The sequence below is a fragment of the Streptomyces kanamyceticus genome, assembly GCF_008704495.1.
Lineage (GTDB): Bacteria > Actinomycetota > Actinomycetes > Streptomycetales > Streptomycetaceae > Streptomyces > Streptomyces kanamyceticus.
This window is the reverse complement of record NZ_CP023699.1, coordinates 1723872-1780398: the sequence shown is the minus strand read 5'-3', so window position 1 is coordinate 1780398 and position 56527 is coordinate 1723872. Positions and strand designations below refer to the sequence as shown.

51 protein-coding genes (2 of these 51 only partly in view) are annotated in these 56527 nt (G+C 72.3%); 19 read left to right on the top strand and 32 right to left on the bottom strand.

Annotated features, from left to right (window positions below; genetic code table 11):
• The 8 genes from CP970_RS44780 to CP970_RS44065 form a co-directional block, all read right to left on the bottom strand.
• Window positions 1-168, bottom strand: partial view of an acyl carrier protein gene (locus CP970_RS44780; RefSeq protein ID WP_263406816.1) — the 5' portion only. It extends 57 nt beyond the left edge of the window; only the first 168 of its 225 coding nucleotides appear in the window; the start codon lies at window positions 166-168; the stop codon falls past the left edge of the window.
• Between the two features lie 85 nt (window positions 169-253).
• Window positions 254-1990 carry an acyl-CoA dehydrogenase family protein gene (locus CP970_RS06865; RefSeq protein WP_063805997.1) on the bottom strand — a complete coding sequence of 579 codons (1737 nt, stop codon included), beginning with the start codon at window positions 1988-1990 and terminating at the stop codon, window positions 254-256.
• On the bottom strand, window positions 1987-2814 hold the full coding sequence (locus CP970_RS06860) for a hypothetical protein (RefSeq protein WP_055544210.1): 828 nt from the start codon (window positions 2812-2814) through the stop codon (window positions 1987-1989). The genes CP970_RS06865 and CP970_RS06860 overlap by 4 nt, the downstream gene beginning before the upstream one ends.
• A gap of 3 nt (window positions 2815-2817) precedes the next feature.
• Window positions 2818-3084, bottom strand: a complete 267-nt coding sequence (locus CP970_RS06855; protein WP_055544209.1) for a MoaD/ThiS family protein — start codon at window positions 3082-3084, stop codon at window positions 2818-2820.
• Window positions 3081-4844, bottom strand: a complete 1764-nt coding sequence (locus tag CP970_RS06850) for a fatty acyl-AMP ligase (RefSeq protein ID WP_055544208.1) — start codon at window positions 4842-4844, stop codon at window positions 3081-3083. Before CP970_RS06850 ends, CP970_RS06855 begins: the two co-directional genes overlap by 4 nt.
• Entirely contained in the window at window positions 4828-5178 is a 351-nt protein-coding gene (locus tag CP970_RS06845; protein ID WP_055544207.1) for a 4Fe-4S dicluster domain-containing protein, read from the bottom strand. The genes CP970_RS06850 and CP970_RS06845 overlap by 17 nt, the downstream gene beginning before the upstream one ends.
• Window positions 5175-6122: a patatin-like phospholipase domain-containing protein gene (locus CP970_RS06840; RefSeq protein WP_055544206.1), complete on the bottom strand. Its 948-nt coding sequence runs from the start codon at window positions 6120-6122 to the stop codon at window positions 5175-5177. Before CP970_RS06840 ends, CP970_RS06845 begins: the two co-directional genes overlap by 4 nt.
• Complete coding sequence (locus CP970_RS44065; RefSeq protein WP_157877650.1) at window positions 6115-6285, bottom strand: hypothetical protein; 171 nt, start codon at window positions 6283-6285, stop codon at window positions 6115-6117. Before CP970_RS44065 ends, CP970_RS06840 begins: the two co-directional genes overlap by 8 nt.
• Window positions 6286-6438: 153 nt before the next feature.
• Here CP970_RS44065 and CP970_RS06835 point away from each other — a divergent pair, with 153 nt between their 5' ends.
• A complete protein-coding gene (locus CP970_RS06835) occupies window positions 6439-7296 on the top strand; it encodes an alpha/beta fold hydrolase (RefSeq protein WP_079043182.1) in 858 nt (285 codons plus the stop codon).
• Window positions 7293-8072 (top strand): enoyl-ACP reductase FabI, encoded by a 780-nt coding sequence (fabI, locus tag CP970_RS06830; RefSeq protein WP_055544204.1) that lies wholly within the window; start codon window positions 7293-7295, stop codon window positions 8070-8072. The genes CP970_RS06835 and fabI overlap by 4 nt, the downstream gene beginning before the upstream one ends.
• A gap of 82 nt (window positions 8073-8154) precedes the next feature.
• Here the strand turns inward: fabI and CP970_RS06825 are convergent, their stop codons facing one another.
• Together CP970_RS06825 and CP970_RS06820 are read right to left on the bottom strand one after the other, a co-directional pair.
• Window positions 8155-8817 (bottom strand): TetR/AcrR family transcriptional regulator, encoded by a 663-nt coding sequence (locus CP970_RS06825; RefSeq protein WP_055544203.1) that lies wholly within the window; start codon window positions 8815-8817, stop codon window positions 8155-8157.
• Window positions 8818-9164: 347 nt separating this feature from the next.
• A complete protein-coding gene (locus tag CP970_RS06820) occupies window positions 9165-12002 on the bottom strand; it encodes an AfsR/SARP family transcriptional regulator (protein ID WP_063805995.1) in 2838 nt (945 codons plus the stop codon).
• Between the two features lie 134 nt (window positions 12003-12136).
• Between CP970_RS06820 and CP970_RS06815 the strand changes: the two genes are divergently transcribed.
• Window positions 12137-12568 (top strand): hypothetical protein, encoded by a 432-nt coding sequence (locus CP970_RS06815; RefSeq protein ID WP_055544202.1) that lies wholly within the window; start codon window positions 12137-12139, stop codon window positions 12566-12568.
• A 279-nt stretch (window positions 12569-12847) separates the two neighbouring features.
• Here the strand turns inward: CP970_RS06815 and CP970_RS06810 are convergent, their stop codons facing one another.
• A complete protein-coding gene (locus CP970_RS06810) occupies window positions 12848-13696 on the bottom strand; it encodes an alpha/beta fold hydrolase (RefSeq protein ID WP_055544201.1) in 849 nt (282 codons plus the stop codon).
• A 142-nt stretch (window positions 13697-13838) separates the two neighbouring features.
• Here CP970_RS06810 and CP970_RS44060 point away from each other — a divergent pair, with 142 nt between their 5' ends.
• Window positions 13839-14300: a hypothetical protein gene (locus tag CP970_RS44060; RefSeq protein ID WP_055544200.1), complete on the top strand. Its 462-nt coding sequence runs from the start codon at window positions 13839-13841 to the stop codon at window positions 14298-14300.
• 118 nt (window positions 14301-14418) lie between these two features.
• Entirely contained in the window at window positions 14419-15417 is a 999-nt protein-coding gene (locus CP970_RS06805) for a TIGR03842 family LLM class F420-dependent oxidoreductase (RefSeq protein ID WP_055544199.1), read from the top strand.
• A 16-nt stretch (window positions 15418-15433) separates the two neighbouring features.
• Here CP970_RS06805 and CP970_RS06800 read toward each other — a convergent pair whose 3' ends face one another.
• On the bottom strand, window positions 15434-16315 hold the full coding sequence (locus CP970_RS06800; RefSeq protein ID WP_055544198.1) for a class I SAM-dependent methyltransferase: 882 nt from the start codon (window positions 16313-16315) through the stop codon (window positions 15434-15436).
• Between the two features lie 239 nt (window positions 16316-16554).
• Between CP970_RS06800 and CP970_RS06795 the strand changes: the two genes are divergently transcribed.
• The 3 genes from CP970_RS06795 to CP970_RS06785 all read left to right on the top strand — a co-directional run bounded on the left by CP970_RS06795 (window position 16555) and on the right by CP970_RS06785 (window position 19203).
• A complete protein-coding gene (locus CP970_RS06795; protein WP_079043180.1) occupies window positions 16555-17736 on the top strand; it encodes a sensor histidine kinase in 1182 nt (393 codons plus the stop codon).
• On the top strand, window positions 17733-18401 hold the full coding sequence (locus CP970_RS06790) for a response regulator (protein WP_055544197.1): 669 nt from the start codon (window positions 17733-17735) through the stop codon (window positions 18399-18401). Before CP970_RS06795 ends, CP970_RS06790 begins: the two co-directional genes overlap by 4 nt.
• Window positions 18402-18474: 73 nt before the next feature.
• A complete protein-coding gene (locus CP970_RS06785) occupies window positions 18475-19203 on the top strand; it encodes a DUF4232 domain-containing protein (protein WP_150493071.1) in 729 nt (242 codons plus the stop codon).
• Here CP970_RS06785 and CP970_RS06780 read toward each other — a convergent pair.
• Window positions 19169-20233 (bottom strand): lipoate--protein ligase family protein, encoded by a 1065-nt coding sequence (locus CP970_RS06780; protein WP_055549117.1) that lies wholly within the window; start codon window positions 20231-20233, stop codon window positions 19169-19171. The genes CP970_RS06785 and CP970_RS06780 overlap by 35 nt on opposite strands.
• 134 nt (window positions 20234-20367) lie before the next feature.
• Between CP970_RS06780 and CP970_RS06775 the strand changes: the two genes are divergently transcribed.
• The 5 genes from CP970_RS06775 (at window position 20368) to CP970_RS06755 (ending at window position 26795) form a co-directional block, all read left to right on the top strand.
• Window positions 20368-22209, top strand: coding sequence for a gamma-glutamyltransferase family protein (locus CP970_RS06775; protein WP_055549119.1), 1842 nt, complete (start codon window positions 20368-20370; stop codon window positions 22207-22209).
• Between the two features lie 105 nt (window positions 22210-22314).
• Window positions 22315-23142: an inositol monophosphatase family protein gene (locus CP970_RS06770; protein WP_055549122.1), complete on the top strand. Its 828-nt coding sequence runs from the start codon at window positions 22315-22317 to the stop codon at window positions 23140-23142.
• 122 nt (window positions 23143-23264) lie between these two features.
• Window positions 23265-24674 (top strand): phytoene desaturase family protein, encoded by a 1410-nt coding sequence (locus tag CP970_RS06765; protein WP_055549123.1) that lies wholly within the window; start codon window positions 23265-23267, stop codon window positions 24672-24674.
• Window positions 24675-24758: 84 nt separating this feature from the next.
• Window positions 24759-26258 carry an AlkA N-terminal domain-containing protein gene (locus CP970_RS06760; RefSeq protein WP_055549126.1) on the top strand — a complete coding sequence of 500 codons (1500 nt, stop codon included), beginning with the start codon at window positions 24759-24761 and terminating at the stop codon, window positions 26256-26258.
• Between the two features lie 36 nt (window positions 26259-26294).
• Complete coding sequence (locus CP970_RS06755; RefSeq protein ID WP_055549128.1) at window positions 26295-26795, top strand: methylated-DNA--[protein]-cysteine S-methyltransferase; 501 nt, start codon at window positions 26295-26297, stop codon at window positions 26793-26795.
• A 2-nt stretch (window positions 26796-26797) separates the two neighbouring features.
• On the opposite strand, the gene CP970_RS06750 is transcribed toward CP970_RS06755, so the two are convergent.
• The 6 genes from CP970_RS06750 to CP970_RS06725 all read right to left on the bottom strand — a co-directional run bounded on the left by CP970_RS06750 (window position 26798) and on the right by CP970_RS06725 (window position 36612).
• On the bottom strand, window positions 26798-27298 hold the full coding sequence (locus tag CP970_RS06750; RefSeq protein WP_150493069.1) for an NUDIX domain-containing protein: 501 nt from the start codon (window positions 27296-27298) through the stop codon (window positions 26798-26800).
• Window positions 27299-27344: 46 nt separating this feature from the next.
• Window positions 27345-31154 carry an SAV_2336 N-terminal domain-related protein gene (locus CP970_RS45495; protein WP_150493067.1) on the bottom strand — a complete coding sequence of 1270 codons (3810 nt, stop codon included), beginning with the start codon at window positions 31152-31154 and terminating at the stop codon, window positions 27345-27347.
• 2 nt (window positions 31155-31156) lie between these two features.
• Window positions 31157-32170, bottom strand: a complete 1014-nt coding sequence (locus CP970_RS06740; protein ID WP_150493065.1) for an AAA family ATPase — start codon at window positions 32168-32170, stop codon at window positions 31157-31159.
• Window positions 32167-34407 carry a VMAP-C domain-containing protein gene (locus CP970_RS06735; protein WP_055556941.1) on the bottom strand — a complete coding sequence of 747 codons (2241 nt, stop codon included), beginning with the start codon at window positions 34405-34407 and terminating at the stop codon, window positions 32167-32169. The genes CP970_RS06740 and CP970_RS06735 overlap by 4 nt, the downstream gene beginning before the upstream one ends.
• Before the next feature lie 2 nt (window positions 34408-34409).
• On the bottom strand, window positions 34410-34814 hold the full coding sequence (locus CP970_RS06730; protein WP_055556943.1) for a CU044_2847 family protein: 405 nt from the start codon (window positions 34812-34814) through the stop codon (window positions 34410-34412).
• Window positions 34815-34887: 73 nt separating this feature from the next.
• Window positions 34888-36612, bottom strand: a complete 1725-nt coding sequence (locus tag CP970_RS06725) for a BCCT family transporter (RefSeq protein ID WP_055556944.1) — start codon at window positions 36610-36612, stop codon at window positions 34888-34890.
• Between the two features lie 247 nt (window positions 36613-36859).
• Between CP970_RS06725 and CP970_RS06720 the strand changes: the two genes are divergently transcribed.
• The 3 genes from CP970_RS06720 to CP970_RS06710 all read left to right on the top strand — a co-directional run bounded on the left by CP970_RS06720 (window position 36860) and on the right by CP970_RS06710 (window position 39483).
• Window positions 36860-37975, top strand: a complete 1116-nt coding sequence (locus tag CP970_RS06720) for a glycerate kinase (RefSeq protein ID WP_055556945.1) — start codon at window positions 36860-36862, stop codon at window positions 37973-37975.
• A gap of 153 nt (window positions 37976-38128) precedes the next feature.
• On the top strand, window positions 38129-38731 hold the full coding sequence (locus CP970_RS06715) for a hypothetical protein (RefSeq protein ID WP_150493063.1): 603 nt from the start codon (window positions 38129-38131) through the stop codon (window positions 38729-38731).
• Window positions 38728-39483, top strand: a complete 756-nt coding sequence (locus CP970_RS06710; protein ID WP_150493061.1) for a bestrophin-like domain — start codon at window positions 38728-38730, stop codon at window positions 39481-39483. The genes CP970_RS06715 and CP970_RS06710 overlap by 4 nt, the downstream gene beginning before the upstream one ends.
• Window positions 39484-39676: 193 nt before the next feature.
• Here CP970_RS06710 and CP970_RS06705 read toward each other — a convergent pair whose 3' ends face one another.
• A complete protein-coding gene (locus CP970_RS06705; protein ID WP_055555187.1) occupies window positions 39677-40525 on the bottom strand; it encodes a PaaX family transcriptional regulator in 849 nt (282 codons plus the stop codon).
• A 108-nt stretch (window positions 40526-40633) separates the two neighbouring features.
• On the opposite strand from CP970_RS06705, the gene CP970_RS06700 reads away from it, so the two are divergent.
• Entirely contained in the window at window positions 40634-41809 is a 1176-nt protein-coding gene (locus tag CP970_RS06700; RefSeq protein WP_055555189.1) for an LLM class flavin-dependent oxidoreductase, read from the top strand.
• A complete protein-coding gene (locus CP970_RS06695) occupies window positions 41806-42852 on the top strand; it encodes a zinc-binding dehydrogenase (RefSeq protein ID WP_063806239.1) in 1047 nt (348 codons plus the stop codon). The genes CP970_RS06700 and CP970_RS06695 overlap by 4 nt, the downstream gene beginning before the upstream one ends.
• Window positions 42853-42953: 101 nt before the next feature.
• Here CP970_RS06695 and pssA read toward each other — a convergent pair whose 3' ends face one another.
• The 9 genes from pssA to CP970_RS06650 form a co-directional block, all read right to left on the bottom strand.
• Complete coding sequence (pssA, locus tag CP970_RS06690; RefSeq protein ID WP_079043980.1) at window positions 42954-43808, bottom strand: CDP-diacylglycerol--serine O-phosphatidyltransferase; 855 nt, start codon at window positions 43806-43808, stop codon at window positions 42954-42956.
• Window positions 43795-44451, bottom strand: coding sequence for a phosphatidylserine decarboxylase (locus CP970_RS06685; RefSeq protein ID WP_055555195.1), 657 nt, complete (start codon window positions 44449-44451; stop codon window positions 43795-43797). The genes pssA and CP970_RS06685 overlap by 14 nt, the downstream gene beginning before the upstream one ends.
• Window positions 44452-44621: 170 nt before the next feature.
• Window positions 44622-45827 carry an acyl-CoA dehydrogenase family protein gene (locus CP970_RS06680; RefSeq protein WP_055555197.1) on the bottom strand — a complete coding sequence of 402 codons (1206 nt, stop codon included), beginning with the start codon at window positions 45825-45827 and terminating at the stop codon, window positions 44622-44624.
• Between the two features lie 2 nt (window positions 45828-45829).
• A complete protein-coding gene (locus CP970_RS06675; RefSeq protein ID WP_055555200.1) occupies window positions 45830-46342 on the bottom strand; it encodes a MaoC family dehydratase in 513 nt (170 codons plus the stop codon).
• Window positions 46343-46346: 4 nt separating this feature from the next.
• The gene (locus CP970_RS06670; protein WP_055555202.1) at window positions 46347-47312 is read right to left on the bottom strand and encodes an HpcH/HpaI aldolase/citrate lyase family protein; all 966 of its coding nucleotides are present in this window, start codon (window positions 47310-47312) and stop codon (window positions 46347-46349) included.
• Entirely contained in the window at window positions 47309-49357 is a 2049-nt protein-coding gene (locus CP970_RS06665) for a protein meaA (protein ID WP_055555204.1), read from the bottom strand. Before CP970_RS06665 ends, CP970_RS06670 begins: the two co-directional genes overlap by 4 nt.
• A gap of 22 nt (window positions 49358-49379) precedes the next feature.
• Window positions 49380-50723: a crotonyl-CoA carboxylase/reductase gene (gene ccrA / locus CP970_RS06660; protein ID WP_055555230.1), complete on the bottom strand. Its 1344-nt coding sequence runs from the start codon at window positions 50721-50723 to the stop codon at window positions 49380-49382.
• Between the two features lie 391 nt (window positions 50724-51114).
• Window positions 51115-51942 carry a TetR family transcriptional regulator gene (locus CP970_RS06655; protein ID WP_191094879.1) on the bottom strand — a complete coding sequence of 276 codons (828 nt, stop codon included), beginning with the start codon at window positions 51940-51942 and terminating at the stop codon, window positions 51115-51117.
• A gap of 94 nt (window positions 51943-52036) precedes the next feature.
• Window positions 52037-53818, bottom strand: a complete 1782-nt coding sequence (locus tag CP970_RS06650; RefSeq protein ID WP_055555212.1) for a 3-hydroxyacyl-CoA dehydrogenase family protein — start codon at window positions 53816-53818, stop codon at window positions 52037-52039.
• A gap of 354 nt (window positions 53819-54172) precedes the next feature.
• Between CP970_RS06650 and CP970_RS06645 the strand changes: the two genes are divergently transcribed.
• On the top strand, window positions 54173-54742 hold the full coding sequence (locus tag CP970_RS06645) for an adenylosuccinate lyase (RefSeq protein WP_055555214.1): 570 nt from the start codon (window positions 54173-54175) through the stop codon (window positions 54740-54742).
• Window positions 54743-54765: 23 nt separating this feature from the next.
• Here CP970_RS06645 and CP970_RS06640 read toward each other — a convergent pair whose 3' ends face one another.
• The 3 genes in view from CP970_RS06640 to CP970_RS06630 are tightly spaced (at most 58 nt apart) and all read right to left on the bottom strand, a layout consistent with a single transcriptional unit that may run on beyond the window.
• Entirely contained in the window at window positions 54766-55164 is a 399-nt protein-coding gene (locus CP970_RS06640; protein ID WP_055555216.1) for a RidA family protein, read from the bottom strand.
• A 34-nt stretch (window positions 55165-55198) separates the two neighbouring features.
• Complete coding sequence (gene rsgA / locus CP970_RS06635; protein ID WP_055555218.1) at window positions 55199-56206, bottom strand: ribosome small subunit-dependent GTPase A; 1008 nt, start codon at window positions 56204-56206, stop codon at window positions 55199-55201.
• Between the two features lie 58 nt (window positions 56207-56264).
• Window positions 56265-56527, bottom strand: partial view of a glycosyltransferase family 4 protein gene (locus CP970_RS06630; protein WP_055555220.1) — the final stretch only. It continues 982 nt past the right edge of the window; only the last 263 of its 1245 coding nucleotides appear in the window; the start codon falls outside the window, past its right edge; it ends in the stop codon at window positions 56265-56267.

Here is a 56527-nt window from a genome sequence, read left to right as displayed (position 1 = left end):
GTCGTCGAGGGTCTCGTCGCCGAGGAACCGGTCGAGGGCGATGGTGGCGCCGGTGCGCTCCTCGACCTCCACGGAGAGCTGGGCCGCGGTGAGCGAGTCGATGCCGAGTTCGCCGAGCGGCCGGTCGGCGGGGAGCTCCTCGTCGATGCCGAGCAGCTCGCCGATCAGCCGCGAGAGCCAGGCTCCCGCGGACTCGGCGGTGCCGTGCGCGTGGTCGGTGGTGGTGATGGCGTACTCCCTGAGATCGTTCGGATCAGCCGCGGTGCCGCGGCGCGATCCGCAGCGGCACGAGCGAGAACGCCCGGTCCTCGTCGTCGAGCCGGACGAGATCGCGTACGAGCAGGTCCTCGGCGTCGGGGTCCGGCGCGGCGGGACGGCCGAGCCTGGCAAGGACGCGGCGCAGCGCGAGAGAGACCCAGTGCCGCCCGGCCGCGAGCCCGCCGATGGCCGTGCCGCGCCACTGCCAGGTGTGCAGGACGCAGGCGGCCGTGTGCAGCAGGCAGTGGGTGCGGGCCGCCTCGTACGCGTCGGCCGTGCGCCGCGTGCCGAGCGCGCGGAACGCCGCCCGGTTCTCGTCGCGGATGGCCACCAACGTGCGTACGAGAGGGGCTAGTTCGGCGTCGTCGGCCAGTGCCTGTGCCGCCTCGTCGAGGAGGTCGACGATCTCGTCGGCGCCGCCGAAGGTCAGCGCGGGCCGCAGCTCGCGCGGGGCCGGTGACGGCGCCGGTTCGCCGAACCCGAAGAGCACCGGCAGCGGCACCTGCGCGGGCTTCCGGGGGCGCCGGGCAGCCGCCGCCAACTGGGCTCGCACCGTGTCCAGTTGGACCAGCTCGGTGCCTTCGAAGACGGGCGTGATGGACACGTCGCGCAGCAGCTTCTGGAACGCGCCGCCCGCGGCGCCCTCGCGCAGATGGGCCCGCGCGCTGAGCACTTCGCCGCAGGCTCCCACGGTGTCCACGCACAGCCCCGGCACCGCGTACTTCGCCACGGCTGACCACAGCGCCATCCGCTGCCGCGCCACGTCCAGGCCGCGCGCGGCGGCCAGTTGGGTGCACTCGGCGACCAGCAGGTCGGCGAAGCCCCTGGCGAGCAGCGACCGCACCGGGGGCAGGGCGAGCGCGGGCGCGCCGTACAGGACGCGCTCGCGGGCGTGCCGCAGGGCGATGCGCAGCGCCGTATCGGCCGCGCCGAGGCTGCTCGCGCCGACCAGGGTCCGGGTGAACTGGAGCATGCCGGAGACCATCTCGATGCCGCGCCCCGGACGCCCGAGCACGGCGTCGGCGCCGACCCGGCAGTCGTCCAGGACGAAGCCGCTCAGGTCGTGCCCGCGCAGACCGTGCGTGGGGACCTTGGGCAGCCGCCGCACCCCGGCGCCGCCGATGGCCTCGAAGTCGAGCAGGAACAGGCCGTACGACGGCTCCGACGCGGCGAGCACGGTGGCGAAGGCGGACCTGCCGCCGTTGCCGACCAGCCACTTCCTGCCGTTGAGTACGTGGCCTTCGCCGTCGGGGACCGCGCGGGTGGCGGTGGCGAGCAGATCGCTGCCTGCCTCCTCCTCGCTGATGCCCGCCGTGCCCCAGGCCCGGCCGAGCACCAACTCCGCGACGCGGGCCCGCTGTTCGTCGTCGCCCCAGATCCATACGGGCGTCGCGGCGAGCAACGTCGAGCCGAGCCCCACCGAGACCGCGAGATCACGGCGCGACACGGCGCGCGCCACGGCCGCGAACGACTCGAACGAGGCGAGGCCGCCGCCCTCGGACACGGGCACCAGATGCCGGTGAAGGCCGGCCGCCCAGGCCGCCTCGTAGGCGGCGGTGGGTTCGCTCTCGCTCTCGTCCGCGCGCACGCCCCCGGCCAGCGACATGCCGGTACCGGGGTCGAACGGGCAGCCGAGCGTGCGCTCAAGACGCGCCGCACCCTCGAAGGCGGGCGGCGTGACCCCGGCACCCGCCGAGCTGTCGGCTTCCCGCTCCGCCTCGATCGCGGTCATATCCGCTCCACCACCAGGGCGCAGGGCCCGCCGTCGTCGTCGGCGAGCCTGATCTCATGGACGAAGGCGAGCTCGTCGCCGTGCCGGTACGCCGTGCTGTGGACCTCAAGGAGGTCCCACAGCTGGCCCGAGCGCAGCCAGGTCACGTCGACCGCCCGGATGCCGTCGGCGAGCGCGCGTCGCAGCTCGGGCGCCGAACGGCCGTGCCGCAGCACGAGTTCCTCCCGGGCGCCCGCGGCGAACCCCAGGGTCTCCGCCCAGTACCACTGGTCGGCGACCTCGCAGTGATGGCGGTGCACGCGATAGGACGTGGTGCCATCGGCGAGCCGCTCCCCGTCCCGCTCGAACCGGCCGCGCAGCGCCCGCACGGCGGAGCGGTGCGGCGAGCGCTCGACCTCGTCGTCCTTGAAGGCGGCCACCAGCGCGTCGGGCAGCGGCGCGGGCGCCCCGGAGAGCGCCTGGTCGCCGCCGAGCCGCAGCGGCACCGACGCCCCCCGGGTGCGCACCGCGACACCTGCGGGACCGGAGAGCGTCATCTCCACCTCCAGCTGCGAGGCGGCGGGGCCGCGCAGCCGGGCCCGTACGTCCACAAGCGCGGCGTCGGCGTCGAGGAAGCCGAGCGGCGACTCGTACTCCAACTGCCATGACCAGAGCACGAATCCGACCTGATGCTGACTCACGAGGGTTCGGTGGCTGGCCACGTGGTCGCGCAGCCAGCGGGCCCCCGCCTGGAAGGCGAGCCTGCCGACGGCCGTGGTCCCCAGCTGCGTCGGGGTGAACTGGCCCGCGTCGAGCACGGTCTCGTAGGCCGAGGTGCGGGGCATCGGCTAGCCCCCGGAGATCGCGGTGACGATGTCGACCCGGTCGTCCTCGGTGGCCTCGCGGTCCAGCTCTCCCTGGGTGAGCCGCTCGCCGTTGAGGGCGATGAGGTGGGTCGGGCGCACGGTGCCGTCCCGGTCGAGCAGCACCTCGCGCAGCCGCGGGTAGCGCTCGGTCAGGCCGGTGAGACCGGCGCGCACGGTGCCGCCGCCGATCTCGATCTCGTTCTCGTAGTCGGTGAAGCGGAGCAGGACGCCCCTGACCTTGACGATCATCGCCCGGCCCTTTCGTCGGTGCTTGCGAGTGCTTCCAGCTCGCCGGCGAGGTAGTGCCGACGGGCCAGCCAGCGCTGGACCTTTCCGCTGGAGGTCTTGGGGATGGTCCTGGGCCGCACCAGGACGACGGCGCCCGGCCGGACGTTCAGCTCCCTCGACACGGCCCTGCGGATGCCGTCGAGGGCTTCGGCGTACCGCTCCTCGTCGGCGATGTCCGCCTCGTACACCACGACGAGCCGCTCGGTGCCGCCCGCCGCGCCCTCGATCGCGAACACGGCGCCGCAGTTGCGCCGGATGCCGGGGACCGCGGCCTCGCAGACCCGCTCGACGTCGACCGGGTGGAGGTTGCGGCCGTTGATGACGATCAGGTCCTTGAGCCTGCCGGCGACGAAGAGCTCGTCGTCCAGGAGGAACCCGAGGTCGCCGGTGCGCAGGTAGGGGCCGTCGCCGGTCGCGGTCCGCGCGCCGAACGTCTGCGCGGTCTCCTCGGGGCGCCGCCAGTACCCGTCGGTGACGCTCGGCGAGTCGACCCAGATCTCGCCGACGGCGCCGTCCGCGAGGGGCTCGCGGGTGGCCGGATCGGCGATCAGGAGACGGGTGCCGGGCCCCGGCCTGCCGCAGCTCACCAGCGACCTCGACGGCTGCCCCTGCCGTGCGGGCCGCGCCGTGCCGCGCGCTTCGAGGGCCTCCCGGTCCACGGAGACCGTCTGCCAGCCGCCAAGCGGCTTGCCGCCCGTCACGTACAGCGTCGCCTCGGCGAGTCCGTAGCAGGGCAGGAAGGAGGCGGCACGGAACCCGGCGGGCCCGAAGCGCGCGGCGAACCGCTCCATCGTCTCGGCCCGCACGGGCTCCGCGCCGGTGAAGGCGAGTTCGACCCCGGACAGGTCGAGCGCCTCGACCTCGGCGTCCGTCGCGCGGCGCACACAGAGGTCGTACGCGAAGTTCGGGGCGCCGATGATCGTCGCGCGGTACCGGGAGACCATGCGGAGCCAGGACAGCGGGCGGCGCAGGAACGTCACCGGTGACATGAGGGTCACCGGGATGCCGGTGGCGAGCGGCGTGAGGATGCCGCCGACCAGGCCCATGTCGTGGTACGGCGGCAGCCACAGGCCGCCCGAACTGCCGGGGTGGATCCCGAAGCCGCGCGCGATCTCCGCGCAGTTGGCCCGCAGCCTGTCCTGGTCGAGCAGCACGCCGCGCGGCAGCGCCGTCGAACCCGAGGTGTACTGCAGCAGCGCGGGCACACCGGTCCTGGGCGCGGGCGGCGGCTCCGTGCCGGTGCCCGCGCCCGCCGCGTCGAGCGTGTCGGTGGCGATCAGGCGCGGGGCCCGGCCGCCGAAGGTCTCGGTGAGCCAGTCCGCCATGAGCGGCGCGATGTCCGAGGTGGTCAGGACGGTGCTCGACCCGGCGTCCTCGATGATGGCGGCGAGCCGGGGCAGGGTGCGCGCGAGCCGGGTGGGGTCCGGCGGGAACGCGGGCACCGCGGGTACGCCCGCGTAGAAGCAGCCGAACAGGGCGGCGAGGTAGTCGGGCCCCGGCGCGAACAGGAGCAGCACCGGTTCGGGGCGCCCGTCGGTGGCCGCGAGGACCCCCGCCGCGACGGCGCGTGCGCGGGCGTCGAGCGCGGCGTGGGTGAGTTCCTCGGCGGACTCGTCCTCGTGGACGAACCGGTGGGCGACGACGTCGGGAGCGTGGCGGGCCCGCTCGTACAGCAGCCGCGCGAAGCCCGCGAAGCCGTCGGGGTCACGGACAGCTGACACGGGGTGCCTGTTCGACGGGGAGGGTGTCCCACTTGCCGGGCCTGCCCTGCCACTGCTCGCCGTCGGGCAGCGGCTCGACGCGCGTGGTGGCCAGGGGGAGTTCGGTGGAGAGCCGGGCGTTCCATTCGAGCGCGGGCGCGAGTTCGGGCGGCAGCTCGTCCTCGGGGTAGATCGCGTCGGCCGGGCACGCCTCTACGCAGTTGCCGCAGTCGATGCACTCCTCGGGGTCGATCACCAGGAACGTACCGGCCTCCCGGAAGCAGGCGACGGGGCAGTAGGTGATGCACTCCGCGAACTTGCAGTGGACGCACTGCTCGGTGACGACGTGTGTCACGCGCTCTCCCCCTGAACTCCGGTCCCCGCAGAGCCTGTTGCCGAGTCGGCCGCGAGCAGCTCGCCGTGCGCGTCCACGAACCGGTGGCCCGCCTCAAGGCCGAGCTCGTACGCCTTGACGAGCCCGTCCGCCGTCGCCGACGCGTAGTCGACGCCGAGGTTCTTGAGGTCGTCGTCCGGCTTGATCACCAGGACGCGTGCCTGCCCGACGACGGAGCCGTCCACGATCTCCTCGGACGCGTAGAGGTCGCGGAAGAGCGGGAAGGGGTCGGAGCCGATCGCGATCAGCACGTCCACCCCCTTGGCGGCGACCTCGCGGGCCGGACAGGAGCAGGTGTACGAGGCGTCGACGTACGCCTCGCCGTCGATCTCCGCGGGGACGGCCCAGGCGTGCAGCATGCGTGTCGAGGCGTAGGAGACGGCGTCGTAGTTCTCCGGGGTCAGTCGCGGCTCGGCGCTGCCGGGCTCGGCGCGGGAGGAGAACACGACGGTGGCGAGGTTCTCCTCGACCCAACTCCGGTCGCCCGCGAAGACGTTGCGCAGCAGGTCCCTGCCCAGCGCCTTCGCGCCGGAGCCCTGGGTGATCTCGGCGGCGGCCGCATTGGTGACCTTCCCCGTGGCGAGCAGGAACTCCGGCGCCCGCGCCGTGAAGAGCCCCTCGCGCAGGACGGGTCCGTACTCCTCGATGCTGTCGAGGACGACGGCGCTCATGCCCTTCTCCGCGGCGGCCGCGGTGGCCTTCAGCCAGTAGTCCACGCCGGTGCGCCGGGCCCTGCCGACCGCGGCGAGGCCGCCGGACAGGACGGAGGACGAGGCGGTGCCGTAGACGTCGGCGCGCAGCCCGCGTTCCTCGAACGCGGACAGGACGCCGTGACCGTAGACCCCTTTGAGCATCCCCGACGCGACGGCGATGCCTATGCGCTCCGTGGCGCCTGCGTCAGTCATTGCGTCCCTTCCCTGGCTGGTCGGTGGTGTCGGCGAACTGCTCGGCGCAGCCGGACAGGAGAGTGGCGTCGATCAGGCCGTCCAGGTCGTCCTTGAACGACTGGTTGGGGCCCGGGTACCGGTCTGCCGTTGCGTCGGCCTCGGCGGAGTGCGGGAGCGTCATGGCGTCCTCCAAGCAGGGGAGAGCTGACGTCGCGAACGTTAGCACGACCGTACGTTCACTTTTCTGCTTCAAAGGTGTTCGGGGGGAATCAATATGAGCGAACGGTCGTGCTAACATCTCGGCATTCCTGATCATCTGGATGGAGGGCGTGGGATGAATCCCGCTACAGCAGCCGCACACGCTGCCCCGAGCGACCAGGGCGAGGAGATGTTCGACCTCTTCCGCCGCCCTCAGGGCCGCAGCAGGGCCAGGCCCGACGAGCGGGCGGTCATCGACGGCGCACGGACCTCGGAGCTGACGGTCAACGGCAAGTCGGCCGTCGTCTACCGCTGGGGCGACGGCGAACGGCCGGTGCTCCTGGTGCACGGCTGGGAATCGCGTGCCTCGCGCTACGCCAAGACCATCGCCCGGCTCACCGACCTCGGCTACAGCCCGGTCGCGTTCGACGCACCGGGACACGGCGAGGCCACCGGCGACAGCACGACCATGATCGAGTACCGCGACATCATCGTCGAACTCCACCGCGCACACGGGGACTTCGAGGCGATCGTGGGGCACTCCTTCGGGGCGACCGCGACCTACTTCGCCCTGCAGCACGGGGTGCGCACCGGCCGCATCGTGGCGATCAGCCCGGTCCCCGACTTCGCCTACCTGGTCGACAGCTTCTGCACGGCCGCGCGGCTCCCCGCGCAGGTCAACGAGGAGCTGCGCGGGCGCATCGAGCGTGAGGTGTACCCGGGTGAGGCGGACATGTGGACGCGCTTCTCCGTCTTCCACGGCGGCGCGGGAGCGCACGTACCCCTGCTCGTCATCCACGACGAGAACGACGGTTCGGTCGACCCCGGCCAGGGGGTGCGCGTCGCCGAGTTCTTCGGGGCGCGCCTGGTCACCACGCGGCGATTCGGGCACCTGCGCATTCTGGGCGCACCCCAAGTCGTCGCGGAAATAACGGAGTTCGTCACGGCCGGCGCCACGGGGCCCGGCAGGAAGACCGAGGTGGTGGCGGGATGAGCGGCATACTCGCGGGCAAGCGCGTACTGGTGACCGGGGTGCTCATGGAGTCCTCGATCGCCTTCCACGCGGCGAAGCTCGCCCAGGAGCAGGGCGCCGAGGTGGTCCTCACCGGATACGGCAGGCTCAGCCTGGTCGAACGCATCGCCAAGCGGCTGCCGCGCCCCGCGCCCCTGATCGAGCTGGACGTGCGGGACAAGGGGCAGCTGGACAGCCTCGCGGACCGCGTCAGGGAGAGCGTCGGCGGCGACGCGCGCCTGGACGGCGTCGTGCACTCCATCGCCTTCGCCCCGCAGGACGCGCTCGGCGGCAACTTCCTGGAGACCGGCTGGGATTCGGTGGCGACCGCGATCGAGGTCTCCGCGTACTCCCTGAAGTCCCTGGCCATGGCCTGTCTGCCGCTCATGGAGGAGCGGGGCGGCGCCGTGGTGGGCCTGGACTTCGACGCGAGCACCGCCTGGCCCGCGTACGACTGGATGGGCGTGGCCAAGGCCGCCCTGGAGTCCACCTCGCGCTACGTCGCGCGGGACCTGGGGCCGCGCGGCATCCGCTGCAACCTCGTCGCGGCGGGCCCGATCAAGACGATGGCCGCCAAGTCCATCCCCGGCTTCGAGACGTTCCGCGAGGTGTGGCGCACCCGCGCCCCCATCGGCTGGGACCTGTCCGACCCCGAGCCCGCGGCCCGTGCGGTCATCGCGCTGCTCTCGGACTGGTTCCCGCGCACGACGGGCGAGATCGTGCACGTCGACGGCGGTGTGCACGCCATCGGGGCCTGACCCCGCGTCGCGGGGCCGCGGCCCCGCCCATGGACGCGCCGTGCGAGGGCCCGTCACCCCCGGGCGGGCCCTCGCACGGCGCCTACGCGCCCGCCGGTCCCTCGATGGACGCGGGCAGCAGCGAGGGGTCGGTGGCCACGTCGCGCAGCCGGTTCAAGATGGCCGTGGCCGCCTTGTCGTAGCTGGTGAACTCGTTGTGCAGGACGGACTCGGCGTTCGCCATCTCCAGGAACGCGATCAGCTCGAAGACGAGTTGGGGGATGTCGACGTCCGCCACGATCTCCTCCGTCTGCTGCGCCTCCCAGACGGTCTGCTCCAGATGGGTGGTCCAGTTGGTGCGGGCCGCGGCGAGGGTGTCGTGCACCTGGCCGGTGCGGGCGTCGTACTCCGCCGACGTCGAGTAGAAGAAGCAGCCGCCGGGGAAGACGCGCTCGCGCGAATAGGTGAGCCAGCTGGTGCACACGCGCCACAACCGGTTGATGCCCGGCGGGAGTTCACGGGCGGGCTGGACCACGTGCTCCAGATAGACCTTGATCGCGGCGCGCACCGTGGCGAGCTGGAGGTCCTCCTTGGAGCCGAACAGGGCGAACACGCCGCTCTTGCTGAGCTTGAGCTCGCCCGCGAGGCGGCCGAGGGAGAGGCCCTCCAGGCCTTCGACCGATGCGACCTGCATGGCGCGCTTGAGGACCAGCTGACGGGTCTGGTTCCCGCGGGCGACCCGTCCGTCGATGTGTGTCGCTGCCATGGTGGTGCCTACCTATCTCCTGGGCCAGGTGCTCGCGGTGCCCGATAGACGACCAGTGTACCGATTAAGTGGACGATCGTGCGGTCAGTGTGTGAGGGTGTGGTGACTGGTGTCCCCTTCCGTGCGGCGACGGCCCACGGCGTGGTGCTGGGCTCCGGCAGTGAGAACGGGTTCGCGTGCGTCCTGGAGTTCCGCGGCGAGCGGGTGGGACCAGGACCGCTAGTTGACACCAGGCAAGGTTTACGACCTGCGGAGATGCCACATGCACCGAATCCCTCCCCGGCACCAACGAATCCACCGGTCTGAGCCACCTCCGGACAGGTCGCTCGGATAGCCGCTGTCGGTCGTCATGTTCCCCTGCGTTCCTCCCTGGGACCGGGCGAGGGCCGAGTGAGACTGTCGAGCTTGCTGTGGAGCTCCTCAATGGCCGGATGGTCGATCTCTTCGGCGATCTCCAAGGCGTTCCGCCAAGCGATTCCGGCGGCCTCGGTGTCGCCGGCGGCCAACCGAGTGTCGCCGAGATGCCTCAAGATCTCCGTCTCCCCGTACTGGTCGCCGAATCCCCGGTCCAGGGCGAGGGCCCGTTCGTAGCAGGTGATGGCATCGCTGTAGTTCGCGAGGTGATGGTGCGCGTAACCAAGGCTGTCCCACGCTCCGGCCTCGGCGTGCCGATCGCCGATCTGCTGGTTGACGTCCACCGCCTGGGCGCAGTGGTCAAGTGCCGGTCGATAGTCGCCGAGCATGATGTGCAGCCAGCCGGTGTTGTTGAGTGCCTTGGCCTGTCCCGCACGGTGACCGGCCTGCCGGTACAGGGCGAGTGCCTGTTCGTTGTGGGCGAGCGCGTCGCGTCGGCTCCCTTGCCGGTCGCACACCCAGCCCAGGCCGCGGTGGGTGTGGGCCTGGTTCACCTGGTCGCCGAGGCGGATGTAGAGGTCCAGGGCGTGGCGGAAGTGGATGTGGCCGACGTCGAGTCGGCCCATCTGCGTGTAGACGCTACCGAGGCTGCGATGGGCGCCCGCCTGCCAAGACCGGTCGGCGAGCCGCCGGGCCGCGTCAAGCGCGGTGTGCTGACTGGCCGCCCAGTCATGACAGTGACCGCGATAGTCGAAGTAGGTCTCCAAGGCGTGGGCCAGCAGCCACGCCCGCCGATCGTGGTCGGCCCCGACTGCCGTGTCGACGGCGTCGAGAAGCACAGGGTGCTCGACGGTGAACCAGGCCAGGGCCGCGCCGAGATCCGCTGGTTCCTCGGGCATGGCCCCGGGCCTGGCGGGGGCCATGGGGATGCGGTCCCGGTGCGGGTCGAGGTGGGACGCGGCGGCGTGGGCCGTGTGCAGGTAGAAGTCGACCAGCCTCAGCAGTGCGTCGCCGCTGTCGATGGCCGGCTCCGCGCGGGCCCGTTCGGCAGCGTAGAGACGCGTGAGGTCGTGCATGCGGTAGCGGCCGGGGGCGTGCTCCTGGACCAGGTGAGCGGCTTGGAGCCGGCGGAGCAACACGCGCACTCGCGGCACGGGCAGGGCCGTGAGGCCGGCTGCTGCGGGCAGGCTGATGTCGGGGCCGGGTGCACGACCGAGGAGTCGAAACAACTGCGCGGCGTCCGGTTCGAGAACGTGGTACGACGAGGCGAACACCGTCCGGAGATCGGCGGTGAGGTCGCCGCTGTCCAGGGCGTCGAGCCGGGTGTGCGTCTCGTGGAGCTCTCCGGCCAGTTCGGCGAGGGGGACGTCCGGGCTCAGGGTGGCGCGTGCGGCCAGGATGCTCAGGGCCAGTGGGAGGCCCGCGCAGTGTTCCAGCAATGTCGCCACGGCCTCGGGCTCAGCGGCCGTGCGGTCGGCGCCGAGATGGCTGGTGAGCAGGTGGCGCGCCTCGATGTCGGTGAGTACGTCCAGGGCCACGGGACGGGCGCCGTGTGCGGTGGTCAAGCCGGCGAGCCGGCTGCGGCTCGTGACGACGACGGTGCACGTTGGGCTGCCGGGCAGCAACGGTGCGACCTGGGCGGTGTCGCGGGCGTTGTCCAGGACGATCAGCAGACGTTTGTCGGCGGTCAGGCTGCGGTAGAGCGCGGCCTGGGCGTCCGGTTCAGCCGGGACGGCCATCACATCGGTGCCGAGCGCTTCCAGAAAGCCGCGCACCGCCGTATGCGCAGGGACAGGTTCGCCACCAGGGTCGAAGCCTCGGAGATTTACGTAGAGCTGTCCGTCGGGGAAGGCGTTGTGGTGTTCATGAGCCCAGCGCAGGGCGAGCCAGGTCTTGCCGATGCCGCCGATGCCGCCGATCGCGCAGACCACCGCCGTTCCGCCGGGCTCATCCGGGGAACCCAGCACTTCGGAGAGCAGGGCCAGTTGCTCGTTCCGGCCGGTGAACCCACGTGGCTGGGCGGGAAGCTGGCGGGGAACGACCGTCGGCGTCGTCGGCGCCCTGGTGCGGGCGGCGGCCTCCGGTTCTGCATTGGCGAGTGCCGAGTCGTCCGAGAGTATCTGCTGGTGCAGCCGCTGCAACGGGGCACCCGGTTCCAGACCCAGTTCGCCGTCCAGCCGACTCCTGATGTCCTGGTAGTGGTCGAGCGCCTCCACGGTTCGCCCCTGCCGGTGCAGCGTGAGCATCAGCCTTCCGGCGACGCGCTCGTCGAAGGGCTGCGCCTGCGTCAGCGAGCGGAGCATGGCGAGGATTTCTGCCTCCCGCCCGAGCTCCAGCATCACTTCGCTCAAGGCCAGTTCGGCACTGAGGAGCTCTCTGCCGAGAATTTCCCGCAGTTGGTTGAACCACGTGGTGTCCGCCCCGTCGAGCGCGTCCCCCTGCCACGTCGCCAGCGCCTCCAGCAGGAGGTCAGCCGTGCGCTGCGGGCCGTTGGCCGCGCGAGCGTCTTCCACGAGGCGACGGAAGCGGTGCACGTCCACGATCTCCGGGTCGGCCTCGCACACATAGCCGCCTGCGCGGCGCACGATCGTCAGCCCGAGGCCCCCGATGATCGGGCGAAGCCGTGACACATAGCTGTGCAGGGTTGTCGTCACGCGTCGGGGTGCGCGTTCGCCCCACACTCGGTCGATCAACTGGTCTATGGACACGGGGCGGTTGAGCTCGAAGAGCAGGGCCGCCAGTACATGACGCTGCCGGGCGTGCCCGAGGTTCACCTCCTGCCCGTCCGACCATGCCCGCACGGCGTTCAGGACGTGGATCTCCACCGGCACTGCGTCCCCCCATCGCCTTTGCGGCGCCCAGTTTCGGCAGTTCAGCGCAGGTGTTCAAGTAAGTTCCAAGACATCCTCACGGTCCTTTGGCGAAGGTACGACCGACCGGAACGGCCAAGAAGAGGGGAATTCCCGTGAAGCACAAGTTCACATGGACAGCAGCGTCGGCCCTGGCGGGCCTGACCCTTGTCGGGACCCTGGCGGGGACCGGCAGCGCGGTGGCCGCGCCGACCGGGGCCGACGCGGCGCTGGCGTCGTGCGTGACCTCGACCCGCAACTGGGGCGGCAACATCCAGAACCAGTACGGCTGCACGGAGTACGGCCTGCCCAACGGGGAGCAGCAGGTCTTCGGGGTCGGCACAGACGGAGCGATCTGGACGCGTTGGTCCCGCACCAATGGCACGCTCAGCTCCTGGACCTCTATGGGCGGTCAGGGCCGCAGCACGGTGTACGCCGGAGGAAGGGGCTGGGCCATCACGCTCCAAGTGCGCGGCACCGACGGCAACTGGTATTACAACAACCGAGGTGGAACTCCGAGCGGCGGCTGGAGCGGCTGGCACCGCTGAGCACTGGCTCCATGAGCGGGAGCGGGGGATCCCGCTGTGAGGGGGGCGGTGGGCCTCGCGCCGCGCAGAGGGAGCGCGAGGTCCACCCGACGTCTCCTGAGTGGTGCGGTGGGCAGGCACAGCGACGGCCCAAGATCCGCTTTCCCTGGAAGGGCACGCTTCAACTGGTGCCGACTATCCGCCTTTTGTGTCAACTGATGATCCTCGTCACAGCGGGCGGGCGAACGGGTGTGAGGGCGCGCGGGAACCCCGCCGCCGCGGCCGCCGGGGTCCCGGGCGTCACCCGTGCTCGACGAAGTCCAGTACGGAGCGCACCACGTCGGGATCGCCGAGGATCTTGCGGTGCCCGAGCCCCTGGGTGGTGATCAGCCGCGCCCGGTCACCGAAGGCCGCGGCGATCGCGCGCCCCTGGCCGACCCCGATCCGGGTGTCGTCCTCGTCGTGCACCACGAGGACCGGTGCCGTGATGACCTCGGTGGCGTGCCGGACGGAGAACGGCATCCGGTCGGCAGGGACGCCGGGGAAGAGGTCCTTGCCGATCCGGACGAGCAACTCGCCCTTCAGGGACGGGCGGAGCTTGAGCCCGGAGACGAACTCGTCGACCAGGTACTCGAAGTCGCAGACCCCGCTGATGGCGACGATCCGCTCCGCCTTCACGCCCTTGGTGAGCGCGTGGAACGAGCCGAGCGCGCCGAGGGAGTGCGCGACCAGTGCCTCGAACGCGCCGTACTGGTCGTGCAGTTCGGTGAGGATCTTCTGGTACTCGATGATGGTGGTGCTGCGGCCCGTGCCGTCGCCGTGTCCCGGCGCGTCGAAGGTGACGACGCTGTAGCCCCGGTCGAGCAGGCCGGAGATGAAGTCGCTGAAGCGCGAGCCGCGCGACTGCCAGCCGTGCACCAGCAGGACGGGGCGCTCCCCGGTGCCCCAGCGGTAGGTCACCGCGGACTTGCCGTTGACGCGGACGCGCCCGCGGTGCGCGGCGTCGAACAGCTCACGCTCGGACGAGCGCATCTTGCTGCGGGCCAGCGGCATGTGGAACAGGGCGTACGCGCCGGTGCCCGCGAGCCGCCCCGAGACGCGGGAGACGGTGTTGAGGGTCGTACTCACAACTGCCTCGGTGGGGTCCATGTCCAGTACTCCTCGGTCGGCGGTAGCAGGAGCGTGGTATATTAGCACGATCGTCCGTGCTTTTAGATGTTGCCGTATCCGAGAGCCCGCCACCGCGTCCGCGTCCGCGGACCCGAGCGCTCGCTGAATCGAGGGGAACGCCATGCCGTCCACCATCTGGTTCGCGCCATGGACGTCGGGACCGGCGGCGGAGACCGCGCACGAGAACGACCTGACGGGCGCGGCCGTCGTCAGCGTCACCGAGTTCACCCCGCACCGCCCCTGGACCGCCCTCGGCGTCAACATCGCCGGGGTCGCCCTGCGCAAGTCCTGGCGCGATGTCACCGGTGCCGTCGGGCTCTGGCTGTGGGTGGACCCCGACGTCCGCCGTCCCCGGTCGGGGTCGGTCTCCGTGTGGCGCGAGGAGAAGGACCTGAAGGGCTTCGTGGCGCGCCACGACCACGTGCGCATCATGCGCTCGTACCGTGACCGGGGCACGATGCGCTCGGCCCTGTGGGAGACCGCGCGCTTCGACGCGGAGGCGACACAGACGGCGGTCCGCTCCTTCCTCTCCGGGCGCTCGCAGTGGCCGCGCGATCCCTCCACGGGAGGTGGGCGCGCGTAGAGGCCCTCTTGCCACGGCCAGGGAACAGGTCCAGGATCGTCCCTCCCGCGGGCGGTCGCCGAGGCGTCGCACCGCACGGGAGTGCGCGAGCCCAGTACCTGAACCAGGAGGTCCTGCCGTGGATTTCGGACTTGTGCTGCAGACCGACCCGCCCGCGTCGGCGGTCGTCGATCTCATGCGACGCGCGGAACGCAACGGCTTCCGCTACGGCTGGACGTTCGACTCCGCGGTGCTCTGGCAGGAGCCGTTCGTCGTCTACAGCCGCATCCTCGAACACACCGAGCGGCTGATCGTGGGGCCCATGGTCACCAACCCGGGGACCAGGACCTGGGAAGTCACCGCGTCCACCTTCGCCACCCTCAACGACATGTACGGCAACCGCACCGTCTGCGGCATCGGACGCGGCGACTCCGCGATGCGCGTGGCGGGGCGCAAGCCCAACACCCTGGCCCGGCTCGGCGAGGCCATCGACGTCATCCGCGACCTCGCCGAGGGGCGCTCGGCGGACGTCGGAGGCCAGACGCTGCGGCTGCCGTGGGTGCGCGAGGGGCACCTGCCGGTGTGGATGGCGGCGTACGGACCCAAGGCGCTCGCGCTCGCCGGGCAGAAGGCCGACGGGTTCATCCTGCAGCTCGCCGACCCCTACCTCACCGAGTGGATGGTCAAGGCCGTACGGGACGCGGCGGCCGACGCGGGGCGCGATCCGGCCGACGTGAAGATCTGTGTCGCCGCGCCCGCCTACGTGGGCGACGACCTCGCGCACGCCCGCGAGCAGTGCCGCTGGTTCGGCGGCATGGTCGGCAACCACGTCGCCGACCTCGTCGCCAAGTACGGCGAGCACTCCTCGATGGTGCCCGAGGCCCTCACCGAGTACATCAAGGCCCGCGAGGGCTACGACTACAGCCACCACGGGCGGGCGGGCAACCCCGACACCGCCTTCGTGCCCGACGAGATCGTCGACCGGTTCTGCCTCGTCGGACCCGTCGACGCGCACATCGAACGGCTGCGGGAACTGCGGGACCTCGGCGTCGACCAGTTCGCGCTGTACGCCATGCACGACGCGCGCGAGGACGTCATCGACGCGTACGGCACCCACGTCGTCCCCGCGTTCGCCTGACCGGCACCGATACCGGTCAGGTGCGCGGACGTACCGCCGTCACCAGCCACACCGCGGCCCGCATCCGCACGCCCGCCGCGGTCGCGTAGGGGCGCAGCGCGTCCTCCAGGCCGGTGCGTACGGCAGGGGAGACGGTGCGGTCCGGGGTGCGGGAGAGGAGGAAGTCGACCGCGTCCGCCGGGGTTTGGCCCCAGTGGGTCTCGATGGGCAGCGGGGTCACGGTCACGTCGTCGTAGGCGGCCAGGGACCTGCGGATGTGGTCGGGGTCGGAGAGGGAGGCCATGGCGGCGCGGGCGTCGGAGGTGCCGTTGTCGCCGCGGCCTTCGCCGTCGGTTTCGCCTTCGCCTTCGCCTTCGCCGAGCAGCTTCGAGAGGAGGCCGAGCGCCTGGGCCTCCTCGCCGCCGGAACCCGCGGGCTGCGGGCAGGCGAAGACGAGTCGGCCGCCGGGGATCAGGGCGCGGGCGATGTTGTCGAAGGCGGCGGCGTGATCGGCGAAGAACATCACGCCGCCGCGGCTGATCGCCACGTCGTACCCGGCCACGGGGAAGGGGTGCGTCTGGGCGTCGGCCCGTTCGAACGCGACGTTCCTGACGCGTTCGTCCCTGGCCCGGGCCCTTGCGCGGTCAAGGAGCGGCGCCGAGATGTCGACGCCGACCGCGTGGCCGAGACCGGCGAGCCGTGCGGCCGTGCGCGTGACCGTGCCCGCCCCGCAGCCGATGTCCAGGACGCGGTCGCCGTTGCGGATGGCCGCGGCTTCGAAGAGGCGGTCGTTGAGGGCGGCGCTCATTGCGTCGTAGCGGTCCTGCTGTTCGGCCCAGTGGTGGCCGAGCGGGCCGTTCCAGATCTCCTCCTGACGGGCGTTGGCGGTGCTGGCGACGGTGGTGGTGCTGGGCTTCATGGCGTCTCCCTCGGTCGTCCGGGTACCGATGCTGGCCGCGCCGGATGCCTCCGGTCGTCGTACGGGGGAAGGGAGTTGGACCTACCTCGCCGGGGTCCCGCGGCGAGGGAACTACTCCCCTGGGAGTAGCGGACGAGCGGTCCGCGCGGGGGACGCCGCTGTCGGTGGTGGCGGCTAGGGTGCGAGGCATGAGGGGGGTCGGGGCGCGGGACGCCCACGAGGCGCGGAGCGCCCACGGCATGCCCGCGTGGCAGAAGCGGTCCGCCGACGCGGCGTTCGCCGTCGTCGTGGCCGCGATCGTGATGCTCGCCTCGGCGTACGAGGGCGGGGCCGACGCGGTCGACTACGCCCTGATGGCGGTCGGCTCCCTCGCGCTCGTCGTGCACCGGGCCCTGCCGCGCGTGGTGCTCGCCGTCACCACGGCCTGCCTGACCGGCCTGGTGCTGCACGCCGAGCCCAGTACGACGGCCGCCTTCCCGGTGCTCGCCGCGGTGCACGCCGCCGCCCACCGGGGGCATCGCGTGGTGGGCCTCGGCGCGAGCGCGGTGTTCCTCACGGGGTTCTTCGTGGCCGACCCGGGGGACCCCGGCATCGTCGAGCGGACGCTGCTGCTCGCCGGGTGGTTCGTGTGCGCGCTGGCCACGGGCATCGCGGGCAAGACCTGGCAGGCGTATCTGCGCCAGACCGAGGAGCGCGCCCTGGAGGCCGAGCGGACCCGCGAGGAGGCGGCGCTGCGCAGGGCGGGCGAGGAGCGGCTGCGGATCGCGCGCGAGCTGCACGACTCGCTCACGCACAGCATCTCGATCGTCAAGCTGCAGGCGGGCGTCGCCGTGCATCTGGCGCGCAAGCGCGGCGAGGAGGTGCCGCCCGCGCTGCTCGCCATCGAGGAGGCGAGCGGCGAGGCGATGCGGGAACTGCGCTCCACGCTGGAGGTGTTGCGCACCGACGAGCCCACCGGCAGCCCCGCGCTGCTCGTGGAGCGGGCCCGCTCGGCGGGGCTCGCGGTCGAGCTGACGGTGACCGGGCGCGAGCGGCCCCTCTCGCCCGAGCTCGACCGGGCCGCGTACCGCATCGTGCAGGAGTGCCTGACCAACGCGGCGCGCCACGCGGGCGGCTCCGCGCTGGTGCGGGTGCGACTCGGCTACGGGGAGCGGGAGTTGGGCATCCGCGTGGCGGACGACGGGTCAGGTGACCCGGCGCGTCCGCCGGTGGAGGGCACAGGGCTGACCGGGATGCGCGAGCGGGTCACGGCCCTGGGTGGCGTGCTGTGGGCGGGGCCGCGCGAGGAGGGCGGGTTCGCGGTGCGGGCCGAACTGCCGCTCGACGGGCGGCTCGAAGGATCGCCCGGCAGGGACGGGGACAGGGACGTAGGAAACGTAGGGCTGCTCGAAGGGCGGCGGCTCAAGGGGGCGGCGCCGTGATCCGTGTCGTGCTCGTCGACGACCAGGCGCTGATGCGTGCGGGGTTCAGGGCGCTGCTCGACGCCGAGGACGGGATCGAGGTGGTGGGGGAGGGCGCCGACGGCGCGGAAGGCGTCGCCGTCGTACGGGACACGGTGCCCGACGTCGCGCTCGTCGACGTGCAGATGCCCGTGATGACCGGCATCGAGGCGACCCGCAGGATCGTCGCGGAACCGCGCCTGGCCGCCGTACGCGTGGTGATCCTCACCAACTACGGCCACGACGAGTACGTCTTCGAGGCGCTGCGCGCCGGGGCCAGCGGGTTCCTGCTCAAGGACACCGAGCCCGCCGCGCTGCTGCAGGGCATCGAAGTCGTCGCGCGCGGCGAGGCGTTGCTCTCGCCGTCGGTGACGCGCAGCCTGATCGGCGAGTTCGTCTCCCGGCCCCCCGACCGGACCAGCGCGCCGGGCCTGGAGACCCTCACGCGCCGCGAGCGCGAGGTGACCGCGCTGGTCGCCCGCGGTCTGACGAACGAGGAGATCGCCGCACACATGGTCATCAGCCCGTTCACGGCGAAGACGCACGTGAGCCGTGCGATGACCAAGCTCGGCGCGCGCGACCGGGCCCAACTGGTCGTGTTCGCCTACGAGTCGGGACTGGTGGCGGCCCGGAATGCCGATCTCTAGGCCGTGTCGCCCCATAGTTGGGCCGTTTCGCCTCATATGTGGACAGGAGGGGGAGGCGTGGCATGATCTCCGCGTGACCGTCATACCGAGACCGTTCAGACAAGCCCTGGCGCTGTCGGCGACCGCGCTGCTCGTGGCCGGTTGCGGGCTCTCCGCGGAGCTGGACCGCGAGGCGAACCCGGAGCGCGAGCCGAGGACGGAGGCGACGCGGCCCGAGCCGACCCGGTCCGCGCCGGGCGCGCCCGGCGACCTCCCGCCCAGCCCCGACGGGCCTTCCGCCACCGCGTCCCCGGCCCCCGCCACCCCGCGCTGCCCGAAGTCCGGCGTGACGATGTCCCCGGGCATGGTGACCGCCGCGATGGGCCTGCGCGCGATGTCGGTGACCGTGACGAACTGCGGCAAGGGCGTGCGGCAGGTCAACGGCTACCCGGACATCCGCGTCCGCGGCCTGGACAAGCAGCTGTTCCGCGTGAACGTGCTCAAGGGCACCGAGCCGGTCACCACCATGGACGACCCAGGACCGCGCCGCGTCACGCTGAAGCCGGGCGAATCCGCGTACACCTCGCTGGTCTGGCGGTACTCGGCCGTCGACGCCGCCACCCGGGAGGGCAGCGGCGTCTATGTGGAGATCGGCACCGGCAAGGGCGCCGCCCGGCAGACCATCGAGCCGGACGGCGGCCTCGACATCGGTGAGACGGGCATGCTCGGCACGACCGCCTGGCAGCGCAGCCCGGCCGACGAAGGGCCCCGGCGCCCGGACGCGAGGCCTACGGCACCCGCGCCGTCCACTCCGGCGAGCTGAACTTCGTCCGGGCCAGCTCCCGCGCCCGCGCGAGCTCGTCCTCGGTGACCTCGCCGTCCGTTAGGCCGTACCGCCCGCGGAAGGATTCGATCATCCGCTCGATGACCGATTCGCGGGGCAGCCCGGTCTGGCGGCGCAGCGGGTCCACGCGCTTCTTGGCGCTCTTCGTCCCCTTGTCGGACAGCTTCTCCTTGCCGATGCGCAGGACCTCCAGCATCTTGTCCGCGTCGATGTCGTACGACATGGTCACGTGGTGAAGGACCGCGCCAGGGCCGCCGCCGGGCGCCACCATGCGCTTCTGCGCGGCCCCCGCGATCTTCCCCGCGTCCGTCGCGATGTCGTTCAGCGGCTGGTACCACGCCTTGATGCCCATGTCGGCGAGGGCGCCGAGCACCCAGTCGTCGAGGTAGGCGTAGCTGTCCTGGAACGAGAGTCCCTGGACGAGGGCGTCGGGCACCGAAAGGGAGTACGTGATGGTGTTCCCCGGCTCCACGAACATCGCGCCGCCGCCCGAGATCCTGCGGACGACGTCGATGCCGTGCCGGGCCGCGCCCTCCGGGTCGACCTCGTTGGCGAGCGACTGGAAGCTGCCGATGATCACCGAAGGGGCGCCCCACTCCCACACGCGCAGCGTCGGCGGGCGCCGGCCCGCCGCGACCTCCTGGGTGAGCACCTCGTCCAGGGCCATGTGCAGGGCGGGCGCCTGCGGGCCCTCGTGCACGAGCTGCCAGTCGTAGTCGGTCCAGTCCGTCGCGTGCGCGAGGGCGCGGCGCACCGCGATGCCGATGCCGTCCGACGTCAGGCCGTACATCACGGTGCCCTCGGGCAGCGCGGCGTCGATGCGGGCGGTGAGGCCCGCGGTGTCCGTGTCGGCGGGGGCGCCGTCGAGTGCCGCGTTGATCGCGTCGAGCGCCTCGTCGGGTTCGAGGAAGAAATCACCGGCCACGCGCGTGTGCCGCAACTCGCCGCCCTCGACGTCCAGATCCACTACGACGAGCTTGCCGCCGGGGACCTTGTACTCACCGTGCACCGTGCTTCCTCCATGCCCAGGGGTCGGTCGGCCTGACGTGGCCGTACCGAATTCTTCCTTACGTCAAGTGTGTCCGATTTCGGGGCCGGTGATCGCGGGGCGGGCGCGCCACCACCGGCGCTAGCCTGCGGATCATGTTCACGACGCGTCCCACACTTCAGGGCACCTTCGGCATGGTGTCGTCCACCCACTGGCTCGCCTCCCAGTCCGCGATGGCCGTCCTGGAGGACGGCGGCAACGCCTTCGACGCCGCGGTCGCCGCGGGCTTCGTGCTGCACGTGGTCGAGCCGCACCTCAACGGTCCCGCGGGCGAGGTGCCGATCATCCTCGCGCCCGCCGACGGCGAGGTGCGCGTGCTCTGCGGCCAGGGACCCGCGCCCGCCGGAGCCACCGTGGCCCATTACCGCGCCCTGGGACTCGACCTGGTGCCGGGCACCGGACCCCTCGCCGCCGCGGTGCCAGGCGCCTTCGACGCGTGGCTGCTGCTCCTGCGCGACCACGGCACGAAGTCGCTCGCCGAGGTGCTCAAGTACGCCATCGGGTACGCGGCGGACGGGCACGCGCCCGTGGAGCGCGTCGTGGAGACCGTGGAGACGGTGCGGGAACTCTTCGAGCGGGAGTGGCCCACCTCCGCCGACGTCTACCTGCCGGACGGCGAACCCCCGCGCACCGGCGAGCTGCTGCGCAACCCGGCGCTCGCGGCCACCTGGCGACGGCTCATAGCCGAGGCGGGGGAGAAGGCGGCGGCCGACGGGGGCGGCCGCACCGCGGAGATCGACGCCGCGCGCGAGGTGTGGCGCACGGGCTTCATCGCCGAGGCGCTGGTGCGGCAGGCGGGGCGGCCCACCATGGACACCAGCGGCCAGCGGCACACGGGCACGCTGAAGGACCACGACCTGCGCGACTGGTCCGCGCGGTACGAGGACCCCGTCACCTACGACTGGAACGGCTGGACCCTGTGCAAGGCGGGCGCGTGGAGCCAGGGGCCCGCCCTCCTCCAGCAGTTCGCCCTGCTGCCCCGCGCGGTCGCCGAGCTGCCCGCGTACGGATCCGCCGAATACGTCCATCTCCTGGTCGAGGGCTGCAAGTTGGCCATGGCCGACCGGGAGGCCTGGTACGGGGACGCCGCGGGCGGCGCCGGGGAGGTGCCCGTCGCCGAGCTGCTCTCGGCCGAGTACAACGCCCGGCGGCGGCGGCTCATCGGCGAGAAGGCGTCCTACGAGCTGCGCCCCGGCAGCCCCGGCGGGCGCGAGCCCAGGCTGTCGGCGCACGCCCGCGCGGTGGCCGCGGGGGAGCGGCCGCACGCCGACGCGGCGGGGGGCGTCGCGGCGGCCGGGGCGGGCGAGCCGACCGTGGCGGGCGACGGCGGGACCCGTGGCGACACCTGCCACCTCGACATCGTCGACCGCTGGGGCAACATGCTCTCGGCCACGCCCAGCGGCGGCTGGCTGCAGTCCAACCCCGTCGTCCCCGAGCTCGGCTTCCCGCTGGGCACCCGGCTGCAGATGGCGTGGCTGGAGGAGGGGCTGCCCAATTCGCTCACGCCGGGGCGGCGGCCGCGGACCACGCTCACCCCGTCCCTGGCGCTCAAGGACGGGGTGCCCGTGCTGGCCTTCGGCACGCCGGGCGGCGACCAGCAGGACCAGTGGCAGGTGCACTTCTTCCTCGGCGTGGCGCTGCGGGACGCCGTGCGGGGCGGCCTGGACCTGCAAGGCGCGATCGACGCCCCCAACTGGCACACCGACGCCTTCCCCGGCTCCTTCCACCCGCGCGAGATGCGCGCGGGCAGCGTCACGGTCGAATCGCGCATGGACCCCGAGGTGGTCGCGGAGCTGCGGCGGCGGGGGCACGACGTGACGGTGGGAGGGCCGTGGTCGGAGGGGCGGCTGTGCGCGGTGGCACGCGATCCGCGCACCGGTGTCCTGTCCGCCGGGGCCAATCCCCGCGGGATGCAGGGGTACGCCGTGGGGCGGTGAGAGAGTGGGCGGGCGGCGGGGCGCGGCACGGGAGGTTCACCGTGAGGTAAGGGGGCGTTCAGGTGGGGCGTACGGGATGTCAGTGGGGCGTGCTCTCATGGACACATGATCGAAAAGTTTCTGGTGCACGGCGTGCACGGCGTTGAAGAGGCCCTCCGCAAGGCTGCCGCGACCGAGGTCATGCCCCGGTTCCGGCAGCTCGCCGAGGGCGACGTGGTCGAGAAGTCCGGGCCGCACGACGTGGTGACCGTCGCGGACCGCCGCGCCGAGGAGCAGCTCACCGCCGACCTCCTGGCCCTCCTGCCGGGATCGGTCGTGGTCGGCGAGGAAGCGGTGCACGCGGACCCGTCGAGGTACGAGGCGATACGCGGCGCCGCTCCGGTGTGGATCGTCGACCCGGTCGACGGCACGCGGCAGTTCGTGAACGGCGACCCCGGCTTCTGCATGCTCGTCGCCCTCGCGGTCGACGGCGAGGTCCAGGCCTCCTGGACGTACGCACCCGCACTCGACGAGTTCGCCGTGGCCATCCGCGGCAAGGGCGCCCTGCTCGACGGGAAGCCGCTGGTCGCGGGCGTGCCCGAGCCGGGCACGGACATCGAAGTGGCCACCTCGCACCCGGACTTCACCACCGACGACCAGAAGCGGGCGCTGAGCGGCCTTCGCGCCGAGGGCGTGCGGCCGAGGCCGTGCGGCTCCGCGGGCCTTGAGTACCTCGCCATCGCCAAGGGCGAGTTGGACGCCGTCGCCTTCTCCTGGGAGCTGGCCTGGGACCACGCGGCGGGGCTGCTGCTCGTCGCCGAGGCCGGGGGCGCCGACCTGACCTTGACGGGCGAGCCGTTCCGCATAGCCGGGGGCAACGCGCTGCCGTTCACCGCCGCGCGCGACGCCGCCACGGCCCGGCGCGTGATGGACCTCCTCGCGGGCACGGCCTGAGGTCTCCCGTCCCGTGGCCCGGGTGCCGATGAGGGCCACCGCGCCGACGGTGGCGCAAGGGTCCCGGCCTATCCTGGGCGGCAGTGGCCATCGGCTGACAAAGGAGTCCGAAGGTGCCGTCGATGCTTGATGCCGTCGTCGTGGGGGCGGGACCGAACGGGCTCACCGCTGCCGTCGAGCTGGCCCGCCGCGGCTTCTCCGTGGCCGTCTTCGAGGCCAGGGACACGGTGGGGGGCGGGGCGCGCACCGAGGAGCTGACGCTGCCCGGCTTCCGCCACGACCCCTGCTCCGCCGCCCACCCCCTCGGCATCAACTCCCCGGCGTTCCGCGCCATGCCCCTTGACCGGTACGGCCTGGAGTGGCTGCAGCCCCCGCTGCCGATGGCGCACCCCTTCCTCGACGGCACCGCCGCCGTGCTGTCCCGCTCCGTCGCCGAGACCGCCGCCTCGTTCGGGCCGCGCGACGCGGGAGCGTACCGACGCCTGGTGGAGCCCTTCCTCGGGAAGTGGGACGTCCTGCTGCGGGACTTCATGTCGCTGCCGCTGAGCTCCCTGCCGCGGGACCCCGTCACGCTCGCCCGGTTCGGGCTCTCGGGCCTGCCGCCCTCGACCTGGCTGATGCGGCGCTTCCGCGACGACCGTGCCCGAGCACTCTTCGCCGGTCTGGTCGCCCACGTCATCGCGCCGCTCGACGGCATCATCACCGGCGGCGTCGGCATGGTCTTCGCCCTTGCCGCGCACGCCCGCGGCTGGCCCGTCGCGCGCGGCGGCTCGCAGTCCATCTCCGACGCGCTCACCGCGTATCTGCTGGACCTCGGCGGCACCGTCCACACGGACTACGAGGTCAAGCGCCTCGACGACCTGCCGCCCGCCCGCGCGTACGTCTTCGACACCTCGCCCACCGCGCTCGCCAAGATCGCCGGTCTCGGCCGCGCCTATGCGGGGTACCGGTACGGATCCAGCGTCTTCAAGATCGACTACGCCCTGGACGGGCCCGTGCCCTGGACCGCGCAGGAACCGCGCACCGCCGGGACCGTCCAGGTCGGCGCGAGCAGCAAGGAGATCGGTGCCGCGCTGCGCGCCGCGTCGCGCGAGGGGCGCGCCCCGGACGCCCCGTTCCTGATCACGGTGCAGCCCAGCGTCGTCGACCCCTCCCGCGCCCCGGCGGGCAAGCACGTCTTCTGGGCGTACGGCCACGTCCCGGGCGGCTGGGACGGTGACCTGACCGACGCGATCGAGCGGCAGCTGGAACGCTTCGCGCCGGGCTTCCGCGACCGCGTCCTCGCCCGCGCCACGGCGGGCCCGCCCGAGCTGGCCGCGCGCAACGCGAACTACGTGGGCGGCGACATCGCCTGCGGAGCCGCCAGCGGACTCCAGCTGCTGCTGCGCCCCAAGCTCTCCCTGTTCCCGTACGGCACCCCGCACCCCGCCGTCTTCATCTGCTCGTCGGCGACCCCGCCGGGCCCCGGGGTGCACGGGATGTCCGGGCACAACGCGGCCAAGGCGGTGTGGCGGCGGCTCAGGAGCGCGTGAGCCCGAGCCCGGGGTACAGGTCGCGCGAGGTTGATGTCGGATTCCCGCCAGCCCGAGCGACGGGGATCGACCATCCTTGACGGCATGCACACCGACACCGAACGCTGCGTGCGCGCTGTTCAGTCGAAGGACGCCCGCTTCGACGGATGGTTCTTCACCGCCGTCACCACCACGCGGATCTACTGCCGCCCCAGCTGCCCGGTCGTGCCGCCCAAGGCCGAGAACATGACCTTCTACCCGAGCGCCGCCGCCTGCCAGCAGGCCGGGTTCCGGGCCTGCAAGCGGTGCCGCCCCGACAGCAGCCCCGGCTCGCCCGAGTGGAACCAGCGGGCCGACCTGGTGGCCCGCGCCATGCGGCTCATCGGCGACGGCGTCGTCGACCGCGACGGCGTCCCCGGTCTCGCCTCCCGGCTCGGCTACAGCGCCCGCCAGGTCGAGCGCCAGCTGCGCGCCGAGCTCGGTGCGGGACCGCTCGCGCTCGCCCGTGCCCAGCGCGCGCAGACCGCGCGGCTGCTCATCGAGACGACCGCGCTCCCCATGGCGGAGATCGCCTTCGCCGCCGGGTTCTCCTCGATCCGTACGTTCAACGACACCGTGCGCGAGGTCTTCGCGCTCGCCCCCGGCGAACTGCGCGCCCGGGCGCCCAAGCGCACCGCGTCCCCGGCGGGCACGGCACCGGCCGCGTCGTCCCGCGCCCCCGGCGTCCTCTCGCTGCGGCTGCCGTTCCGCAAGCCGCTCAACCCCGACAACCTCTTCGGGCACCTCATCGCGACCGGTGTGCCCGGCGTCGAGGAGTGGCGCGACGGGGCCTACCGGCGCACCCTCGACCTGCCCTTCGGACACGGCATCGTCGCGCTCACCCCGCACCCCGACCACATCGGCTGCCGCCTCAGCCTCACCGACCCGCGCGACCTCACCATCGCCATCAGCCGCTGCCGCCGCATGCTCGACCTGGACGCCGACCCGGACGCCGTGGACGGCCAGTTGAGGAGCGATCCGCTGCTCGCGCCGCTCGTCGACAAGGCGCCGGGGCGGCGGGTGCCCGGCACCGTCGACGAGGCGGAGTTCGCGGTGCGCGCCGTGCTCGGCCAGCAGGTCTCCACGGCCGCGGCCCGTACCCACGCGGCCCGCCTCGTCACCGCGCACGGCACGCCCGTGGCGGACGCGGAGGGCGGCCTGACCCACCTCTTCCCCACCCCGGGGCAGCTCGCCGCGCTCGACCCCGAATCGCTCGCCCTGCCGCGCAGCCGCCGCACCACCCTGACCACGCTGGTGAGTCACCTCGCCGACGGACGCCTCAAGCTCGGCGCCGAGAGCGACTGGGAAGAGTCCAGGGCCCGCCTCGCCGAGCTGCCCGGGTTCGGCCCCTGGACGGTCGAGGTGATCGCGCTGCGGGCCCTCGGCGACCCGGACGCCTTCCTCCCCTCCGACCTCGGGATCCGGCGCGCCGCACAGGAGTTGGGCCTGCCGCACACCCCGGCCGCGCTCACCGCGCGCGCGGCGGCCTGGCGGCCCTGGCGGGCGTACGCGGTCCAGTACCTGTGGGCCATCGACGACCACCCGATCAACTTCATCCCCGCGTAAGCCACCCCCGTAAGACATTGCCCGAGGGACGTACTCATGGAACGCCTGCACACCGTCATCGACAGCCCCTACGGCCCGCTCACGCTCGTCGCCACCGACGGCGTCCTCAGCGGCCTCTACATGACCGAGCAGCGCCACCGCCCGCCGGAGGAGACCTTCGGCGACCGCGACCCGGCACCGTTCGGCGAGACGATCGGTCAGCTCGCGGCCTACTTCGCCGGTGAGCTCACCGAGTTCGACCTGCCGCTGCGCCTGGACGGCACGCCGTTCCAGCGGACGGTGTGGCAGGAGCTCCAGCGGATCCCGTACGGCGAGACCCGGTCGTACGGCCAGCTCGCCGACGCCCTCGGCAAGCCCAACGCCTCCCGGGCCGTCGGCCTCGCCAACGGCAAGAACCCGATCGGCGTGATCGTGCCCTGCCACCGTGTCGTCGGCGCCGACGGGAGCCTTACGGGGTACGGCGGCGGGCTCGACCGCAAGAAGCGGCTGCTCGCCTTCGAGGGCGGTACGGAGGGCGGGGCCGACGCCTTGTTCTGAGCTCAGCCGACCCGGTAGCCGTTCTCCAGCTCCGCCGTGCCGCCGCCGTCCGCCAGGACGTCGAGCGCGGTCGCGACCCTGCGCGCCGTCGCGCCGAGCAGCAGCTCCGCGAGGTCCGAGCGGTCCGCCAGGCGCCAGGAGAGCAGCTCCTCCTCCTGGAGCCGGATCGACTTCAGCCGCTCCGTGTCGAGCACCCCGCCGTCGTACAGATAGGCGACCAGCGGCGGCCGCACCCGCTCGGCGCCCGCCGGTACCCAGTCCACCGCGAGCAGCGGACCGAGCGTGACGTCGAGTCCGATCTCCTCCGCGGTCTCCCTGCGGGCACCCTGCCGGGGCGTCTCCCCGGCATCGGACTCGACGGTGCCGCCCGGCAGCGCCCAGCCCTCGCGGTAGTTGGGCTCGACGAGCAGGACCCGCCCCTCGACGTCCCTGAAGAGCGCGGCGGCCGCGACGAGCACGCGCGGGAGTCCTGCGATGTACGTGGCGTAGTCCTGGATGGTCACGGGGGAAGGGTAGCCGGGGCGGGCCGCCCGGCCTGCGGCGGTCCGGTCAGTCCTCGGGAGGCCAGGGGGAGTCCAGGACGAGCCGGGTCGCGGCGGTGTCCGGGTGGTCGGGGCCGAGGACGCGCTCGCGCGCGGCCAGGACGGCCCGGGCGATACCGCGGCCCCTTCGCGTGCGGCCCGAGTCCCTGAGCGCGATGGCCAGTTCGTGGCCGCTCGCGAGGGTGGCGGGGTGCTCGGCTCCGAGGGTGACCTCACGCCCGCTGTGCGTGGCGAGGGCTTCGAGGGCGGCCTCCTCGTGGCGGCGCAGGGCGGTGAGGGTGACGGCCAGGTTGTGGCGGCACAGGAGGGTGTCGGGGTGGGTGCGGCCCCGGGCGCTCTCCCAGAGCCGCAGGACGGTGCGGTAGATCGTGTGTGCCTCCTCGTGGCGTCCCATGCGGGAGAGCACGTAGGCGCACTGCTGGTGCGCGGTCAGCGTGTCGGCGTGGTCCCTGCCGAGCACCTCGGCGCGGCGCGACGCGCAGGCGGAGAACGCGTGCAGGGCGTCCTCCATGCGGTCGAGCGCGAGCTGGAGGTGGCCGATCTCGTACTGGGTGGACAGCAGGTGCGGATGGTCGCGGCCGAGGTGTTCGAGCTGCCGGTCGGCGAGTCTCTCCAGCCAGATCAGGGACGCCTCGTGGTGCCCCTCGCGGCCCTGCGTCACGGCGGCCTTGAACTCGTCGGTGAGCATCGCCTCCAGCGGGACGCGCCGGGGGAGCGGCAGCCGGAAGACGATGCCCGACGGCATCCGCGCGTGGTGGAGCACGGGCGCGCGGCCGGTGAGGTCGATGCGGAAGTCGAGTTCGAGCGGTCCCCTTCCGGGACCGTCGAGCACCAGGAGGTGGATGCCGAGGTCTTCGAGCCAGCTCTCGTCGCTCGGCAGTTCCTGCGCCGTGCGGACCACGATCAGGCTGGTCTGGGCCGGGTGGGCGAGGCCCAGCTCCTGTGCCTCGGCGAGCAGCTCCCTCCGGTGGCCGCGCTCGATGTCGAGGGCGTGTTCGAGGGAGCGCGGGTCGGCGGCCGTCACGACGTGCGGCACCGTGCCGCTCGTCGTCGAACGCAGGTACCGCTCGGTCGAGTCGAGCATGTGGAACTGCACCGCTGACGGTGAGTACCGCTCGGCCACGCCGCGGACGAGCTCGTCGAGGACGGTGGACCATTGGGCCCTCGTGCCCTGGATGACGCCGTGCGGGCCCATGGAGCGGAAGTCCAGGACGACGTCGGAGCCCTGCTCGTCGCGTCCGATGACCACGGCGAGTGCGCCGTCGGCGTCGTCACCCGCACGGGGCAGCAGTGCCTGGGCGTCGAGGAACGAGCGGAAGTGCGCGGCCACTTCGGCCGCGGTGGGCCGCGTGTCGAGCAGCGGCGACGAGCAGCGCTGCAGGATGTCGGTCAAGGAGCCCGGCAGGCCGTGGCCCGCGGCCTTCAGGAGGACGAGACCGAGCTTGGAGATGTCATGGGCGGCGCCGTCGGCGTGCTCCTGCACGCACCAGCCGGTGACGCACACGCCCCCCGGTGTGAGCAGCACCCTGCGCTGCACCAGGTCGCCGTGGAGGATTCCCCGTACGTGGGCGTCCGCGAGGATCCCGGCGATCCGCTGGCCGAGCAGGGCGAACCGCACCGGGTCCTCGTACCGTTCGCCTGCCAGAGTGCGGGCTTCGAGGTGCGTGGCGGGCGCCCCGTCCACCAGGCAGATCTCCGTGGCCAGCCAGGACGGCTGCGCCGCCGGGTCCATGCCCACGATGCGGGGCACCGCCGCGCAGCTGAGCAGGCGCAGCGCTTCGGCCTGCCGGGGCAGCGAGGCGCGGCGCACGGATCCCGGGCGGGTGAGCCGGAGCATCGCGATGTCGCCCTCCTCGCGTCGGCCGAGGAACATCCCGCTGGTGGACCGCGCGCCGACGTGCCGGGCGAACAGCCGCCAGGGGCCCGCCCACCGGGGGTTCGCGGGACGCAGCGAGAGCCACGGGGAGCCCGGCGCGTCGACGTACCCGGGCAGCTCGGGCTCGGCGGGCGGCTCGGGCGCCCGGGGGCCCGGGGGAACGCCCACGCCCAGCCTGCGCAGCAGCCGTTCGTCCACCCAGCCGAACGGCCGCGTGCCGTCCCCGGCCCGGCCCGCGCCGTCCGGATGGGCGAGCCAGGCGGGGAAGTCGGCGGACCGGCCCGCGAGTTCGCCCAGACGGTCCGTCACCGAACGGCTGGTGCGCAGGAGTTCACGTACCGGCGCGGTGCCCAGGAGGATGTCGCGGGCCTCGGACGTGACGTCGTAACTCCGGTGCCGAGGGGCGAGGTCCGCGGTGTCGTCGCAGCGCCCCATCAGGCCGCTCAGGAACACCTCCGCCAAGTGTCCGGTCGTCACGTCGGGGCCGAGGGCGTCCTGCACCAGGCGCATCACCGGTACGGACAGCGGGGCGACGGCGGCGAGATGGGCGGCGAGGCGGTACGCCTCCGGGGACGCCGTCTCCCTGAATCGCAGCACCCTTCGGCCCGCGTCCAGTTCGGCGGGTAGCGCCCCGGTCGGCTCGAAGGGCGCCGTCAGGAGCGGCAGGACCGCGCTCGCCCCTGGCGACGCGACCAGGCCCGCCCAGGCGCCGACCGCGTCCGGCTCGGGCGCGAGCACCGGGACGGGTACGCCGCCGAACGCGGTGAGCCCGGGCGGCAGGACCGGATCCGCCACGTCCCAGGTGAGGTTGGGCGCGCCGCGCCGCCGGGTGGTCACCTGCCAGCGTTCGGCGCGGATGCCCGAGCCGTCCCACAGGTGTGGCGGCAGCGCGTGCAGCACGGCGGTCGGGCCGAACCTCCCCCACTGGCCGAGGAGTTCGCGCATCCGGCCGTCCCGCCAGGCCGCGCCGACGCCGTCGCTCAGGACGAGGATCAGCGTGTTGCCGCCGGGATCGGTCACGGTGGCGGGCGGCAGCACGGCGGTACCCGGAGTGAAGGGGCGGCGGCCGAGCAGCGGGGCGCCGGGGGTGCGGGTGTCCAGGCCGTGTACGCGTACGTCGCGGAAGGCGCCGCTGCGCTCCAGGAGCAGCCGTGTCTCGGTGGCGAGCCGCTGCCACAGGAGCATGGAGGCGCCGTCGTCCACGAGCAGCGTCAGATCGAGCCAGCGCGCGCGGGCGGGGCGAAGGACGGCGTCGGTGAGGCCGCTGTGGGCGGTCGAGTCGGCGGTGGCCGTCTCGTCGAGCTCCCAGCGTCTTCGGTCGGCGACGGTCTGCTTCAACGGGCGTAGCGCGCGGCCCAGTTGCAGCTGCCGGGAGGCGAGGGCGCGGGTGCCGGGCGCGCGGACGGGGCGGACGGGGAGGGTGCGGTCGTGCGGGGTGCGGTCGGGGGCGGCGGCGCCGTAGAGGGCGGAGCGCCTGGCGGGGTCGTGGCGCAGCGGGGCGAGGCGGGGGAGGGCGTCGGACAGGGCCTCGGCACTCGGGTCGGCCCGCGAGCCGGACCGTGCGGCGGCGTCCGAGGGCGGCTCGGCGGCGTCGGGCCGCCGCTGCGCAGGCGGTTCCTCGGTGCGGGGCCGCCAGGCCACGGCCCCGCTGGGCAGCGGCGGGGCCGCCTCCGGCTCGACCTCCCAGGACGTCCACTCGTGCCCGGGCGCCTGCTCCGCCGGTGCGCTCGCCCGCGCCGCCCGCGCCAGCGCCGTCGACGCGCCGTCGGGCAGTCGTCCCGCCAGCCACAGCGCGTCGAGCAGTTCCTCCTGGGCGAGCTCCACACCGCTGTCCGTGAGGGCCCAGAGCGCCTGGCGCAGCCGCTCGGGCCGGGTGCCGACGGTGGTCGCCCTGACGATCCGGTTGATCAGGGCGGCGACATCCGGGCGCTCGTCCGGCACTCCTAGACCGCCCCGCCGAGCCGGTGGAGCACCGCGTCGAGCAGCGCGCCCGGCGGCAGGTCGAGACCGCCCTTGCGCAGGAACACGGCGTTCAGGAGCTGGTCGGTGGCCAGTTCGCCGGGGGCGCGGCGGCCCAGGAAGGCGCGAAGCAGATCGTCGACGCCGTCCAGTGCCGCGTCGCCGAGGTGCGCCTCCACGATGTCGCGAAGGCGCTGCTCGTCCGGCTCCGCGAGATCGAGCCGTACGCAGCGGCGCAGGAACGCGGGCGGGAACTCGCGTTCGCCGTTGCTGGTGATGACCACCACGGGGAACTCGGAACAGCGCACCCTGCCCCGCGTCACCGGCGCCCGCACGCGCGGATCCGCGGTGAGGACGTCGACGTGCGACTGGTCGTCGGGCAGCCTGGCCAGCTCGGGGATCTCGAACTCGCCCTCCTCGAACACCGTCAGGAGGTCGTTCGGCAGGTCGACGTCTCCCTTGTCGAGCTCGTCGACGAGCAGGACGCGCGGCCGCTCGCCAGGGACGAAGGCGGTGCCGAGCGGGCCGAGACGGACGTACGAGCCGATGTCGGGACCCTCGTCCGGCGCGTCGTCGGAGCCGTCGTCGCGGCGCAGGTTGGACTCCCGGAGGCGGCCGATGGCGTCGTAGTCGTAGAGGGCGTCGCGCAGCGTGGAGCGGCTGTTGACCGGCCAGGTCAGCACGCGGCCGAGCGTCAGCTCGTGCGCGACGGCGTGCGCGAGGGAGGACTTGCCGGTGCCGGGATGGCCGGTGACCAGGAGCGGGCGGCGCAGCAGCAGCGCGGCGTTGACCACCTCCGACTCGTCGGGGCCGATCAGATAGGGGCGGGGCCTCGGCGCGTCGTCCGCGGGGGCGAAGCGGCGCCACGGCGGGGCTTCGGGGAAGTCGGCGCGGCGGGCGTCGCCGTCACCGCGGAAGAGCCGCCAGTCGTCCTCGCGGGGTGGCTGAGGTGGCGGCGCAGGCGTCCGGGGCGCCCGGGGTCCCTGGGGTGCGGTCATGAACGGCGTACTCCTTCGTCGGAAAGCGGGCGCGCCGCGTCGGGGTCGGTCAGTCTCGGCTCGTGCTCGGACCCCACGCGGTCCTGCCAGGCGAGGTCCTCCCACACGAGGGAGGGGCGGGCCCGGAGCCCCGTCGGGTCCGGCAGCGAGGCCGCCCTGAACCGGTGCACGCGGAAGGGGAGTTCGTGCAGCCGCCCGGTCGGCGCGAGGGGTTCGAGGCGGTCGGCCTGGTCGTGCCCCTCGGCCTCGCGGTCCCAGAGCACCACGGGCACGCCGAGGGCCAGACAGAGGTCGAGCAGCTGGGCGCGGAGCGCGGGCGGACCGTGCAGGACGACGTGGTTGGCGTCCCGGTGGGTGGAGTTGAGCAGCGCGGCGACCTGCCGTCCGTCCGCGCAGCTCGGGTCGATGACCAGCGGTCTGCCGTGCCCGTCGCCCCAGCGGCGGCGGTGCTCGACGTCGCGCCGGGGCACCCGGCGGCTCATCTCCGGGCAGCGCAGCGTGAGCGGGAAGGAGGCGCCGAGCGGAAGGCTCGGCACGAACTCGTTGGGGCTGCCCGCGTCCCACTCGTCGACGGGCAGGTGCAGCCCGTCGCGGTCGACCTCGATGTCCACGGCGGGCAGCGCGTCCCCCGACCGCTCGGCGCCCTCGCGGATCAGGGCGCCGACCTGCTCGGGGGTGAGCGGCGCGTCTCCCGCCGCGGTGTCCAGGCGGCGCACGGAGCCGTCCGCGTGCTGCTGCCACAGCCGACAGCGGTAGCGCTCGACCCGCTCGGCGCCCGCGCCCGCGCCGATGCCCGCACCTGCGCCCGTTCCCGCGACTTCGCCCTCCGGCTCGGTCCTGGTGAGCCGGGCGAGCAGCCGCGTCACCTGGGGCGCCCGCGCGCCCGCCCAGTGCGCGGCGTCGGCCCTGCGCTGGTCGCGCGCCGCGGGGTGCACGCCGAGCCGGTCGCAGACCCGCTCGCTCCAGCGGCTCAGTCCGGCGCCGAGGGGGCCGCCCGAGGCCGCGGCGATGAACTCGACCAGGTGCACGAGCGCGGGCACCCGCGGCGTCCCCGCCGGTACGCTGCCGCCGTCCTGGTACTCCTCCAGGTCCGCGATGACCTGCCCCAGCGCCTCGGGCGCCAGGCGCGCGGTGCACAGGGCGGAGGGGAGCGGGGTGTAGCGCAGCGCCTCCTGGGCCGCACGGGCGGGCAGCGTCGCGTCGGCGAGGACGACGCACCGCAGCTGCTTCTCGAGGAAGGCGTACTCGCCGAGGGAGAGCAGTCCGGCCGCCTCGACCGCACGGCCGGTGCCGAGCAGGGCCGTGAGCCTGTCGGGGCGCGCGCCGTAGGGTCCCGCGGTGAGCAGGGACTCGCTGAGGGTGGGCAGGGCGCGGTGCCGGGTGAGCAGGACGGCGGTCAGTTCCTCGACGCGGGGCGCCGAGCCGTCCTGCGGCACGGGGAGGCCCAGTTCGGCGGCGAGCCGCCGCGCGTGCTCGGCGCGCACGGCGGGATCCGGCAGCAACGAGCGCAGCAGCTCGGTGAGTTCGGCGCCGAGCGGGTCGTCCTGCGGAGCGGCGCGCAGGGTGCGGCAGTCGGCCACGACGGCGCCCGCGCCCGCCGCGTACAGCTGATCGCGCACCGCCTGCCAGGGCAGCGCCCAGGTGCGCCGCAGGGTGTGGGCGGGGTGCGCGGCGGCGTCCCGCTGCCCGAGCTGTCCGACCACGAGCCCGGCCACGCTGTCCCCCGAATCGGTCCACAGGGGCCCGCCGCTGAAGCCCGGCCCGATCGCGGCACCGGACAACTCGCCGTCCAGATATCCAAGTTGGTCGTCAAGCAACTTGAGGACCGTGTCCGCGAAGGTGATCGGCTCCCCGCAGCCGTGCCAGGCCCGCAGCGACTGACCCTCCGTCATCTCCGTCCAGACGACGGGGGCGGCGCCCGCGGGCGCGGGTTCGGCGAGCCGCAGTACGCACAGGTCGCCCTGCCAGGCCCCGGCGCCGCCGCGCCGGGGCGGCAGCCACACCTCGATCCGCGCCTCGATCCGGACCGTGCGCCGGGCGAACCCCACCTGGAGCGCCTCGCCCGCGGGCGCCGACCCGCTCAACGGGGGCCTGCCGAGCGCCTCGTTGACCACGTGCGCGCAGGTCAGGGCGCGGCCGGGGGAGAGCAGTGCGGCCGCGCCGACGGCCGCGTCACCGTGCCGCCCGAGGACCGCGACCACCGGTGGCGGCTTCCGCGCCTCCTTGAACCAGCCCACGGCTACGCCCCGTCGGCGCCGCTGTGCGGGTCTTCGGCTCCGCCGCCAGGACCTTCCGTACGCCGCCACGTCGCCGACACCGTCATGGTGGCCGACCCCTTGAGCCCGACGATGCCGAGCTTGAGGTCCTTGCCCACCTCGATGCCGAACTCGACCGTGAACTCCTCCGGTGGCCGCTCGGCCCGGGACACCGAGGCGTGCACCTCGTCCAGGAGCGGACCGAGCGGGCTCAACGTCGCCCGCAGCGCCCCCGCGGCGAGCGCCGCGCCCCGGCCGCCGCCGGTGGAGACGGGCTCGGGCGCGCCGAACTCCGGCGGCAGGGCGCCGGATCCGGGCGCCTGCCCCACATCGGCGAGCTCGACGCGCAGCGCGGCCCCGGCCAGGTCGAGTTCCAGGTACTCAGGCATGGGATCATTGTGCGGCCAAATCCACGACGCGCGTCACGAGTTCGCTGATCCGGACCTCGCCGAGGCCCCCGCCTCAGTCCTCCTCCTGACTGCGCGACCGAACGATCCGCCGCAGCCGGGGATGACGCTCCGGCGTCTGTTCCGTGATCGCGTCGCCGACCATCGTGCGGACCGCGTCCCGCAGGCCGTGCAGCGCGTGGCCGCGTGCGGGGCCCGCGCCGGGGTCCTGGCGCAGTTCCTTGAGCAGTGCCCAGCACAGTGCCAGCATCACCACGACGAACGGCAGCGCCACCAGGATCGTGGCGCTCTGGAGCGAGTTGAGGCCGCCCGCGACCAGGAGTACCGCGGCCACCGCGGCCATCAGGACGCCCCAGGTGACGACCAGCCAGGTCGGCGGGTGCAGCGAGCCGCGGCTGCTGAGGGAGCCCATCACCAGGGAGGCCGAGTCGGCGCTCGTGACGAAGTACGTCATGACGAGGATCATCGCGACCCACGAGGTGACCGTGCCGAGCGGCAGCGCGTCCAGCATCGCGAAGAGCGAGGACTCCGGGCCCTCCTTGACCTTCTCGGCCATGTCGACCTTGCCGGTGGAGTCCAGGCGGATGCCGGTGCCGCCCATCACGCAGAACCAGAAGACGGTGGCGCCGCTCGGCACGAGCAGCACGCCGATCAGGAACTCACGGATCGTACGGCCGTGGGAGATCCGCGCGATGAACGTGCCGACGAACGGCGCCCACGACAGCCACCACGCCCAGTAGAAGATCGTCCACGCGCCGAGCCAGCCGCTGTCGGTGAAGGCGCCGGTGCGCGAGGCCATCGGCAGGAGCTGGTGGAGGTAGCCGCCGAGGCTGGCCGGGATCGCGTCCAGGATGTAGACGGTAGGACCGAGCACGAAGACGAACAGCATCAGACAGGCGGCGAGCGCGAGGTTGAGGGTGCTGAGCCACTTCACGCCCTTGTGCACCCCGGAGAACGCGGAGATCACGAAGGCCGCGCCGAGCGAGACGATGATGATCAGCTGGAGCGCGGTCGAATTCTCCGCGCCCGTCGTGAGGTTGAGCCCGGTGGCGACCTGGAGCGCACCCACGCCGAGGCTGGTCGCGGTGCCGAAGACGGTGGCGAAGAGCGCGAGCAGATCGATGAGACGGCCCGGCCAGCCCGCCGCGCGCCGGGCGCCGATCAGGGGCACGAAGACCGCGCTGAGACGGTTGCCGCGGCCCTTGCGGAAGCCCGCGTAGGCGAGCGCGAGGCCCGCGATGCCGTAGATCGCCCAGGGGGTGAGCGTCCAGTGGAAGAAGGAGTACTCCAGGGCGGTCCGCGCGGCGCCGCCCGTGCGCGGCTCGGCGGCACTGGACGGCGGCGGGTTCAGATAGTGGGTGAGGGGCTCACCGACGCCGTAGAACATCAGGCCGATGCCCATGCCCGCGCTGAACATCATTGCGATCCACGCGAGATTGGTGAACTCGGGCCGCGCGTCGTCCTTGCCGAGCCTGATCCGGCCGAACCTGGAGACCGCGATGACCACGCACAGGACCAGGAAGATGTCCGCGGCGATCACGAACAGCCAGGCGAAGTTCTCCAGGACCCAGGCAAGGGCCGTGCTCGACGCGCTCTCGAAGGACTTCTTGCCGATCGCCGCCCAGGCGACCACCGCGAGAACGGCGACCACGCCGATGCCGATGACGGCGTAGTCCGGTGTGCCGTCCGACGGCGAGCCGCCATCGGGGTCCCGGCCGGTGGACGGCGGGCCCGGCGGGCCCTCGTCGGGGAGGGGCTGATCGATCATTTCCGTGCTCATGACGCACCACTATGGGGCGATTAAGGGTCATTTTTCACCGGGGCACGCCGTCCCGGGCGAAGGGCGGCCATGGGCAGGGAGCCCCTCCTGCGGTTATGGTCGCAGCGGCGCGACTGCCTTGACGCGAGCAAGGCCCGGAAAGCAAGGGGAATCCAAGGTGGCGGACGCTGCAGGGACGGCGGGAAGCGAGCGGCAGGCTCAGGCTGAGCGCAACGACGCACGGCGCGGGAACGCGCAGCGTGTACTCATCGCCGCGGACAAGTTCAAGGGTTCGCTCACGGCCGTCCAGGTCGCCGAGCGGGTGAAGGCCGGGCTCCACCGGGTCGCCCCCGGCGTGCCGGTCGAGGCGCTGCCCGTCGCCGACGGCGGCGACGGCACGGTCGCCGCGGCCGTCGCGGGCGGCTTCGAGCGCCGCGAGGCACGGGTGACCGGGCCGCTCGGTGACACGGTGACCGCCGCGTACGCGTTCAAGGACGGCACCGCCGTGGTGGAGATGGCCGAGGCCTCCGGCCTGCAGCTGCTCCCCGACGGCGTCTTCGCGCCGCTCACGTCCACGACGTACGGCTCCGGAGAGCTGCTGCGCGCGGCCCTCGACGCGGGCGCCCGCACGATCGTCTTCGGCGTCGGCGGCAGCGCCACGACCGACGGCGGCGCGGGCATGCTGGCCGCGCTCGGCGCGCGCTTCCTGGCCGCGGACGGCGAGCCCGTCGCGCCCGGCGGAGGCCCGCTGAAGGACCTCGCGAGCGCCGATCTGGCGGGGCTCGACCCGCGCCTGAAGGACGTCGAGATCGTCCTCGCCAGCGACGTCGACAACCCGCTGACCGGACCGAAGGGCGCGCCCGCCGTCTACGGCCCGCAGAAGGGCGCGTCCCCGGCCGACGTCGAGGCCCTCGACGCGGCCCTCGCGCACTTCGCCACGGTCCTGGAGAAGGCGATGGGACCCAAGGCCGCCGAGTACGCGCAGTCGCCGGGCGCCGGCGCCGCGGGCGGCATCGGGTACGGCGCGCTCGTCGGGCTCGGGGCGGGCTTCCGGCCCGGCATCGAGGTCATGCTCGACGTGCTCGGCTTCGCGCCCGCCCTGGCGCGGGCCACCCTCGTCATCACCGGCGAGGGCTCGCTCGACGAGCAGACCCTGCACGGCAAGGCACCCGCGGGGGTGGCCGCCGCGGCCAGGGCCGCGGGCATCGAGGTCGTCGCGGTCTGCGGCCGCCTGGCCCTCGCCCCCGAGGTCCTCGGCAAGGCGGGCATCCGCCGCGCGTACGCCCTCACCGACGTCGAGCCCGACGTGGCGCGCTGCATCGCGGAGGCGGGCCCCATCCTGGAGACGGTGGCGGAGGGAATCGCCAGGGACTTCCTGTCCTGACTGTCCTGACGAGACGCCACTTCTTTCGTACGTTCAGCGAGGCCCCGCCACACCCTGGCGGGGCCTCGCCGTCGTTGCGCGACGGCTGTCCTGAAGTCCCCGTATCCGACCCTCGACTTGATCGTTTCTTCAGGACGTGAAGAGGAGTCGATCTTGACGGGGTGGGCGGGTCTCGGCGTCGGGGGCCTGGGCATCGCCGCGACCCTGTGCCCGGTGGCCGGCGCGTCCGTCGCCGCGCACGTCGAGGCGCTCGGCGTGGCCCTGACCGGCGACGTGGGGATCTGCCGCCCGGACCTGCCGGAGCTGCCGGACCTGCCGGATCCGCCGGACGCCGAGGTCACCGTCGCCGTCGGGCCCGCGCCAGGACCCGCCGCCGCGCCGCACCCCGGTTCCCCGCCGCACCGGCATCCGCCACCGGCCCCCGCGCCGCCCGCGCCGCCGCCCCGCGCCCACCCCGCCGCACCGGCCCCGGCCCCCGCCGCGCCCCGCGTGCGGGAACTCGTCATCCCCGTACGCCTGGAGCCCGCGCGGCCCCGCAGACCGCCCGTGCCCGGGCCGCCGTCGGACCCCTCCTTCCCCGCGCCGCACTACCGCCCCGCCGAAGGCCCCGAACCCCCGGTGGGGCGGTCCGTGGTCACCACCACGATGGTCGTCACCACCCCGGCGGTCCTCGCCGCGGCGATGCTGCGGCCGCGCTCGGGCTCCCGCTCGGGCGCCGCTTCCCGTTCCCACTCCCACTCCGGAGGATCTTCGTGACGGAATGGCTCGTACTCGCCGTCGCCATGGCGCTGGCCTGCGCGGTCGTTCTGACCGTCACCGTTCTCAGGCAACGCCGCGTGCCCGAGGACGATGACCCGAGTCAGACACCGGACGTCATCGAGTACATGGTGATGATGGTCGGCGTCGTCTACGCGATCGTCCTCGGACTCGCCATCGCGGGCGTCTGGGAGGCCCGCGGCGCCGCCGAGGACGGCACCCGCCAGGAGGCCCAGGCGCTGCACGAGATCAGCAGCCGCGCCAAGATCTACCCGGCCGCCACCGAGGACCGCATCCAGCAGGACGTGCGGCGCTACACGCGGCACGTGACGGCCGTGGAGTGGCCGCACATGATCGAACGCCACGAACTGACCGACCGGGGCACAGAGCTGCTGGACACCCTGCGCCAGGACATCGCCGAGCGCGAGCCCGCCAACGATCTGGAGGCGCAGACCTACCAGCCGCTGCTCGACCAGGTGGCCGCCGCCGACGAGGCGCGCAGGGCCCGCGCCGACAACGCGGAGGCGACACTGCCCGGGGTGGTCTGGTTCGGCCTCGTCGCCGGGGCGATCGTCACCGTAGGCCTGATCTTCATGCTGCAGATCAGGCGCTCGTCGAGGGAGCTGCTGCTCGCCGGGACCTTCAGCGCCCTGATCGCCTTCCTGCTCTTCCTCGTCTGGAGCTTCGACGCGCCCTTCGGCAGATCCGTGACGGAATCGACGGGCGCCTTCCAGGACCTGCTCACCGTCTAGGGCGTGTCCGGCGGAGCATGGCGCTGTCGCGGGGTCTGGCACGCGCTCCCCCAAGCTCTCGGCTCCGCTTGAGCAGGGGAGGCCCCACTGCGTTGCCGCCCTCCTCCGCCTTGCGGCTGCACGCACCGGACTCCGCTCGCCCGCACCGGACGGGTGGTCGCCACCCGAGCGCGCCCTGATCCGCCGGACAGCCCTAGGGCCTGTCCGGCGGCCGTTTCCCGCACCCCCGCGGGTCCCGCGCCAGCTCCCGCCAGTAGCGGTCGGCCGGGGCCCGCAGCGCGCGCCACGTGTCGATGAACAGCTTCGTCGACACCAGGCCCGGCCACCCGGACGGCAGGAGTACCCCGGGCAGCCGGGGGTCCCGCTCGAACGTGCCGCGCCACGCGTGCACGAGCCGGGTGCGCAGCACGAACGCCTCCTCGTCCGACGCCGCACGCGGCCCGTCGAAACGGCCGACGAACTCCTCGTGCGCGGCCCGCACCGCCGCCAGGTCCCAGGCGCGGGCGACCAGTTCGCCGTCGTCGTCGGCGCGCGAGACCAGCCACGTCGCGTGCGGGGCGAGGCCCTGTTCCCGCAGCAGCTCCTTGAGGGCGCCCACACCCCCCGCGTCCGCCGCGATCCAGCCACCGGGTGCCAGCCGCCCGAACCCCTCGAAGGCCAGCTGCTCCGCCACCAGCGCCCGGTCGTGCGCGGGACCGCGCAGCAGCAGCTGCTGCCACTCGCCGTGCCACGGCGTCTCCTGGACCGCGCGCTCAAGGCGGTGCGTCCAGGCCGTGAGGAGCGCGACCAGGCGGGGCTCGAACACGAGCGCGGTCCACCGCCCCGTCGACTCCGTGCGCAGCCAGCCCTCCTGGACGAGTCGGGTGATCGCCCGCCGGGTCGCCGTCTCGCCCGTCCCGCAGGCGCCGAGCGCGTCCACGACGGCACGGGACCAGACGCGCGCGTCGCCCGCGTAGCGCACGTACTCGCCGAGCACCGTGAGCAGCAGCGTCCGCGCGCTGGGGGAGCCGTCCGCGCGGCGACGGGTGCGTGGCCTCTCCAACGTCCCTCCCCTGCTTGCCTGTTGACCTCTTCGGCGCCCCGGTATAGGACGTAAGAATTCGAGTGCTCGATGTTACGTCCAGTGTCATCGCCCACGGAAGGCGTACGCATGGATCACCAGGGCCCCGTCCCGCTCCCGCCCACCCGTTTCGGCACCTTCCTGGCGCCCTACCACGGGCTCGGCTCCAGCCCCGCACTCCTGCTCCGCCGCGACCTCGACCTGGTGCGCCACCTCGACGGCCTCGGCTTCGACGAGGCGTGGATCGGCGAGCACCACTCCGCCGGGTACGAGACGATCGCGTCGCCCGAGGTGTTCATCGCGGCGGCGGCCGAGCACACGCGCCGGATCAGGCTCGGCACCGGCGTGAACTCCCTGCCCTACCACCACCCGCTGATCCTCGCGGACCGCATCCGCCAGCTCGACCACCAGACCATGGGGCGCGTGATGCTGGGCGCGGGCCCCGGACAGCTGGCCTCCGACGCCTTCATGATGGGCATCGACCCGCTGCGGCAGCGCGCCATGATGGCCGAGGCCCTGGAGGCCGTCGTACGGCTGCTGCGCGGCGAGACCGTCACGATGCGCACGGACTGGTTCGAACTGGCCGAGGCGCGCCTCCAGCTGCGCTCCCACCGCCCTGAGGGCGTCGGGCTCGCGGTCGCCTCCGCGGTCTCGCCCTCGGGCGCGGTGCAGGCCGGACGGCACGGCATCGGGCTGCTCTCGCTGGCGGCCGCCGACCCCGCGGGGCTCGCCGCGCTGACCGGGAACTGGGCCGCGTACGAGAAGTCCTGCGCCGAGCACGGCCACACCGCGGACCGCGCCGCCTGGCGGCTCGTGGTGCCGATGCACCTCGCCGAGACCGCCGCCGAGGCCCGCGCCCAGGCCGCGTACGGCGTCCTCGACCTGGTCCGCTACATCGAGGGCCTGTCGGACACGACGCTGCCGTGGGGCCGCACCGAGCGGGACGCGCTCGACCGCTGGACCGGCGAGGGCATCCCGGTCTTCGGCGTCGCGACCATCGGCACCCCGGCGGACGCCATCGCCCGGATCGAGGCGCTGGCCGAGGCCTCCGGCGGCTTCGGCACCCTGCTCCTGCTCGACCTGCCGACCGGCACACCGGAGGCCAAGCGGCGCAGCTACGAGCTCTTCGCCGAGTACGTGGTGCCGCACTTCACCGGCGCCAACCGGGCCCGCGAGGAGTCCATGGCCTGGGCCCGCGCCAACAGCGAGCGCTTCCTGGGCGCGATGCGCGCGGCCGTCGACGCCGCCGTCGGGGAGGCGCGATGAGGGCGGCGGTGCTGCGCGCGGGACGCTTCGTCGAGGCCGAGGTCCCCGAACCGCCCGCCCCCGGCCCAGGACAGGTCGTCGCCGAGACGCTGGCCACCGGCATCTGCGGCTCGGACCTCTCGGCGGTCCGGCACACCGATGACTTCCTCGCGGCCTGGCGGGACTCGGGCACGAAGGCGTTCCTCTTCGACCCCGAGCAGGACCTCGTGATGGGCCACGAGCTGTGCGCGCGGGTGCTGAGCCCGGGGGAGTGGCAGGGCAAGGTCGTGGTCGGCCTGCCCTGGGCCCTCGACCCCTCGGGCACCTTGCGCACCATCGGCTACTCGACGCACTTCCCCGGCGGCTTCGGCGAGCGCGTGACGCTCCAGGAGGCCGCCCTCGTCCCCGTCCCCGACCACGTGCCGCCGCGCGTCGCGGCCCTCACCGAGCCGCTCGCCGTCGGCTTCGGCAACGTCGCCCGCGCGGCCCAGGCCCCCGGCACGGGCGCCCTGGTCATCGGAGCGGGCCCCATCGGCCTCGGCGCCACGGCGGCCCTCGCCGAGCGGGGCATCGCCCCCCTCGTCGTATCGGAGCCCTCCCCGCGCCGCAGGGCCCTTGCGGCCCGCTTCGGGGCGCACACGGTGGTGGACCCGGCGGTGCGCGACCCCTTCGACGTGTGGCGCGCGGCGCGCGAATCCGGCCAGTCACTGACCGTGTACGAGTGCTCTGGCAAACCGGGCATGCTGAACACCATCCTGCACCGCGCCCCGCGCTCCACCCGGATCCTGCTGATCGGCGCCTGCATGACGGAGGACGTCTTCCGCCCCGTGGTCGGCATCTGCAAGGACATCACGGTGACCATGTGCATGGAGTACCCGCCGGAGGAATTCGCCCGCACGCTGGAGCGGATCGCGGACGGCAGGGTGGACGCGGCGGAGCTGATCACGGCGGAGGTGGGCTTCGGGGAGGTCGGCGCGGCGATGGAGACCCTGACCCACCCGGACGACCACGTGAAGGTACTGGTGATTAATAGCCCGTCGAGGGGGCCCCTCCCTGCTCCTTAAGAGCTTGGGGGAGTTTGAGGACGAGCCCGAAGGGCGACAGACGCAAGCAAAGGGGGCCCGGACCAATCGGTCCGGGCCCCACAAACACTGCTCAAGCGCCGCTAAGGCAACTGCGCCGCACGCGCCTCGCGCCGATTGTCGCGGAAGTTGTTCAACCGTCGAGCCGTGGCGAAGAGGGGGATCACCGCGCCGAGGACGACCTGGAGCGCGCAGCCCGTCTGCAGGAGCAGCTGCCCGCCGGGAGCGTCGAACGCCCAGGCCGCGAGCAGCCCCATGGCCGCGACGATCCACGAGAGCATGGCCACCGCGAGGGGACCGCGCGGCTTCGGGTACTCGACGCGGCTGACCATGAGCCAGGCCGTGCCGATGATCGCCAGGAGCGTCGCCACGAAGGGCAGCTCCAGGAGCACGATCGAGACCACCGTGAGCGCGCCGAAGGGCGATGGCATGCCTTGGAAGGTGCCGTCCTTCACGGTCACGCACGAGAACCGCGCAAGCCGCAGCACCACCGCCAACAGCACGACGATCGCGCCGACCGCCGCCACCCGCTGGTGCGCGTCGTCGGCGACCATGCCGTAGACGAGGACGAAGTACGCCGGTGCCAGACCGAAGCTGATCAGGTCCGACAGGTTGTCGAGCTCGGCGCCCATCGGCGAGGACCGCAGCTTGCGCGCCACGAGCCCGTCGAACAGGTCGAAGACGGCCGCGCAGAGCATCAGGATCACGGCGGTCGCGGCGGAGTGCCGCGCCATGCCGCTCTCGTTGCTGCCTTGCAGGTGCGGGATGAGGATGCCCGTGGTGGTGAAGTACACCGCCATGAACCCGCACGTCGCGTTACCGAGCGTGAGGGTGTCCGCTATTGAGAGGCGCAGCGAGAGAGGCATCTCCTCGTCGGCCTCGTCCTCCGCGGCCTCGGGCACCCAGCCCGCTTGTGTCTCAGGATCAACCACGGTCAATGCGAGTCACCCCAGCCACGGTCTTCTGACCGACCTCGACGTCCACCTCGACACCCTCGGGGAGGTAGATGTCGACGCGGGAGCCGAAGCGGATCAGGCCGATCCGCTCGCCCTGCTCCACCTTCGATCCCTGCGGCACGTAGGGCACGATGCGTCGCGCGACCGCGCCCGCGATCTGGATCATCTCGATGTCGCCGAGCTCGGTGTCGAAGTGCCAGACAACGCGCTCGTTGTTCTCGCTCTCCTTGTTGAACGCCGGGACGAACCCGCCGGGGATGTGCTCCACGGACGTCACCGTGCCCGCGAGGGGCGCGCGGTTGACGTGGACGTTCAGCGGGCTCATGAAGATGGCGACGCGGGTGCGCCCGTCCTTCCACGGCATGATGCTCTGCACCACGCCGTCGGCGGGAGAGATGACCCGGCCCTGGGCGATCTCGCGCTCGGGGTCGCGGAAGAACCACAGCATGCCCGCCGCCAGCGCGGTGGCGGGCACGGCGACGGCCGCGGCGCCCTTGGAGCGGCGCGCGCGGGCGAGGCTGAGTGCCGCGGTGGCGACGGTCGGCAGGAGCCACGGCGATGCTCCGCGAGCAAGGCGTCCCTGAAGAATGCCGTCGCGTGGTGCAGAGGTTTGGCTGTGGGGCATGGATGACCTTCGTAGCGGATGATGCCGCGCAGTGAATGGGGGACGGCGGCTTTCTCCGGATGCTATCGGTTGCGAGCCACAACTGGGCAAGCCAGGAAGCCGAGTCGACGGCCGAAGAGTGTTGACAGGGTGTGATCTTCTTCGCGAAGAAAACGCCCCAAACCGGGCATCTAGCCCTGGAATCGATACTCTTCGAGCAGTCGACGACCAATGATCATTTTCTGGATCTCGGCGGTACCTTCACCGATCAACAGCATCGGAGCCTCCCTGTAGAGGCGCTCGATCTCGTACTCCTTCGAGAAGCCGTAACCGCCGTGAATCCTGAACGCGTCCTCCACGACTTCCTTGCAGTACTCGGAGGCGAGGTACTTCGCCATCCCTGCTTCGAGGTCGTTTCGCTCCCCGGAGTCCTTTTTGCGTGCGGCATTGACCATCATCGCATGGGCGGCCTCGACCTTGGTAGCCATCTCCGCCAGCTTGAACTGAATCGCCTGATGCTGGGCGATCGGCTTGCCGAAAGTGTGGCGTTGCTGGGCATAAGAGACACCGAGCTCAAATGCACGCTGTGCGACGCCGCAACCACGCGCCGCCACATTGACGCGGCCGACTTCGACGCCGTCCATCATTTGGTAAAACCCTCGGCCGGTGGCCCCGCCGAGCACACGATTGGCCGGAATGCGTAGCCCGTCCATGATGAGTTCGGTGGTGTCGACGCCCTTGTAACCCATCTTGTCGATCTTGCCGGGGATGGTGAGGCCCGGCCGGACCTCTCCGAAACCGGGCTCCTTCTCGACAAGGAACGTGGTCATCGACTTGTGGGGCGCCGTGCCCTCGGGGTGTCCTTCGTCACTTCGGCACAGGACGGCCACCAAAGTGGACGTGCCGCCGTTCGTCAACCACATCTTCTGGCCGTTGAGGACGTAGTCGTCCCCGTCCTTGACGCCCTTCGACGTGATGGCCGACACATCTGAGCCGAGTCCCGGCTCCGACATGGAGAACGCGCCGCGCACCTCGCCCGCCGCCATGCGAGGCAGGAACGTCTCCTTCTGCTCCTGCGTGCCGTGCTGCTTGAGCATGTAGGCCACGATGAAGTGGGTGTTGATGATGCCGGACACCGACATCCAGCCGCGCGCTATCTCCTCGACGCACAGCGCGTAGGTGAGCAGCGACTCGCCGAGGCCGCCGTACTCCTCAGGGATCATGAGCCCGAACAGGCCCAACTCCTTGAGGCCGTCCACGATCTGCTGCGGGTACTCGTCACGGTGCTCGAGTTCCGTCGCGACCGGAATGATCTCCTTGTCGACGAAGTCACGGACGGTGGACAGGATCTCCTGCTGGATGTCCGTCAACCCCGCGGTCTGGGCGAGTCGGCTCATGGCTACTTCTCCTGGCTCTTGAGCTCCGGGCGGCCGGGCTGCTCGCCGCCGCGCTCCTTGATGTACGTCTCGGTGGGCACCATCACCTTGCGGCGGAACACGCAGACCAGCGTGCCGTCCTGCTTGTAGCCCTTGGTCTCCACGTAGACGATCCCGCGGTCGCTCTTGGACTTCGAAGGCGTCTTGTCGAGGACCGTCGTCTCGCCGTAGATCGTGTCGCCGTGGAAGGTCGGCGCCACGTGCTTGAGCGATTCGACCTCCAGGTTGGCGATGGCCTTGCCGGAGACGTCGGGGACCGACATGCCGAGCAGCAGCGAGTAGATGTAATTGCCCACGACGACGTTCTTCCCGAAGTCCGTCGTCTTCTCCGCATAGTTGTTGTCCATGTGGAGGGGGTGGTGGTTCATGGTCAGGAGACAGAAGAGGTGGTCGTCGTACTCGGTGACCGTTTTTCCGGGCCAGTGCTTGTACACGGCGCCGACTTCGAACTCTTCGTAGGTGCGGCCGAACTGCATGGTCTTACGCCTCCGGGGCCTCGAACGTGGACGTGCGCTGCATACCCGCCGCACGGCCCTTCCCGGAGATGACGAGCGCCATCTTCCGGCTCGCCTCGTCGATCATCTCGTCGCCGAGCATCGCCGAGCCCTTCTTTCCGCCCGCCTCGGACGTGTAGTACTCGTACGCGTCCAGGATCAGCTCGGCGTGGTCGAAGTCCTCCTGCGAGGGCGAGAAGACCTCGTTGGCCGCCTCGACCTGGCCGGGGTGCAGGACCCACTTGCCGTCGAAGCCGAGCGCCGCGGCGCGGTTCGCGACCTCGCGGTAGCCGTCGACGTTCTTGATCTGGAGGTAGGGGCCGTCGATCGCCTGGAGGTTGTTGGCACGGGCGGCCATCAGGATCTTCATCAGGATGAAGTGGTAGGCGTCGGCCGGGTACCCGGGCGGCTGCTCGCCGACGACCAGGGACTTCATGTTGATCGACGCCATGAAGTCGGCCGGGCCGAAGATGATCGTCTCGACGCGCTGGGACGCCTCGGCGATCGCGTTGACGTTGTTGAGGCCCTGGGCGTTCTCGATCTGCGCCTCGATGCCGATCTTGCCGACCTCGAAGCCCATGGTCTTCTCGATCTGGGTCAGGAGCAGGTCGAGCGCGACGACCTGGTCGGCCGTCTGCACCTTCGGCAGCATGATGCAGTCGAGGTTCTGGCCCGCGCCCTCGACGACCGTGACGACGTCGCGGTACGTCCACTCGGTGGTCCAGTCGTTGACGCGCACCACCCGCGTCTTGCCCGTCCAGTCGCCCTCGTTGAGGAACTTCACGATGGTGTGCCGGGCCTCCGGCTTGGCGAGCGGCGCGCAGGCGTCCTCCAGGTCCAGGAAGACCTGGTCCGCGGGCAGACCCTGGGCCTTCTCCAGGAAGCGCGGGTTCGAACCCGGGACCGCCAGACACGAGCGGCGGGGACGGAGACGGTTGATGGGCGCGGTCATGCGGGGACCTCCAGAGGGTCGAGCTTGTTCGCTTTCCGGATCTCGTCGACGATACGGCCGATGATCTCCGTGATGCCGAAGTCCTTGGGCGTGAACACGGCGGCCACACCCGCACGCTTCAAGTCCTCGGCGTCGGCGTTGGGGATGATGCCACCGACGATCACGGGGACGTCGGTGGCGCCCGCCTCGCGCATCCGGACGAGGACGTCGGGCACCAGCTCGGCGTGTGACCCGGAGAGGATCGACAGGCCGACGCAGTGCACGTCCTCGGCGAGCGCGGCGGACACGATCTGTTCCGGGGTGAGCCGGATGCCCTGGTAGACCACCTCGAACCCGGCGTCGCGGGCGCGCACGGCGATCTGCTCGGCGCCGTTGGAGTGGCCGTCCAGGCCCGGCTTGCCGACAAGGAGGCGGAGCTTGCCGCCGAGTTCCTCGCCGGTCAGGGCGACCTTGCGGCGGACCTCGGCCATCGGCGAGCCCTCCTCCGCGGCCACCGCGACCGGCGCCGACGAGACTCCGGTGGGGGCCCGGAACTCGCCGAACACCTCGCGCAGGGCCCCTGACCACTCGCCGGTCGTGACCCCGGCGCGGGCGCACTCCAGGGTGGCCTCCATGAGGTTCTCCGTACCCGCGGCCGCCTCCTTGAGGCGCTCCAGGGCCTGCCCCGTGGTCGGGTAGTGGAACGGGTCGCCCATGCCCTGGCGGTCCGAGGACTCCTGACGCGTGGTGCGCCAGTCGCCGATGGCCCGCACGACCTTCGCCTCGACGGCGTGGTCCACCGTCATGATCGCGGCGTCCAGGTCGGCGGTGAGAGGGTTGGTCTCGGTCGACTCGTACACGTTCACGCCGACGATCTTCTCGTGGCCCGCCTCGATCCTGGCCCTGCGCTCGGCGTGCGAGGAGACGAGCTGGGACTTGAGGTAGCCGGACTCGACGGCGGCCATCGCGCCGCCCATCTCCTGGATCCGGTCCATCTCGGTGAGCGAGTCGGTGACCAGCTCGTCGACCTTCTTCTCGATGACGTGCGAGCCCGCGAAGATGTCCTCGTACTCCAGGAGGTCGCTCTCGTGCGCGAGGACCTGCTGGATGCGCAGGGACCACTGCTGGTCCCAGGGGCGGGGCAGTCCCAACGCCTCGTTCCAGGCCGGGAGTTGCACGGCACGCGCGCGTGCGTCCTTGGAGAGGGTGACGGCCAGCATTTCGAGCACGATCCGCTGGACGTTGTTCTCCGGCTGGGCCTCGGTCAGGCCCAGGGAGTTGACCTGCACGCCGTAGCGGAACCGGCGCTGCTTCGGGTTCTCGATGCCGTACCGCTCGCGCGTGATCTGGTCCCAGATCCGCCCGAACGCCCGCATCTTGCACATCTCCTCGATGAAGCGGACGCCCGCGTTCACGAAGAAGGAGATGCGGGCCACGACGTCCCCGAACTTCTCCTCGGGGACCTGCCCGGAGTCGCGTACGGCATCGAGGACCGCGATGGCGGTGGACATCGCGTACGCGATCTCCTGGACCGGTGTGGCCCCCGCCTCCTGGAGGTGGTAGCTGCAGATGTTGATCGGGTTCCACTTGGGGATGTGGGCCACCGTGTACGTGATCATGTCGGTGGTCAGCCGCAGGGAGGGGCCCGGCGGGAAGACGTGCGTCCCGCGCGAGAGGTACTCCTTGACGATGTCGTTCTGCGTCGTCCCCTGGAGCTGGGTGATGTCCGCGCCCTGCTCCTCCGCGACCACCTGATAGAGCGCCAGAAGCCACATGGCGGTGGCGTTGATCGTCATCGAGGTGTTCATCCGGTCCAGGGGGATGTCCTGGAACAGCCGCCGCATGTCACCCAGGTGCGAGACCGGGACGCCGACCCGGCCGACCTCGCCGCGGGCGAGGATGTGGTCGGGGTCGTAGCCGGTCTGCGTGGGCAGGTCGAACGCGACCGAGAGGCCCGTCTGCCCCTTGGCGAGGTTGCGCCGGTACAGCTCGTTGGACGCCTCCGCCGTGGAGTGACCGGCGTACGTCCGCATGAGCCACGGCCGGTCCTTCTGACGCTCTGTCATGCTCCGCTGCTCCTAGCTCGGTTCAGACGTTGCGGAAACGGTTGATGGCGTCGATGTGCTGGGCCCGCAGCTCCGGGTCGCGCACGCCCAGGCCCTCCTTGGGCGCGAGGGCGAGCACGCCGACCTTGCCCTGGTGGGCGTTGCGGTGGACGTCGTGGGCCGCCTGGCCTGTCTCTTCGAGGGAGTAGACCTTGGAGAGGGTGGGGTGGATCTTGCCCTTGGCGATCAGGCGGTTGGCCTCCCAGGCCTCGCGGTAGTTGGCGAAGTGGGAGCCGATGATGCGCTTGAGGGACATCCACAGGTAGCGGTTGTCGTACTCGTGCATGTAGCCCGAGGTGGAGGCGCAGGTGGTGATGGTGCCGCCCTTGCGGGTGACGTAGACGCTGGCGCCGAAGGTCTCGCGGCCGGGGTGCTCGAAGACGATGTCGATGTCCTCGCCGCCGGTGAACTCGCGGATGCGCTTGCCGAAGCGCTTCCACTCCTTGGGGTCCTGGGTGCGCTCGTCCTTCCAGAACCGGTAGCCCTCGGCGCTGCGGTCGATGATCGCCTCGGCGCCCATGGAGCGGCAGATGTCGGCCTTCTGCTCGCTGGAGACCACACAGATCGGGTTGGCGCCGCCGGCGAGCGCGAACTGCGTGGCGTAGGAGCCGAGTCCGCCGCTCGCGCCCCAGATCAGCACGTTGTCGCCCTGCTTCATGTCGGCGCCGTTGCGCGAGACGAGCTGGCGGTACGCGGTGGAGTTCACGAGCCCGGGAGCGGCGGCCTCCTCCCAACTCAGGTGGCCCGGCTTGGGCATGAGCTGGTTGGACTTGACGAGCGCGATCTCGGCGAGGCCGCCGAAGTTCGTCTCGAAGCCCCAGATGCGCTGCTCGGGGTCGAGCATCGTGTCGTTGTGGCCGTCGCTCGACTCCAACTCGACGCTCAGGCAGTGCGCGACGACCTCGTCGCCCGGCTTCCAGGAGTTCACGCCGGGCCCGGTGCGCAGCACGACGCCCGCCAGGTCGGAGCCGATGACGTGGTACGGCAGGTCGTGGCGCTTGGTGAGCTCGCTGACCTTGCCGTAGCGCTCCAGGAAGCCGAAGGTCGACAGCGGCTCGAAGATCGAGGTCCACACGGAGTTGTAGTTCACCGAGGAGGCCATCACGGCCACCAGGGCTTCACCGGGGCCGAGTTCGGGCACCGGCACGTCGTCCAGGTGGAGGGACTTGCGGGGGTCCTTGTCGCGGGTGTCCAGGCCCGCGAACATCTCCGTCTCGTCCTTGTGCACGGTGATCGCGCGGTACGAGTCGGGCAGGGGGAGAGCGGCGAAGTCGGCGGACTGTGCGTCCTGCGACTGAATCGCGTCCAGGATTTCCTTCACGGTGATGCCTCCGGCGAAGAAGCGCCCTGCGGGAGCGCTGTCTTGAGGGATACGTCGGGGTGCTTGTGGTGCTGGGTGGAGGTGTGCCGTCGGTTCGGCGAAGGGTGGTGCTCGGCGGCGCCGTGGTGGGGCGCGAGAGGTGCCTGTGACGCAGGCGTCCGGGCGTACAAGCCGTGGCTTGAGGGGACAGCCGACGTACGGATGATCTCTGCACGCCGGCCGCCCGGACAACATCAACGTATGACACCAGGTGCCAAGGGGCAAGGCACTGAGTGCCATGAGTTTTTGACCGATGATCGATCAGTGCAGGTCAGAGGGGGTAGCGGCATGCCGAAGGGGGCGCTACCGGCGGGTAGCGCCCCCTGAAAAGCCAAGGACGAATCGGTCGAAAAGCGGACTATGAGGCCCGCTCGCGGAGGGCTTTCTCGATCGTCCGCATGACCTCGTCGAGCGGCGCGTCCGTACGGGCCACGGTGACCAGGACCTCGCCCTGCGCGGAGACCGTGGCGGGGGCGGTGGCCGGTGCCGAGGAGCGGCCCGCGCCGATCCCGGTGCCGAAGGTGAGCCGGACGATGCCGAACGCGTGGTTCAGGTGGGCCTCCAGGTCGCCCTGGCCGCCCGCCCGCAGCCAGCGGCGCAGGACGTGGTTGTGGGCGGTGACCACCGCGGAGGCGGCGACCTCGGCGAGCAGCGGGTCGTCGTTGCCGTCGTGGTGCGCCTGCTCATCGAAGTGGCCGAGCAGATACCGCGTGAACAGCCGTTCGTAGCGGGCCACGGAGGCGATCTCGCGCTCGCGCAGCGTGGGCACCTCACGGGTCAGCCGGTAGCGCTCCACGGAGACCGCGGGCGAGGCCGCGTACATCTTCATGACTTCCTTGATGCCGCGGCACACCGTGTCGAGCGGGTGCTCGTGCGCCGGTGCGGCGTTCAGCACCTCCTCCGCGCGGACCAGGGTGTCGTCGTGGTCGGGGAAGATCGCCTCTTCCTTGGAGCGGAAGTGCCGGAAGAAGGTCCGGCGGGCGACGCCCGCGGCGGCGGCGATCTCGTCGACCGTCGTCGCCTCGTACCCCTTGGTCGCGAAGAGCTCCATGGCCGCCGCAGCCAGCTCCCTGCGCATCTTGAGGCGTTGGGCGGCGGCACGGCTGCCCGCGGCGCTCTCCGGAGCGTCGGGGCTGGCGTTGCGTGAGGACTTGGCGGCCTTGGACATGCCACGAACGTACTGCATATGCGCAGCACGGTGCTCGTGTGGGAGAGGGCCGCCCGAGGGTTCGAGCAGCCCGCCCCAGTCCGTCGCGGAGTCCAGGCGGTCCTCGGCCGGCTCAGCGCCGGGCATATTCGCGGAAGCCACGCCCCGTCTTGCGGCCGAGGCAGCCCGCGGCCACCAGGTGTTCGAGCAGCGGCGCCGGGGCCAGGCCCGGGTCGCGGAACTCGCGGTGCAGGACCTTCTCGATGGCGAGCGAGACATCGAGGCCGACCACGTCGAGGAGCTCGAAGGGCCCCATGGGGTAGCCGCCGCCCAGCTTCATCGCGGCGTCGATGTCGTCCAGCGTGGCGTAGTGCTCCTGGACCATCTTGATCGCGTTGTTCAGGTACGGGAAGAGCAGCGCGTTCACGATGAAGCCCGCGCGGTCGCCGCAGTCCACCGGGTGCTTGCGGATCGCCGCGCAGACCTCACGGACGGTGGCGTGCACCTCGTCCGAGGTCAGCACGGTGCGCACCACCTCGACCAGCTTCATCGCCGGGGCCGGGTTGAAGAAGTGCATGCCGATCACGTCACGCGGGCGCGAGGTGGCGCGGGCGCAGGCGACGACCGGCAGCGAGGACGTCGTGGTCGCCAGGATCGCGCCGGGCTTGCAGACCTTGTCGAGCGTCGCGAACAGCTGCTGCTTGACGTCCAGGTCCTCCGCGATGGCCTCCAGGGCCAGATCGACATCGGCGAACGCCTCGTACGAACCGGCCGGGGTGATCCGCTCCAGGGTCTCCGCCGCCGACTCGGCGGTGATCCGCCCCTTCTCCACCGAGCGCGCGAGGGACTTGCCGATACGGGCCCTGGCGAGCTGCGCCTTCTCCTCGCTGCGTGCGGCGAGCACCACGTCGTAGCCCGCCTTGGCGAAGACCTCGGCGATGCCGGACGCCATCGTGCCGGAGCCCGCCACACCGACCGCGCGCACGGCACGGCTCGGGACGCTCCGCTCGCCCTCCGGCGGGGTCAGCGCGTCGCGCACCACCTCCGTGCTGCCCGGCTCGGCGTACGTGTAGAAGCCGCGCCCCGACTTGCGCCCGGTCAGGCCCGCCTCGCTGAGCTGCTTGAGGACCGGCGCGGGGGCGTGCAGGCGGTCGTGGGACTCGGCGTACATGGCGTCGAGGACCGTGCGGGCGGTGTCCACGCCGATCAGGTCGAGCAGCGCGAGCGGGCCCATCGGCAGGCCGCAGCCCAGCTTCATCGCGGCGTCGATGTCCTCGCGGGAGGCGTACTTCGCCTCGTACATCGCGGCGGCCTGGTTGAGGTAGCCGAAGAGCAGCCCGTCGGCGACGAAGCCGGGCCGGTCGCCGACCGCGACGGGCTCCTTGCCCAGGGCGTACGCGAGCTCGGTGACCGCGGCGACGGCGGCGGGCGCGGTGAGCACGGACGAGACGATCTCGACGAGCTTCATCGCGGGCGCGGGGTTGAAGAAGTGCAGGCCGAGCACGCGCTCGGGGCGCGCCGACTCGGCGGCGAGCCGGGTGACGGACAGCGCGTTGGTGCCGGTCGCGATGATCGTCTCGGGGCGGACCACGGCGTCGAGTTCACGCACGATCCGCTGCTTGATCTCGTACGACTCGGGGACGACCTCGATCACCAGGTCGACGTCGGCCGCGGCCTGCAGATCGGTGAAGGTGCGGAAGCGGGCCAGGATGCCGCGCCGCTCCTCATCGGTGAGGCGCTCGCGCCGCACCGCGCGGGCCGTGGAGGTCTCCAGGGCCGTCACCGCCCGGGTGGCCGCCGCCTGGCTGATGTCGATGCCGATGACCTCGCGGCCCGCGCGGGCCAGGACCTCGGCGATGCCGGTGCCCATCGTGCCCAGACCGATGACGGCGACGGTGTTCAAGGGAGCGTCCATGCGTGGACTCCAGGAAGAGAGTGACGACTGAGGGGCGCACGCGCAGGCGGCAACTGCCGTACGGCGTGCGGAAAGTGGTGCGTGTCGTGTCCGGGCGGCGCGAAGGGCACGCCCGGTGAGAAGCCGACGGGCTCTGTCCCGGAGCCACGTCGTACGAGGTGGTGCAGCGGTACCTGAAGTACCGAACCGACAAGCTGCCCACAGTGGCTGCGTCACCAGGCCACCGCGGGAAAGGGAGGTGCTACGGGGAGTGTGCCCCGCTCACATGAGATTAACCGGCGAGTAACGAGCGCGCCAGCCCTCAGTGTTTGTGATCTACGTCGCCGGGAGGGATCGGCGGTTAGGCTCGCGGCCATGGATGAGGAGTTGCGGACGGTGACGGAACGTTTACGCGCCGAGGCGGGGGGCTCGAAGGAGTACGAGCGGCTGGTCGCGACCGGTGACCTCGAGGAGCTCGCCGAGGTGCTCGTCTCGCCGGGACAGCCCTTGTGGACAAGGGAGTTGGCGGCGGTCCTGCTCGGCGTCGCCGGGGACCGCCGGGCCTTCGAATCGCTCGTCCTGCTCCTCAACCACCGGGACGCGCCGCGCTGCGCGGCGGCGGCGTACGCCCTGGCCAGGCTCGGCGACCCCCGCACCGCGCGCGCGGCGGCCGCCCTGGCGACGAACGAACTCCGCGTCGCCTACGCCCTGCACCCGGTGCGCCTCCTGACGGAGCTGCGCGCCCCGGAGTCGGCGCCCGCGCTGATCACGACGCTGCGGCGGCGCCTCGCCCCGCACGACCCGTTCGGCAAGATCGCGCTCGCCTGTGTGGAGGGCCTGGGCGCGCTCGGGGACCCCCGGGCGAGACCGGTGCTGACCGCGGCGCGGGCCCATCCCCGCCTCGCGGCGGCGGCCTCGGCGGCCCTGGCGCGGCTGCCGGAGTGAGGTCGGGGGCGGTCGGCGCGCGCCTACTCGGCCACCACCGCGAACGCCTCGATCTCCATCAGATACTCGGGCGCGACCAGCGCGCCCACCTGCACCGCCGAGGAAGCGGGCAGCCGCTCGGGGTCAAGGAAGGCGTCCCGCGCGCCGCGGATCGCCCGCATGTGCGCCATGTCCGTCACGAAGTACGTCAGCTTCACGACGTCGTCGAACGTCGCGCCCGCCGCGGTCAGGCAGCGCCGCAGGTTCTCGAAGACCTGGTGGGCCTGCGCCGCCGCGTCGCCCTCGCCGACCAGCTTGCCGTCCTCGTCCAGGGCCAACTGGCCGGATATCGCGACGAATCGGCCCGTGCCCATCACGACGTGGGTGTAGGCGGTGGCGGGGGCGACGCCCTCGGGGGCGCTGATGTGGGTCAGTCGGCTCATGTCCCCATGGTGGACCACGAGGTGGTCACGGTGGTCACTCCTCTTCGATGCCCGCGTGCGAGCGCAGCAGGCGGCGCAGCGACTCCAGCCGCCGCGCCCTGGCCGGATCGGCTTCGCTCAGGCGCTCCAGGCCGCATCCCGAGTCGTGCGGGGCGCCCAGATGACGGCAGCCGGACGGGCAGTCCTCCGCGCCGTCGCTCAGGTCGGGGAAGGCGTCGAGGACGTCGTCGGACGTGACGTGGGCAAGCCCGAAGGAGCGGATGCCGGGGGTGTCCACGGCCCAGCCGCCGTCCGGCAGCGGCAGGGCGACGGCCGAGGTGGACGTGTGGCGGCCCTTCCCGATCGCGCTCACTTCACCGGTGACCCGCCGGGCCTGCGGGATCAGGATGTTGATCAGCGTGGACTTGCCGACTCCGGAGTGTCCGACCAGGGCCGAGACGCGCCCGGCCAGCTGCTCGCGCAGGGCGTCCGGGGCGCGGTCGGAGCGCGTGACCACGATCGGCAGATCCAGATGGGCGTAGGTGCTCACCACGTCCTCGGGGCCCTTCAGGTCCGCCTTGGTCAGGCAGAGCACCGGCCGCAGACCGCCCGCGTAGGCCGCCACCAGGGCACGGTCGATGAAACCGGCGCGCGGCTGCGGCGCCGCCAACGCGCAGACGATCACCAGCTGTTCCGCGTTGGCGACCACCACCCGCTCGTAGGGGTCCGTGTCGTCGGCGGTGCGCCGCAGGACGCTGTCGCGCCGGGCGACCCGGACCATGCGGGCCAGGGTGCCCGGCTTGCCGGACAGGTCGCCGATCACGTCGACGCGGTCGCCTATCACCGCCGACTTGCGGCCCAGTTCGCGGGCGCGCATCGCGGTGATCCGGCTCTCGGGGTCGGAGTCCAGGACGCAGGTCCACCGGCCGCGATCGACCCCGACCACCATGGCGGACCGGGCGTCGGCGTGCTCGGGGCGGTTCTTGCTGCGCGGGCGGGAACTACGCCGTCCCGGTCGGACCCGTACGTCGGACTCGTCCAAGTGCTGCCAGTCCTGCCTCACGCATACTCCAGATCAGCTGTCGTAGAACAAGTCGAACAGGACGTCGGGTGTCGTACGGCTACCGTTCTTTGCCGAGTACCCGCTCATAGTGGGCCAACGCGAGACCGGCCGCGTGGTGGACACCGAACTCGTCCGCGAGCCACTCCCGTCCGGCACGCAATTCGGCCAGGACCGGCGCGGGATCGTCGAGTACCCGCTTGACCGTCCGCGCGAGTTCGGCCACCTGGCCGGGCGCGGCCAGCAAGGACGGGGTCACCTTGCCCACGGTGTCGCACAGGCCGCCGACCCCGTAGGCGGCCACCGGCGTTCCCGCGAGCATGG

Excerpts from the sequence above, each read along its gene's own strand:
- CP970_RS06865 (WP_063805997.1), bottom strand. The coding sequence starts at position 1,990 with ATGACCGCGATCGAGGCGGAGCGGGAAGCCGACAGCTCGGCGGGTGCC.
- CP970_RS06860 (WP_055544210.1), bottom strand. The coding sequence starts at position 2,814 with ATGCCCCGCACCTCGGCCTACGAGACCGTGCTCGACGCGGGCCAGTTC.
- CP970_RS06855 (WP_055544209.1), bottom strand. The coding sequence starts at position 3,084 with ATGATCGTCAAGGTCAGGGGCGTCCTGCTCCGCTTCACCGACTACGAG.
- CP970_RS06840 (WP_055544206.1), bottom strand. The coding sequence starts at position 6,122 with ATGACTGACGCAGGCGCCACGGAGCGCATAGGCATCGCCGTCGCGTCG.
- CP970_RS44065 (WP_157877650.1), bottom strand. The coding sequence starts at position 6,285 with ATGACGCTCCCGCACTCCGCCGAGGCCGACGCAACGGCAGACCGGTAC.
- CP970_RS06835 (WP_079043182.1), top strand. The coding sequence starts at position 6,439 with ATGAATCCCGCTACAGCAGCCGCACACGCTGCCCCGAGCGACCAGGGC.
- fabI (WP_055544204.1), top strand. The coding sequence starts at position 7,293 with ATGAGCGGCATACTCGCGGGCAAGCGCGTACTGGTGACCGGGGTGCTC.
- CP970_RS06825 (WP_055544203.1), bottom strand. The coding sequence starts at position 8,817 with ATGGCAGCGACACACATCGACGGACGGGTCGCCCGCGGGAACCAGACC.
- CP970_RS06810 (WP_055544201.1), bottom strand. The coding sequence starts at position 13,696 with ATGGACCCCACCGAGGCAGTTGTGAGTACGACCCTCAACACCGTCTCC.
- CP970_RS44060 (WP_055544200.1), top strand. The coding sequence starts at position 13,839 with ATGCCGTCCACCATCTGGTTCGCGCCATGGACGTCGGGACCGGCGGCG.
- CP970_RS06800 (WP_055544198.1), bottom strand. The coding sequence starts at position 16,315 with ATGAAGCCCAGCACCACCACCGTCGCCAGCACCGCCAACGCCCGTCAG.
- CP970_RS06795 (WP_079043180.1), top strand. The coding sequence starts at position 16,555 with ATGCCCGCGTGGCAGAAGCGGTCCGCCGACGCGGCGTTCGCCGTCGTC.
- CP970_RS06775 (WP_055549119.1), top strand. The coding sequence starts at position 20,368 with ATGTTCACGACGCGTCCCACACTTCAGGGCACCTTCGGCATGGTGTCG.
- CP970_RS06770 (WP_055549122.1), top strand. The coding sequence starts at position 22,315 with ATGATCGAAAAGTTTCTGGTGCACGGCGTGCACGGCGTTGAAGAGGCC.
- CP970_RS06765 (WP_055549123.1), top strand. The coding sequence starts at position 23,265 with ATGCTTGATGCCGTCGTCGTGGGGGCGGGACCGAACGGGCTCACCGCT.
- CP970_RS06760 (WP_055549126.1), top strand. The coding sequence starts at position 24,759 with ATGCACACCGACACCGAACGCTGCGTGCGCGCTGTTCAGTCGAAGGAC.
- CP970_RS06755 (WP_055549128.1), top strand. The coding sequence starts at position 26,295 with ATGGAACGCCTGCACACCGTCATCGACAGCCCCTACGGCCCGCTCACG.
- CP970_RS06740 (WP_150493065.1), bottom strand. The coding sequence starts at position 32,170 with ATGACCGCACCCCAGGGACCCCGGGCGCCCCGGACGCCTGCGCCGCCA.
- CP970_RS06730 (WP_055556943.1), bottom strand. The coding sequence starts at position 34,814 with ATGCCTGAGTACCTGGAACTCGACCTGGCCGGGGCCGCGCTGCGCGTC.
- CP970_RS06725 (WP_055556944.1), bottom strand. The coding sequence starts at position 36,612 with ATGAGCACGGAAATGATCGATCAGCCCCTCCCCGACGAGGGCCCGCCG.
- CP970_RS06700 (WP_055555189.1), top strand. The coding sequence starts at position 40,634 with ATGGATCACCAGGGCCCCGTCCCGCTCCCGCCCACCCGTTTCGGCACC.
- CP970_RS06695 (WP_063806239.1), top strand. The coding sequence starts at position 41,806 with ATGAGGGCGGCGGTGCTGCGCGCGGGACGCTTCGTCGAGGCCGAGGTC.
- CP970_RS06685 (WP_055555195.1), bottom strand. The coding sequence starts at position 44,451 with ATGCCCCACAGCCAAACCTCTGCACCACGCGACGGCATTCTTCAGGGA.
- CP970_RS06680 (WP_055555197.1), bottom strand. The coding sequence starts at position 45,827 with ATGAGCCGACTCGCCCAGACCGCGGGGTTGACGGACATCCAGCAGGAG.
- CP970_RS06675 (WP_055555200.1), bottom strand. The coding sequence starts at position 46,342 with ATGCAGTTCGGCCGCACCTACGAAGAGTTCGAAGTCGGCGCCGTGTAC.
- CP970_RS06670 (WP_055555202.1), bottom strand. The coding sequence starts at position 47,312 with ATGACCGCGCCCATCAACCGTCTCCGTCCCCGCCGCTCGTGTCTGGCG.
- CP970_RS06665 (WP_055555204.1), bottom strand. The coding sequence starts at position 49,357 with ATGACAGAGCGTCAGAAGGACCGGCCGTGGCTCATGCGGACGTACGCC.
- CP970_RS06655 (WP_191094879.1), bottom strand. The coding sequence starts at position 51,942 with ATGCAGTACGTTCGTGGCATGTCCAAGGCCGCCAAGTCCTCACGCAAC.
- CP970_RS06650 (WP_055555212.1), bottom strand. The coding sequence starts at position 53,818 with ATGGACGCTCCCTTGAACACCGTCGCCGTCATCGGTCTGGGCACGATG.
- CP970_RS06645 (WP_055555214.1), top strand. The coding sequence starts at position 54,173 with ATGGATGAGGAGTTGCGGACGGTGACGGAACGTTTACGCGCCGAGGCG.
- CP970_RS06640 (WP_055555216.1), bottom strand. The coding sequence starts at position 55,164 with ATGAGCCGACTGACCCACATCAGCGCCCCCGAGGGCGTCGCCCCCGCC.